The organism is Streptomyces sp. NPDC044002 (assembly GCF_056434525.1).
The window spans coordinates 1-57,087 of sequence record NZ_JBWKEZ010000016.1; the positions used below are offsets into that span (position 1 = coordinate 1).

The 57,087-nt window shown below is 71.0% G+C and carries 46 protein-coding genes and 2 tRNA genes; 37 read left to right on the top strand and 11 right to left on the bottom strand.

Annotated features, from left to right (window positions below; genetic code table 11):
- Nucleotides 1–124 precede the first annotated feature (124 nt).
- Nucleotides 125–2,680, bottom strand: coding sequence for an aminopeptidase N (gene pepN / locus AC07A6_RS14615; RefSeq protein ID WP_478777341.1), 2,556 nt, complete (start codon nt 2,678–2,680; stop codon nt 125–127).
- A gap of 125 nt (nt 2,681–2,805) precedes the next feature.
- Between pepN and AC07A6_RS14620 the strand changes: the two genes are divergently transcribed.
- A complete protein-coding gene (locus tag AC07A6_RS14620) occupies nt 2,806–3,453 on the top strand; it encodes a mycothiol-dependent nitroreductase Rv2466c family protein (protein WP_362466974.1) in 648 nt (215 codons plus the stop codon).
- Nucleotides 3,454–3,589: 136 nt separating this feature from the next.
- On the opposite strand, the gene AC07A6_RS14625 is transcribed toward AC07A6_RS14620, so the two are convergent.
- From AC07A6_RS14625 to AC07A6_RS14635, 3 genes are all read right to left on the bottom strand, one after another.
- Complete coding sequence (locus AC07A6_RS14625; protein WP_362466973.1) at nt 3,590–4,246, bottom strand: superoxide dismutase; 657 nt, start codon at nt 4,244–4,246, stop codon at nt 3,590–3,592.
- A gap of 185 nt (nt 4,247–4,431) precedes the next feature.
- Nucleotides 4,432–5,844: an amino acid permease gene (locus tag AC07A6_RS14630; RefSeq protein WP_478777342.1), complete on the bottom strand. Its 1,413-nt coding sequence runs from the start codon at nt 5,842–5,844 to the stop codon at nt 4,432–4,434.
- A gap of 161 nt (nt 5,845–6,005) precedes the next feature.
- On the bottom strand, nt 6,006–7,394 hold the full coding sequence (locus AC07A6_RS14635) for an amino acid permease (protein ID WP_362466971.1): 1,389 nt from the start codon (nt 7,392–7,394) through the stop codon (nt 6,006–6,008).
- Between the two features lie 281 nt (nt 7,395–7,675).
- On the opposite strand from AC07A6_RS14635, the gene AC07A6_RS14640 reads away from it, so the two are divergent.
- Nucleotides 7,676–8,260 (top strand): biotin transporter BioY, encoded by a 585-nt coding sequence (locus AC07A6_RS14640; RefSeq protein ID WP_478777343.1) that lies wholly within the window; start codon nt 7,676–7,678, stop codon nt 8,258–8,260.
- A 69-nt stretch (nt 8,261–8,329) separates the two neighbouring features.
- On the opposite strand, the gene AC07A6_RS14645 is transcribed toward AC07A6_RS14640, so the two are convergent.
- Nucleotides 8,330–9,805, bottom strand: a complete 1,476-nt coding sequence (locus AC07A6_RS14645) for an amino acid permease (RefSeq protein WP_478777344.1) — start codon at nt 9,803–9,805, stop codon at nt 8,330–8,332.
- Nucleotides 9,806–10,024: 219 nt separating this feature from the next.
- On the opposite strand from AC07A6_RS14645, the gene AC07A6_RS14650 reads away from it, so the two are divergent.
- Together AC07A6_RS14650 and AC07A6_RS14655 are read left to right on the top strand one after the other, a co-directional pair.
- Nucleotides 10,025–10,513: a ribose-5-phosphate isomerase gene (locus AC07A6_RS14650; protein ID WP_007264071.1), complete on the top strand. Its 489-nt coding sequence runs from the start codon at nt 10,025–10,027 to the stop codon at nt 10,511–10,513.
- Between the two features lie 61 nt (nt 10,514–10,574).
- Nucleotides 10,575–11,381, top strand: coding sequence for an Fpg/Nei family DNA glycosylase (locus AC07A6_RS14655; RefSeq protein WP_362466968.1), 807 nt, complete (start codon nt 10,575–10,577; stop codon nt 11,379–11,381).
- A 287-nt stretch (nt 11,382–11,668) separates the two neighbouring features.
- On the opposite strand, the gene AC07A6_RS14660 is transcribed toward AC07A6_RS14655, so the two are convergent.
- Nucleotides 11,669–12,907: a GNAT family N-acetyltransferase gene (locus AC07A6_RS14660; RefSeq protein WP_478777345.1), complete on the bottom strand. Its 1,239-nt coding sequence runs from the start codon at nt 12,905–12,907 to the stop codon at nt 11,669–11,671.
- A gap of 117 nt (nt 12,908–13,024) precedes the next feature.
- Between AC07A6_RS14660 and AC07A6_RS14665 the strand changes: the two genes are divergently transcribed.
- The 5 genes from AC07A6_RS14665 to AC07A6_RS14685 all read left to right on the top strand — a co-directional run bounded on the left by AC07A6_RS14665 (nt 13,025) and on the right by AC07A6_RS14685 (nt 17,360).
- Nucleotides 13,025–14,167 (top strand): PP2C family protein-serine/threonine phosphatase, encoded by a 1,143-nt coding sequence (locus AC07A6_RS14665; RefSeq protein ID WP_362467262.1) that lies wholly within the window; start codon nt 13,025–13,027, stop codon nt 14,165–14,167.
- Nucleotides 14,168–14,286: 119 nt separating this feature from the next.
- Complete coding sequence (locus tag AC07A6_RS14670) at nt 14,287–15,084, top strand: ABC transporter ATP-binding protein (protein WP_362467261.1); 798 nt, start codon at nt 14,287–14,289, stop codon at nt 15,082–15,084.
- Nucleotides 15,085–15,160: 76 nt separating this feature from the next.
- Nucleotides 15,161–16,549: a pyridoxal phosphate-dependent decarboxylase family protein gene (locus tag AC07A6_RS14675; RefSeq protein ID WP_478777346.1), complete on the top strand. Its 1,389-nt coding sequence runs from the start codon at nt 15,161–15,163 to the stop codon at nt 16,547–16,549.
- A complete protein-coding gene (locus AC07A6_RS14680) occupies nt 16,546–17,001 on the top strand; it encodes an HD domain-containing protein (RefSeq protein WP_362467259.1) in 456 nt (151 codons plus the stop codon). Before AC07A6_RS14675 ends, AC07A6_RS14680 begins: the two co-directional genes overlap by 4 nt.
- Before the next feature lie 164 nt (nt 17,002–17,165).
- Complete coding sequence (locus AC07A6_RS14685; RefSeq protein ID WP_007264064.1) at nt 17,166–17,360, top strand: hypothetical protein; 195 nt, start codon at nt 17,166–17,168, stop codon at nt 17,358–17,360.
- Nucleotides 17,361–17,459: 99 nt separating this feature from the next.
- On the opposite strand, the gene AC07A6_RS14690 is transcribed toward AC07A6_RS14685, so the two are convergent.
- Nucleotides 17,460–17,530 (bottom strand) — tRNA-Gly (locus tag AC07A6_RS14690).
- A gap of 178 nt (nt 17,531–17,708) precedes the next feature.
- Between AC07A6_RS14690 and AC07A6_RS14695 the strand changes: the two genes are divergently transcribed.
- The 6 genes from AC07A6_RS14695 to AC07A6_RS14720 all read left to right on the top strand — a co-directional run bounded on the left by AC07A6_RS14695 (nt 17,709) and on the right by AC07A6_RS14720 (nt 22,896).
- Nucleotides 17,709–17,785 (top strand) — tRNA-Pro (locus tag AC07A6_RS14695).
- Nucleotides 17,786–17,965: 180 nt separating this feature from the next.
- On the top strand, nt 17,966–19,345 hold the full coding sequence (gene tig, locus AC07A6_RS14700; RefSeq protein WP_362467258.1) for a trigger factor: 1,380 nt from the start codon (nt 17,966–17,968) through the stop codon (nt 19,343–19,345).
- A gap of 286 nt (nt 19,346–19,631) precedes the next feature.
- Entirely contained in the window at nt 19,632–20,249 is a 618-nt protein-coding gene (locus tag AC07A6_RS14705) for an ATP-dependent Clp protease proteolytic subunit (RefSeq protein ID WP_362467257.1), read from the top strand.
- 104 nt (nt 20,250–20,353) lie between these two features.
- Entirely contained in the window at nt 20,354–21,007 is a 654-nt protein-coding gene (locus AC07A6_RS14710; protein WP_362467265.1) for an ATP-dependent Clp protease proteolytic subunit, read from the top strand.
- Between the two features lie 154 nt (nt 21,008–21,161).
- On the top strand, nt 21,162–22,448 hold the full coding sequence (clpX, locus tag AC07A6_RS14715; RefSeq protein ID WP_007264060.1) for an ATP-dependent Clp protease ATP-binding subunit ClpX: 1,287 nt from the start codon (nt 21,162–21,164) through the stop codon (nt 22,446–22,448).
- 118 nt (nt 22,449–22,566) lie between these two features.
- On the top strand, nt 22,567–22,896 hold the full coding sequence (locus AC07A6_RS14720) for a hypothetical protein (RefSeq protein ID WP_478777347.1): 330 nt from the start codon (nt 22,567–22,569) through the stop codon (nt 22,894–22,896).
- Nucleotides 22,897–22,951: 55 nt separating this feature from the next.
- Here the strand turns inward: AC07A6_RS14720 and AC07A6_RS14725 are convergent, their stop codons facing one another.
- Nucleotides 22,952–23,956 (bottom strand): hypothetical protein, encoded by a 1,005-nt coding sequence (locus AC07A6_RS14725; RefSeq protein WP_478777348.1) that lies wholly within the window; start codon nt 23,954–23,956, stop codon nt 22,952–22,954.
- A 195-nt stretch (nt 23,957–24,151) separates the two neighbouring features.
- On the opposite strand from AC07A6_RS14725, the gene AC07A6_RS14730 reads away from it, so the two are divergent.
- Both AC07A6_RS14730 and AC07A6_RS14735 read left to right on the top strand, forming a co-directional pair.
- Entirely contained in the window at nt 24,152–25,405 is a 1,254-nt protein-coding gene (locus AC07A6_RS14730; RefSeq protein ID WP_478777349.1) for an RNA-guided endonuclease InsQ/TnpB family protein, read from the top strand.
- Complete coding sequence (locus AC07A6_RS14735) at nt 25,402–28,023, top strand: valine--tRNA ligase (RefSeq protein WP_478777350.1); 2,622 nt, start codon at nt 25,402–25,404, stop codon at nt 28,021–28,023. The genes AC07A6_RS14730 and AC07A6_RS14735 overlap by 4 nt, the downstream gene beginning before the upstream one ends.
- Nucleotides 28,024–28,093: 70 nt before the next feature.
- Here the strand turns inward: AC07A6_RS14735 and AC07A6_RS14740 are convergent, their stop codons facing one another.
- Nucleotides 28,094–28,729: a vitamin K epoxide reductase family protein gene (locus AC07A6_RS14740; protein WP_478777351.1), complete on the bottom strand. Its 636-nt coding sequence runs from the start codon at nt 28,727–28,729 to the stop codon at nt 28,094–28,096.
- A 162-nt stretch (nt 28,730–28,891) separates the two neighbouring features.
- On the opposite strand from AC07A6_RS14740, the gene AC07A6_RS14745 reads away from it, so the two are divergent.
- Nucleotides 28,892–30,040, top strand: a complete 1,149-nt coding sequence (locus AC07A6_RS14745) for a sensor histidine kinase (protein ID WP_478777352.1) — start codon at nt 28,892–28,894, stop codon at nt 30,038–30,040.
- A gap of 41 nt (nt 30,041–30,081) precedes the next feature.
- On the opposite strand, the gene AC07A6_RS14750 is transcribed toward AC07A6_RS14745, so the two are convergent.
- The gene (locus AC07A6_RS14750) at nt 30,082–31,131 is read right to left on the bottom strand and encodes a rod shape-determining protein (RefSeq protein ID WP_362467252.1); all 1,050 of its coding nucleotides are present in this window, start codon (nt 31,129–31,131) and stop codon (nt 30,082–30,084) included.
- Nucleotides 31,132–31,248: 117 nt separating this feature from the next.
- Here AC07A6_RS14750 and folC point away from each other — a divergent pair, with 117 nt between their 5' ends.
- From folC to AC07A6_RS14800, 10 genes are all read left to right on the top strand, one after another.
- The gene (gene folC, locus AC07A6_RS14755; RefSeq protein ID WP_386273014.1) at nt 31,249–32,775 is read left to right on the top strand and encodes a bifunctional tetrahydrofolate synthase/dihydrofolate synthase; all 1,527 of its coding nucleotides are present in this window, start codon (nt 31,249–31,251) and stop codon (nt 32,773–32,775) included.
- A gap of 7 nt (nt 32,776–32,782) precedes the next feature.
- Nucleotides 32,783–33,151 carry a DUF4233 domain-containing protein gene (locus AC07A6_RS14760; protein ID WP_362467250.1) on the top strand — a complete coding sequence of 123 codons (369 nt, stop codon included), beginning with the start codon at nt 32,783–32,785 and terminating at the stop codon, nt 33,149–33,151.
- Nucleotides 33,152–33,215: 64 nt separating this feature from the next.
- Complete coding sequence (ndk, locus tag AC07A6_RS14765; protein ID WP_478777353.1) at nt 33,216–33,626, top strand: nucleoside-diphosphate kinase; 411 nt, start codon at nt 33,216–33,218, stop codon at nt 33,624–33,626.
- A gap of 316 nt (nt 33,627–33,942) precedes the next feature.
- Nucleotides 33,943–34,962 (top strand): rod shape-determining protein, encoded by a 1,020-nt coding sequence (locus AC07A6_RS14770; RefSeq protein WP_030008578.1) that lies wholly within the window; start codon nt 33,943–33,945, stop codon nt 34,960–34,962.
- 167 nt (nt 34,963–35,129) lie between these two features.
- Entirely contained in the window at nt 35,130–36,080 is a 951-nt protein-coding gene (gene mreC, locus AC07A6_RS14775) for a rod shape-determining protein MreC (protein ID WP_362467249.1), read from the top strand.
- A 3-nt stretch (nt 36,081–36,083) separates the two neighbouring features.
- Entirely contained in the window at nt 36,084–36,779 is a 696-nt protein-coding gene (mreD, locus tag AC07A6_RS14780; protein WP_362467248.1) for a rod shape-determining protein MreD, read from the top strand.
- Between the two features lie 16 nt (nt 36,780–36,795).
- Nucleotides 36,796–38,958, top strand: coding sequence for a penicillin-binding protein 2 (gene mrdA / locus AC07A6_RS14785; protein ID WP_478777354.1), 2,163 nt, complete (start codon nt 36,796–36,798; stop codon nt 38,956–38,958).
- Nucleotides 38,959–38,967: 9 nt separating this feature from the next.
- A complete protein-coding gene (rodA, locus tag AC07A6_RS14790) occupies nt 38,968–40,167 on the top strand; it encodes a rod shape-determining protein RodA (RefSeq protein WP_362467264.1) in 1,200 nt (399 codons plus the stop codon).
- A gap of 83 nt (nt 40,168–40,250) precedes the next feature.
- Nucleotides 40,251–41,774: a CYTH and CHAD domain-containing protein gene (locus tag AC07A6_RS14795; protein WP_478777355.1), complete on the top strand. Its 1,524-nt coding sequence runs from the start codon at nt 40,251–40,253 to the stop codon at nt 41,772–41,774.
- Between the two features lie 75 nt (nt 41,775–41,849).
- Nucleotides 41,850–43,787, top strand: a complete 1,938-nt coding sequence (locus AC07A6_RS14800) for a TIGR03960 family B12-binding radical SAM protein (RefSeq protein ID WP_362467245.1) — start codon at nt 41,850–41,852, stop codon at nt 43,785–43,787.
- Nucleotides 43,788–43,836: 49 nt separating this feature from the next.
- Here the strand turns inward: AC07A6_RS14800 and AC07A6_RS14805 are convergent, their stop codons facing one another.
- Nucleotides 43,837–45,243, bottom strand: coding sequence for a recombinase family protein (locus tag AC07A6_RS14805; protein WP_478777356.1), 1,407 nt, complete (start codon nt 45,241–45,243; stop codon nt 43,837–43,839).
- Between the two features lie 127 nt (nt 45,244–45,370).
- Here AC07A6_RS14805 and AC07A6_RS14810 point away from each other — a divergent pair, with 127 nt between their 5' ends.
- The 9 genes from AC07A6_RS14810 to galE all read left to right on the top strand — a co-directional run bounded on the left by AC07A6_RS14810 (nt 45,371) and on the right by galE (nt 56,961).
- Nucleotides 45,371–45,514 carry a DUF2191 domain-containing protein gene (locus AC07A6_RS14810; protein WP_362467243.1) on the top strand — a complete coding sequence of 48 codons (144 nt, stop codon included), beginning with the start codon at nt 45,371–45,373 and terminating at the stop codon, nt 45,512–45,514.
- Nucleotides 45,515–45,566: 52 nt separating this feature from the next.
- On the top strand, nt 45,567–46,529 hold the full coding sequence (locus AC07A6_RS14815; RefSeq protein ID WP_478777357.1) for a hypothetical protein: 963 nt from the start codon (nt 45,567–45,569) through the stop codon (nt 46,527–46,529).
- 109 nt (nt 46,530–46,638) lie between these two features.
- Nucleotides 46,639–47,418 (top strand): TIGR03936 family radical SAM-associated protein, encoded by a 780-nt coding sequence (locus AC07A6_RS14820; protein WP_285342785.1) that lies wholly within the window; start codon nt 46,639–46,641, stop codon nt 47,416–47,418.
- Between the two features lie 236 nt (nt 47,419–47,654).
- Nucleotides 47,655–51,737 (top strand): Rne/Rng family ribonuclease, encoded by a 4,083-nt coding sequence (locus tag AC07A6_RS14825; RefSeq protein ID WP_478777358.1) that lies wholly within the window; start codon nt 47,655–47,657, stop codon nt 51,735–51,737.
- Between the two features lie 280 nt (nt 51,738–52,017).
- Nucleotides 52,018–52,338 (top strand): 50S ribosomal protein L21, encoded by a 321-nt coding sequence (gene rplU / locus AC07A6_RS14830; RefSeq protein ID WP_007264039.1) that lies wholly within the window; start codon nt 52,018–52,020, stop codon nt 52,336–52,338.
- A 13-nt stretch (nt 52,339–52,351) separates the two neighbouring features.
- Complete coding sequence (rpmA, locus tag AC07A6_RS14835; RefSeq protein ID WP_007264038.1) at nt 52,352–52,606, top strand: 50S ribosomal protein L27; 255 nt, start codon at nt 52,352–52,354, stop codon at nt 52,604–52,606.
- A gap of 170 nt (nt 52,607–52,776) precedes the next feature.
- Entirely contained in the window at nt 52,777–54,222 is a 1,446-nt protein-coding gene (obgE, locus tag AC07A6_RS14840; protein WP_362467240.1) for a GTPase ObgE, read from the top strand.
- 77 nt (nt 54,223–54,299) lie between these two features.
- Nucleotides 54,300–55,928, top strand: a complete 1,629-nt coding sequence (locus tag AC07A6_RS14845; protein WP_478777359.1) for a glycosyltransferase family 2 protein — start codon at nt 54,300–54,302, stop codon at nt 55,926–55,928.
- A gap of 16 nt (nt 55,929–55,944) precedes the next feature.
- On the top strand, nt 55,945–56,961 hold the full coding sequence (gene galE / locus AC07A6_RS14850) for a UDP-glucose 4-epimerase GalE (protein WP_478777360.1): 1,017 nt from the start codon (nt 55,945–55,947) through the stop codon (nt 56,959–56,961).
- The last annotated feature ends 126 nt before the right edge of the window (nt 56,962–57,087 follow it).

Sequence of the window (57,087 nt, forward strand, 5' to 3'; positions counted from 1 at the left end):
ACGACGGGGTGTGGTAGAGGCCAAAAAATCCCCCCCCGCCCCCCACCCCCCCCGTCCCGGGGGGGGGCGGCGGGGGGGGGGGGGGGGGGGTCCCCCCCCCCCCCCCCCCCCCGCCGGGCGGCGATCAGCCCGCGGCCGCGTCGCAGGCCTGGCCGCGCAGCGCGCGGGCCAGGTCGTCGCGGGACTCCAGCACCAGCCGGCGCAGCGCGGGAGCCGCGTCCGGGCGGGCGGCGAGCCACGCGTCGGTGGCGTCGACCGTGGCCTGCGCGTCCTGGAGCATCGGGTAGAGCCCCTTCACCACGTCGATGCCGATCTGGATCGAACGCTGCGCCCAGACCCGCTCGATCACCTCGAAGTAGCGCCCGGTGTAGCCGGCCAGCAGCTCGCGCTGCGAGGACTGCTGCATCCCGGAGATGGTGGCCTCCACCAGCGCGTTCGACAGCGCGTCCGACTCCACCACCGCCGCCCACGCCTGGTCCTTGACCGCCGCCGACGGCCGGGCGGCCAGGCACCGCACCTGGTGCCGCTTGCCCGAAGCCGTGTCGTCCCGGGTCAGCTCGGCCTCCACCGCCGCCTCGTCCAGGGCGCCGTGCGCCACCAGCGGCAGCAGGAAGTCCCAGCGCAGCTCCTGGTCGACCTCCAGCCCGTCGATCCGCGCGGTGCCGTCCAGCAGGCCCAGCAGCAGCTGGAAGTCGCCCTCCGTCGCCGCGCTCGCCGCGAAGAACCGGGCCCAGGTCAGCTGGTGCTCCGACCCCGGCTCGGCCAGCCGCAGCTCGTGCAGCGCGCCCGCGGCCAGGTCCCGCCCGGTCTGCTCGCGCCGCTGCGCCGGCGTGTAGTGGGTCACCGCGCTCAGCGCCTGCGCGTGCAGCTGCTGGAGCACGCCGACGTCGGTCTCCCGGCCCGCGTGCGCCAGGACCAGCGAGACGAAGTCCCGCGCGGGCATGAGCGCGTCCCGCGTCAGGTTCCACAGCGCCGACCAGCACAGCGCCCGCGCCAGCGGGTGCGTCAGGTCGCCCAGGTGCCCGCGCAGCGTCGCCAGCGAGGCCTCGTCGAAGCGGATCTTGCAGTACGTGAGGTCCTCGTCGTTGACCAGGACCAGGTCCGGCCGCTCCAGCCCGGCCAGCTCCGCGACCACCGTCCGGGCGCCCGCCACGTCCGCCTCGGCCCGCGCGTAGCGCGCCAGCGACCCGTCCGCCTCCAGCCGGTACAGGGCCACCGCCACCCGGTGCGGGCGGAGCTGCCCGCCCTCCTGGACCACCGCCAGCTCCGTCAGCCTCCCGGCCGCGTCGGAGGTCACCACCGGCGTCAGCGCGTTCACGCCGGCCGTCTGGAGCCAGGCCCGCGACCACTCGCCCATGTCCCGCCCGGAGACCTCCCCGAGCACCGACAGCAGGTCGTCCAGGGTGGTGTTCCCGTACGCGTGCGCCTTGAAGTAGCGCCGCGCGCCGTCCAGGAACGCCTCCCGGCCCACGTACGCGACGAGCTGCTTGAGCACCGCGGCGCCCTTGGCGTACGTGATGCCGTCGAAGTTCAGCTTCGCGTCCTCCAGGTCACGGATGTCGGCCGTGATCGGGTGCGTGGACGGCAGCTGGTCGGCCCGGTACGCCCACGCCTTGCGGCTGTTGGCGAAGGTGACCCAGGCCTGGTCGAAGCGGGTGGCCTCGACGAGACCGAAGGAGCCCATGAAGTCCGCGAAGGACTCCTTCAGCCACAGGTCGTCCCACCACTTCATGGTGACCAGGTCGCCGAACCACATGTGCGCCATCTCGTGCAGGATGACGTTCGCGCGCCGCTCGTAGGAGGCCTGCGTGACCTTCCCGCGGAAGATGTACTCCTCGCGGAAGGTGACCATGCCCGGGTTCTCCATGGCGCCGAGGTTGTACTCGGGCACGAAGGCCTGGTCGTACTTCCCGAAGGGGTAGGGGTAGTCGAAGATCTCGTGGAAGAGGTCGAAGCCCTGCTTGGTGACGAGGAACACGTCGTCGGCGTCGAAGTGCTTCGCCAGCCCCTTGCGGCACATCGCGCCCAGCGGGATGGTCAGGTCCCCGCGCGTGTAGGTGTCCGTGACGTAGTGGTACGGACCCGCCACCACGCAGGTGATGTACGTGGAGATGGGCGCGGTCTCGGCGAAGCGCCGGGTCTGCCCCTCGCGGGACTCCTCCGCGCCGTTGCTCCACACCTGCCAGCCCTCGGGCGCGGTCACCTCGAAGCGGTAGGGCGCCTTCAGGTCGGGCTGCTCGAAGTTGGCGTACACGCGGCGGGCGTCCGCCGGCTCGTACTGGGTGTAGAGGTAGACCTCGCCGTCCTCCGGGTCCACGAAGCGGTGCATGCCCTCGCCGGTCCGGCTGTAGGCGCAGTTCGCGTCGACGACCAGGACGTTCTCGGAGTCCAGGCCCGCCAGCGCGATCCGCGCCCCGTCGAAGACCGCGGCCGGGTCCAGCGCGCGCCCGTTCAGGGTGACGGAGTTCACGGAGGGGGCGATCAGGTCGGCGAAGGAGGACGCACCGGGGACGGCGGCCCGGAAGCGCACGGTGGTCACCGAGCGGAAGGTGCGGGGACCCTCGGCCGGTTCGGCCTCGTCCACCGCGGACCTCAGGTCGAGGACCACCTCGTACCCGTCGACGGACAGCAGTTCGGCCCGCTCGCGGGCCTCGTCGCGGGACAGGTTCTCTCCGGGCACGTTGCACTCCTTCGTGCGTGATCGCGGTCTTCGCTGGAATCCTCCCACGGGGAATGCGGGCGATCCCGGCCTGGTTGGCGGATAAGAACATGACCCGTGACGCCTTATGTGACTTGAGGAGAGCCATGACCGACACCCAGGTGCGCGAGAAGACGCCGGTCGACTTCTGGTTCGACCCGCTCTGCCCCTGGGCCTGGATGACGTCCCGCTGGATGCTGGAGGTCGAGAAGGTCCGCGACGTGGAAGTCCGCTGGCACGTGATGAGCCTCGCCGTGCTCAACGAGAACAGGCTCGACGAGCTGCCGGAGCGCTACCGCGAGCTGCTCGGCCCCAAGGGCTGGGCCCCGGTGCGCGTGGTCGTCGCAGCCCAGCAGAAGTTCGGCGACGAGGTCACCGGCAAGCTGTACACCGCCCTCGGCACCAAGATCCACAACGAGGACCGCGGCGCGACCCGCGAGGTCATAGCCGACGCCCTGGCCGAGGTCGGCCTGCCGGCCGAGCTGCTCGCCTACGCCGACTCCGACGAGTACGACCAGGTCCTGCGCGACTCCCACAACGACGGCATCGAGCGCGTCGGCCAGGAGGTCGGCACCCCGGTGATCTCCGTGCCCGGCGCCGACGGCGACGAGGTGGCCTTCTTCGGCCCGGTGGTCACGCCCACCCCGCGCGGCGAGGCCGCCGCCCGCCTGTGGGACGGCACCCTGCTGGTCGCCTCGACCCCCGGCTTCTACGAGATCAAGCGCACCCGCACCCAGGGCCCCTCCTTCGAGTAGTCCGGCCCCGGCCGGCCCGGCCCCGTACGCACAGAAGACCCCCGTGAGTCACGTCCTCACGGGGGTCTTCTGCTGGACACGCCCGCCGGTGAAGGTTGAGAAGACGATCACGAGGCGGACGGGCTCGGGGCTGTGATCAGCCCTTGACGGGGATCAGCAGCGGGGTGTTCGCCTTGGCGTCGGCGTAGCGCTTGGCCACGTCCTGCCAGTTGACGACGTTCCACATGGCCTCGATGAAGTCCACCTTCTGGTTCTTGTACTGGAGGTAGAAGGCGTGCTCCCAGGCGTCGAAGACCAGGATCGGCGTGCTGGCGACGCCCACGTTGCCCTGGTGGTCGTAGACCTGCTCGACGACGAGGCGGCCGCTGACGGGCTCGTAGGCGAGGACGCCCCAGCCGGAGCCCTGCGTCGCGGAGGACGCGAAGGTCAGCTGCTTCTTGAACTTGGCGAAGGAGCCGAAGGACTCGGTGATCGCGTCCGCCAGGTCGCCCAGGCCGTCGGCCGCGGTCGGCTCGCCGCCGCCCTCGCCGGTCTTCGGGCTGGCCATGTTGTGCCAGTAGATGCTGTGGAGGATGTGGCCGGAGAGGTGGAACGCGAGGTTCTTCTCCAGGCCGTTGAGCGCGCCCCAGTTCTCCTTGTCGCGCGCCTCCGCCAGCTGCTCCAGCGTGTTGTTGGCGCCCGTGACGTAGGCCGCGTGGTGCTTGTCGTGGTGCAGCTCGATGATCTGCGGGTTGATCACCGGCTCCAGGGCCGCGTAGTCGTACGGAAGCTCAGGAAGCGTGTAGATGGCCATGCGTGTTTTCCGGTCCCCTCGGCGTGCCAATCGCTAATTGCAATTAATGCGCAACTGCACGCTAGCAGCATCTATTCCGGGTCACACGTAAGGGTCACCTCTCTTGTCCACACCTCCGGAACGGCTGAGGCCGGGCTCATGCGATCGCATGGGCCCGGCCTCTGACGTGCCGTCCGGTGGGGGTATTACGGCCGCGCCGCCGCCCGGCGCTGCATCGCGTACCCGGTCACCGCCAGGGCCGCCGTCAGCCCGCCGGTGAAGACCACCTGCGTCCGGGTGTCCTCGCCCAGGGCCATCAGCACCAGCACGCCGGCGACGCCCGCCAGCGCCACCCAGGTCAGGTACGGGAAGCCCCACATCTTCACGACGAGCTTCTCGGGGGCCTCGCGCTCCAGGCGCCGGCGCAGCACGAACTGCGAGACGGCGATGAAGCCCCAGACGATGAGGATGACCCCGCCGACCATGTTCAGCAGCCAGGCGAACAGGGTGTCCGGGTACCAGTAGGACAGCAGGACGGTGACGAACCCGAAGCCCGCGGAGGCCAGCACCGCACGGCGCGGCACCCCGCCCGAGACCTTGCCCAGCGCCTTCGGGCCCTGGCCCCGGGCGACCAGGGAGTAGGCCATGCGAGAGGAGCCGTAGATGTTGGCGTTCATCGCGGACAGCAGGGCGATCAGGATGACCACGTTCATGATCTGGCCGGCGGCCGGGATGCCCAGGTGGTCCAGGGTCGCCGCGTACGGGCCGTGCTCGGTGACGGCCGGGTCGTTCCAGGGCAGCAGGGTGACGATCACCAGCATCGAGCCGACGTAGACGATCGCGATCCGCCACATGGTGGTCTTCACGGCCTTGGCCACGCCCCTGACCGGGTCCTCGGACTCGGCGGCCGCGATGGTCACCGTCTCCAGGCCGCCGTACGCGACGACCGAGGCGAGCAGGCCGACGAGCAGGCCGTCGACGCCGTTGGGCAGGAAGCCGCCGTCGTGCAGCAGGTTGCCGGCGCCGGGGGAGGAGGTGCCGGGCAGCAGGCCGAGGACGGCGAGCACGCCCAGGCCCAGGAAGAGCGCGATGGCGCCGATCTTGAGGGCGGCGAACCAGAACTCGAACTCGCCGAAGCGCGCGACCGCGCCCAGGTTGGCGACGGTGAAGACCACCATCAGCACCAGCACCCACATCCACGACGGGGTGCCGGGGAACCAGCCCGCCAGGATGTGCGCCGCTCCGATCGCCTCGATGGCGACGCCCACGACCAGCAGGGTCCAGAACATCCAGCCCGCCGTGAAGCCGGCCCAGGGCCCGATGGCCCGTTCGGCGTGCACCGAGAAGGAGCCGGAGGCCGGGTTGGCGGCGGACATCTCGCCGAGCATCCGCATCACGAACATCACGAGCAGCCCGGACACCGCGTACGCCAGCACGATCGAGGGGCCGGCGGCCGCGATGCCGGCCCCGGAGCCGACGAAGAGGCCGGCGCCGATGACCCCGCCGAGGGCGATCATCGAGAGGTGGCGCTGCTTGAGGCCGTTGCCGAGGGGGGATCCGGCCTTCGCGGGCGCGGGGGCCTGCTGCTCGGGAGGTGCGGTGGTGGTGCTCTGACTCATGGGGCCAGTCTGCCGATCGTCCGTTTATCGGACGTCGCACGTCCAGTATCCGGACACCGCTCTCACCGGACGTGACCGCCCGCCCCGGAAAGCGGAACAGGCCCGGGACCGAAGTCCCGGGCCTGCGCCACGTCTGCCGGAGGGTCAGGACCCCCGGACGGTCAGGACCGCCGGTCCCGGACCTCCCGGTACCACGCCACCAGCAGCACGACGGCCGCCGCGCCCGAGGACCACAGCAGCTGCGGCCGCGCCGAGTCGTCGAAGAGCATCAGCACCAGCACCGCCGCCATCCCCGCCAGCGCCGCCCACGTCAGGTACGGGAACGCCCACATCGGCAGCGTCAGCCGCTCCGGCATGTCCCGCTCCAGCCGGGGCCGCAGCCGCAGCTGCGAGACCGCGATCAGCGCCCACACGAACAGCAGCACCGCGCCGACCGCGTTGAGCATGTAGAGGAAGACCGTGTCCGGCCACAGCAGGTTCAGCACCACCGACACGAAGCCGAACGCCACCGAAGCGAGCACCGCCCGCGTCGGCACCCCGCTGCCCGACACCTTCAGCAGCGACTTCGGCGCTTCGCCCCGCTCGGCCAGCGAGAACACCATGCGCGAGGAGCCGTACAGGTTGGCGTTCAGCGCCGACAGCAGCGCCACGAACACCACGATGTTCATGATCTGGCCGGCCGCCGGGATCCCGATGGAGTCCAGGACGGCGACGTACGGGCTCTCACCCGGCTTCAGCGAGTCCCACGGCAGCAGGGTCACGATGACCAGCATCGAGCCGACGTAGAAGAAGAGGATGCGCCACACCGCGCTGCGCACCGCGCGGGACACGGACCTGGCCGGGTCGTCCGACTCGGCGGCCGCGATGGTGACGACCTCCAGGCCGCCGAAGGCGAAGACCACCGCGAGCATGCCGGCGATGACCCCGCCGATCCCGGCCGGGAAGAAGCCGCCCTGACCGGTCAGGTTGGCCATCCCCACCGGCTCGGTGTCGGGGAGCAGGCCGAAGACCGCCAGGGTGCCCAGGATCAGGAACAGCACGATCGCGCCGACCTTGAGGGCGGCGAACCAGAACTCGAACTCGCCGAAGTTCCGGACGGCGGCCAGGTTGCTGAGGGTGAAGACCACCATGAAGATCAGCACCCACAGCCACTGGTCGACCGCGGGCACCCACCCGTGGGCGATGTTCGCGGCGCCGGTCGCCTCCACGGCGAGCACCACCACCAGCAGGAACCAGTACAGCCAGCCGGCCGAGAAGCCGGCCCAGCGTCCGAGGGCCTTCTCCGCGTACACGGAGAAGGAGCCGGAGGCGGGCATCGCGGCGGACATCTCCCCGAGCATCCGCATCACCAGCATGGCGAGCACGCCGGCCAGCAGGTACGAGCAGATGATCGCGGGGCCGGCGATCCCGATGCCGGCGCCGGAGCCGACGAACAGGCCGGCGCCGATCACGCCGCCGAGGCCCAGCATGGTCAGGTGCCGCTGCTTGAGGCTGTGGCTCAGGGGTTCCGGGGGCAGCTCGCTCCCGGTGACGGACAGATCTTCGCGCATGAGCAGATTCGTACTCTCGGTAGACAAGCGACGCAGGGTATCCAGGGGGATTGGCGGGAACCTACAGTCTCGCTGGAGTGGACCCCCGGGAGCAAAAAGGATGTGTCGTCGAATGTGGGCCGTGATCGGGATCACTTCAACTGAGGTGTAAGGAAGCACCTTTGTGCGGTCTCCACCAAACCGGACAGTATGGCTTTGTCCCGGTCGGTGGTGGGGGCGGCCGTGCGGCGACGGCTAACGTCGCGGTGTCCTGCCCGATCACCCACCCCCCGGAGCCTTCGATGAGCACCGCTTCCGTCTCCTTCCGGCCCGGCGCCGTCCTCGCCGACCTGCTGCCCGCGAGCCGCGTCAGGGACGCCGTCCTCGTCGTCGGCGGAGCCGCGCTCACCGGCCTGGCCGCTCAGCTCTCCGTACCCGTCCCCGGTTCGCCCGTCCCGGTCACCGGCCAGACCTTCGCCGCCCTGCTCGTCGGCACGGCCTTCGGCGCCCGCCGGGGCTTCCTGGCGCTCGCGCTGTACACCCTGGCCGGCACGGCCGGCGTTCCGTGGTTCGCGGACGGCACCTCCGGAGCGGCCGGGGCCTCCTTCGGCTACGTGCTCGGCATGCTGCTGGCCGCCACCCTCGTCGGCGCCCTCGCGCGGCGCGGCGCCGACCGCTCGGTGCTGCGTACCGCGGGCACGATGGTGCTGGGCTCGGCCGTGATCTACGCGGTGGGCGTGCCGTACCTGATGGCCGCCACCGGCATGTCGCTCGGTGCGGCCGTCGCGGCGGGCCTCACCCCGTTCCTGATCGGCGACGCCCTCAAGGCCGCGCTGGCCATGGGCGCGCTCCCGGCCGCCTGGAAGCTGGCCGGGCGCCGGGGCTGAGCCCCCTCGCAACAGCAGCCCCGGACCGCGAGCGGGCGGTCCGGGGCTGCTGTCGTATGCGGGGGCCGGTCAGGAGGCGTCGACCGAGGCGTCGACGGCGGCCTCGGCCGCGACCCCGGCCGCGACCTCGCCCTTGCGGCGCGAGTTGCGCACCACGCCGATCACGATCACGACCGCGGCGACGAGCAGGGAGTACAGCACCGTCTCGCGGTTGGCGTCGTCGTAGAGCATGTAGCCCAGGACGAAGGTGATCATCGCGGCGGTGGCCCAGGTCAGGTACGGGAAGAGCCACATCTTCACCGTCAGCTTCTCCGGCGCCTCGGCGACGAGGATCTTGCGCATGCGCAGCTGGGTCAGGCAGATGACCAGCCAGACGAAGAGCGCGATCGCACCGGAGGAGTTCAGCAGGAAGCTGAAGACGGTGTCCGGGTTGGTGTAGTTGAAGATCACCGCGACGAAGCCGAAGACCGTGGAGCCGAGGATGGCCGCCATCGGCACGCCCCGCTTGTTGACCTTCGCGAAGGACTTGGGCGCGTCACCGCGCTCGCCCAGCGAGAACGCCATGCGGGAGGCGGTGTAGAGGCCCGAGTTCAGGCAGGACAGCACGGCGGTCAGGACGATCACGTTCATGATCTGGCCGGCGGCCGGGATGCCGATGGAGTCGAGGGCCGCGACGTAGGAGCCCTTGTCGACGATCGACTTGTCGTTCCACGGCAGCAGGGTCAGGACGACGAAGATCGAGCCCAGGTAGAACACGCCGATGCGCCAGATGACCGAGTTGGTGGCCTTGGTGACGGCGCGGCGCGGGTCCTCGGACTCGCCGGCGGCCAGGGTGACGATCTCGCTGCCCATGAAGGAGAAGACGACCATCAGCACACCGGTGAGGACCGAGCCCCAGCCGTTGGGCATGAACCCGCCGGTGTCGGTGAGGTGCGCGAAGCCGGCACCCGGGTTGTCCGAGCCGGGCAGGACGCCGAAGACGGCGAGCATGCCGACGACCACGAAGGCGCCGATGGCGACGACCTTGATGCCCGCGAACCAGAACTCGAACTCGCCGTAGGAGGCGACCGAGCCGAGGTTGGTGGCGGTCAGGACGGCCATCACGATCAGGGACCAGGCCCACTGCGGGACGGCCGGGATCCAGCTTTCGAGGATGACGGCGCCGGCGGTGGCCTCGACGGCCAGGACGACTACCCAGAAGAACCAGTACAGCCAGCCGATGGAGAAGCCGGCCCAGCGGCCCAGCGCGCGGTCCGCGTAGGCGGAGAAGGAGCCGGAGTTCGGGCTCGCGGCGGCCATCTCGCCCAGCATCCGCATCACGAAGACGACCATCGCGCCGACGAGGGCGTACGAGATCAGGATGGCGGGGCCGGCCTTGGCGATGCCGCCGCCGGAGCCGACGAAGAGTCCGGCGCCGATGACACCGCCGATGGCGATCATGGAAAGGTGGCGGTTCTTGAGACCGGCCTTGAGACCGTCGGAGGGCTGGGTGGAACCGGGTTCGCCGGGGCCGCCTGCCTTCTGAAGGGTCGTCGTGGTGCTCATGGACGAATCCTTAGGTTCTCGGGTGGAGAGTTCCGGCATTCAAACCCGATTTCCAGCCAGTACGGAAGACCTTCTTCCGATAGTTACCTAAGGCCCCCAGTGCGGGACCAAGGTCCCGACCCCTCCCGTCTGCGTTCTTTGGGTTTACTTGAGGTTTAGAAGTGATTTATGCGACACCCCTCTGCGGTCCTCGGAGGCCGCGCATGCCACACTCGACCCATGCGCGTGTATCTCGGATCCGACCATGCAGGCTTTGAGCTCAAGAACCACCTCGTGGACTGGCTCAAGAACAACGGCCACGAGCCCGTCGACTGCGGGCCCCACATCTACGACGCCGTCGACGACTACCCGCCGTTCTGCCTCCGCGCCGCGGAGAAGACCGCCGCGGACGCCGACAGCCTCGGCATCGTGATCGGCGGCTCCGGCAACGGCGAGCAGATCGCCGCCAACAAGGTCAAGGGCGTCCGCGCCATCCTCGCCTGGAGCGTGGAGACCGCGAAGCTCGGCCGCGAGCACAACAACGCCAACGTCATCTCCGTCGGCGGCCGCATGCACAGCCAGGAGGACGCCACCAGCTTCATCGAGGCCTTCCTGGCGACCCCGTACTCCGACGAGGAGCGCCACACGCGCCGCATCGACATGCTCTCCGCGTACGAGACCACCGGCGAGCTGCCCCCGATCCCGGCCCACCACCCGCAGGACCAGTAGGACGCCAGTGCCGCCGGACGCCCCCGTCCGGCGGCACCCCGCCGCATCGAGGAGCACCGCAGTGCCCGAGGGGCATACGATCCACCGCCTCGCCCAGGACCACACCGAGCGCTTCGCCGCCCGCCCGGTACGGGTGAGCAGCCCCCAGGGCCGCTTCGCCGAGAGCGCGGCACTCCTCGACGGGCGCGAGCTGGAGAGCGCCGAGGCGCACGGCAAGCACCTCTTCCTGGAGCTGGGCGACGCCTGGATCCACATCCACCTCGGCCTCTTCGGCAAGCTCGGCTTCGGCCCCGCCCCGGCCCCGCCGGCCACCGACACGGTCCGGCTGCGCCTGCTGAACGAGGACCACTACGCCGACCTGCGCGGCCCCACGGCCTGCGCGCTGATCGGCGAGGGCGAGAAGAAGGCGATACACGACCGCCTCGGCCCCGACCCGCTGCGCCCCGCCGACGACCCCGGCCGCGCCTGGACCCGGATCTCCCGCAGCCGCACCACCATCGCCGCCCTGCTGATGGACCAGAAGATCGTCGCGGGCGTCGGCAACGTCTACCGCGCCGAGGTCCTCTTCCGGCACGGCATCGACCCCTACCGGCTCGGCCGCGACCTCACCCGCCCCGAATGGGACGCGATGTGGACCGACCTGGCCGAACTGATGCGCGAGGGAGTCCGCCGCAACCGCATCGACACGGTCCGCGACGAACACCTCCCCGAGGCGATGGGCCGCCCGCCGAGGGTGGACGACCACGGCGGCGAGGTGTACGTCTACCGGAGGGCGAACATGCCCTGCCACATCTGCGGCGGCGAGATCCGCACCGCCGACCTCGCCGCCCGCAACCTCTTCTGGTGCCCCACCTGCCAACAGCGCTAGCCGCGCGTGCCCACTGTGGCCCCGCTGCGCGGATCTGCTCCCCGCCCCGCCCTTCCACCGTTCCCAGGGGCTCCGCCCCTGACCCCGTTGCGCTCAATCGCCGCGCGGGCTGGAAGTTGCCGCGCAGCGGCAAATCCAGCCTCGCCGGCGTTTGAGGCGCGGGGGTCTGGGGGCGGAGCCCCCAGGAGGGGTCCGGGCGCAGCCCGGGGAACGGTGGAAGGGCGGGTAGGGGAGTCGGCCCCGCGCAGCGGCAGCCGCACCCCGCACCCGCCCCCGCCCGGCAGGGACTAGAAGTTGTGCGGGAGCCAAGGGGCGACGTCCCCGGCGAAGGCCCGCGAGGCCTCCCGCAGCGCCCCCGCCCGCAGCTCGCGCACGCGCCCGGCCGCCGCCAGCGAGGTCAGCGTGACCCCGCCCAGGTACGCCGACCCCAGCTCCCGCACGGACAGCGCCAGGTCCGCGGCGTCCGACGAGGGCGCACACCTCACCGCCCCGCCCCCGCCGGCGGCCGTAAGCCGCCACCGCCCCGCGTTCCACGGGCAGAACGCGTCCTCCACCTCCAGCACCACGTCCACCCCCGCCCCGTACGCCCGCGCCTCCAGCGCCGCCGGCAGGTCCACCAGCCGCAGGTGCAGCGCGTCCCGCTGCTGCGCCCTGCACCGCCGGACATCGCTGACCAGGTGCAGCAACGCGTCGTCGACGGGCTGCCGGTACGCCCGTACGTGCCAGGTCAGGTCGATCTCGAAGAGGTAGCGCCACAGCGCCGCGTACGCCGCCGGGTCCGGCGCGTGCACCTCGCGGACCTCGACCTTGCCGTCGGAGCCGGTCAGCTCCCAGTCGGGCTTGACCTGGTAGCGCGCGTACCCGATCACCCCGCCGTCCGCGTCCTCGGCCACCACGCACTTCAGCGGCGAGGCCCCGCCCCTGAGCTCCGGCACGTCCAGCAGCGCGTCCCGCTCCCAGCCCGGCTGCCGCGCCAGCATCCCCGGCCGGCCCGCGACCAGGCCCGCGTACACCCGCTCGCAGTCCGCGAGGGACTTCTCCGGGTCCACGAGCCGCAGCCGCACCGCGTCCGTCCCCGGCGGCACGGAGAGCCGTACCCGGGTGGTGTCGATGTCGACGGCCAGGGAGTACGCGGCGGTGCCGTAGCCGAAGCGGCCGTAGATCTCCGGCTCCGAGGCCGTCAGTACGGCGATCGGCTCCTCACTCGTACGGATGTCGTCCAATTGGCGCCGCATCAGCGACGTCAGCACCCCGCGCCTGCGGTGGGTCGGCGCGACACCGACGAAGGTCACCCCCGACGCCGGAACCAGGGCCCCGCCCGGCACCGAGAGGCGGAAGCCGAAGGCCGAGGCCGAGCCGACGCAGTCCCCGCCGTCCCAGACTCCGAGGGAGCGGTCCGGCTCCGTCAGCGACCGGAAGTGCTCCCGGCCCGGTGTGGATGTCGCCACACCGCCGAACGCCAGTTCCAGATGATCGAACCAGACATCCCACTCGTTCTGCTTCAAAACCCGCATCTCAAGAGCCATGCGGTCATCCTCACGCGCCCGATCCGCCGCAGTCGAAGGGTTTTCGCCCCGCGAAGTGCCATTGGTCCGGGGGTCCCCCTGCGCAGTCACAGCCAGGATGGATATGGTCCCGAAGCAATGGCCGGAGCACGCGTGGAGACGTTCATGGCCCGGATGCGCATGCTTTCGCACCGGGCACGCACAGCCCTGCGCAAATCCGCCGTCGACTACTTCCGCGGCGACGCCTCCGACTGGCTCGCCTTCGCCGGCCTCCTCCTGACCGTCCCCGCCATAGCCTGCGGCACCCTCCTGATGCCCGTCTGGTTCTCCCCGTCGGCCCTGGTCCTGCCCATCGTCGCCGGCGGCCTCCTGCTGCGCCCCGCCAGCCTCCTCGGGCTGTACGCCGCCGCCGCGGCCGCCCTGATCGTCGAGGCCCTCGTCCTCGGCCCCTACACCCAGGGCCCCGCCCGGGTCACCCCCGGAACCGTGCTCGTCGTCGCCGCCTGCGGGTTCTTCGGACTGGTCATCGCCCAGTTCCGCAGCCGCGTCGGCGTGCCCTGGAGACGCGGCGGCACCATGCTCTTCGACCTGCGCGAACGCATCCGCGTCCAGAGCAAGCTGCCCGCCCTGCCCCGCGGCTGGCACCGCGAGATGGCCCTGCGCCCGGCCGGCGGCCAGTCCTTCTCCGGAGACTTCGTCGTCGCCGCCCGCACCAACGGCGGCCGCACCCTCGAAGTCGTCCTCACCGACGTCTCCGGCAAGGGCATGGAGGCCGGCTCCCGCGCCCTCCTCCTCTCCGGCGCCTTCGGCGGCCTCCTCGGCGCCCTCCCGCCCCAGGACTTCCTCCCCGCCGCCAACGGCTACCTCCTCCGCCAGGACTGGGACGAGGGCTTCGCCACCTCCATCCACCTCGTCCTCGACCTGGAGACCGGCGACTACGAACTGCTGTCCGCCGGACACCTCCCCGCCCTCCAGCTCTCGGCCGGCACCGGCCGCTGGCAGGAGGTCGCCGGCGAGGGCCCGCTGCTCGGCGTCTACGACGGCGCCGAATTCGAACCCGCCCGCGGCAACCTGCGGCGCGGCGACGTCCTCATGCTCTTCACCGACGGCCTCGTCGAGACCGCGGACCGCGAGATCAGCGAAGGCATCGACCGCCTCACCGGCGAAGCCGACCGCTACGTCGCCGCCGGCTGGGACGGCGCCGCCTGGCACCTCATCGAGAAGGTCGCCAAGGACGTCAACGACGACCGCGCCCTGCTCCTCATCCGTCGCTCGCCCTGACGCCCCCGGGGTGGGGAATACCCCACCAGCCGTCCGCCGGGCCGCTCCATGGCCCCCGCCCCGCGCCCCTCCGTAGCGTCGGGGACACCAACGGACAGCGGTACGGAAGGCGGCACACCATGGGGCTCAGGCGGACCAGGCGACACGACGCGCAGACCGGCCCCGCCGGACCCGCCGTGGAGCTGAGCGGCGTACGACGCGTCTACGGACGCGGCGCCGCCACCGTCCACGCCCTGCGCGGCATCGACCTCACCCTGCCGCGCGGCAGCTTCACCGCCGTGATGGGCCCCTCCGGCTCCGGCAAGTCCACCTTCCTCCAGTGCGCCGCCGGACTCGACGTCCCCACCGAGGGCTCCGTCCGGCTCGGCGGCACCGAGATCACCACCATGGACGAGAACGAGCTCACCGAGCTGCGCCGCAGCCGCCTCGGCTTCGTCTTCCAGGCCTTCAACCTGCTGCCCTCGCTCACCGTCGAGCAGAACGTCCTGCTCCCGCTGAGCCTCGGCGGCGGCCGCCAGGACCGGGCCCGGGCCGCCGAGCTGCTCGCCCGGGTCGGCCTCGACGGCAAGGGCCGGCGCCGCCCCGCCGAACTGTCCGGCGGACAGCAGCAGCGGGTCGCCATCGCCCGGGCCCTGGTCACCCGGCCCGACGTGGTCTTCGCCGACGAGCCGACCGGAGCCCTCGACACCACCACCGCCGCCGAGGTGCTCGGCCTGCTCCGCGACGCCGTGGACTCCCTCGGCGCCACCGTCGTCATGGTCACGCACGACCCGGCCGCCGCCGCCCACGCCGACCAGGTGCTCTTCCTCGCCGACGGCCTCATCGCGGACCGCCTCCCCCGCAGCCCGGCCCCCACCATCGCCGCCCGTATGACAGGCCTGGCCGGCCGCCCGGCCCCGTCGTACACGGCGGCCTGACCACCCCGCCCGGGGCGGGCCACTCGGCGCGGATTGGCCCGCCCCACAGCCCCCGGCGGGGGCTAGCGTGCCGCGCATGGACCGCATCCTCGCCGCCGACCTCGCCCGCCTCCCCGAGCTCCTCGACGCCACCCGCCGGGCCGCCGCCGAGGCCCTCGCGACCCTGGACGAACGCCCCGTCGTGCCGCCGCAGGACGCCCCGCCGCCGCCCGCGCCGCTCCCCGCCCGCGGCACCGGCACCGAAGCGGCCCTCGCCGAGTTCCGGGCCCGCTGGGAGCCCCGCCTCTCCGCCTCCGCGGGCCCCCGCTACCTCGGCTTCGTCACCGGCGGCGCCACCCCCGCGGCCCTCGCCGGGGACTGGCTGACCGCCGCGCACGACCAGAACTCCAACTCCGCCATGGACGGCGCCGGCCAGCACCTCGAACGCGAGACCACCGGCTGGCTCCGCGAGCTCTTCGGCCTCTCCGACGCCCACACCGGCACCTTCGTCAGCGGTGCCACCATGTCCAACACCGCCGGCCTCGCCATCGCCCGCGAGTGGCTCGGCGAACGCCTCGGCGTCTCCCCGGCCCAGGACGGCGTCGCCGCGCTCGGCCCCGTCCGCGTGCTCTCCGGAGCCCCGCACTCCTCCATCGCCAAGGCCCTGTCCGTCCTCGGCCTCGGCCGCTCCGCCCTCGTCCCGGTGCCCACCCTCCCCGGCCGGGAGGCCGTCGACCCCGCCGCCCTGGACCGGGCCCTCGCCGACACACCCGGCCCCGCGGTCGTCGTCGCCAACGCCGGCACCGTCAACACCGTCGACTTCGACGACCTGCGGGCCGTCGCCGCCCTCCGGGAACGCCACGACTTCTGGCTCCACACCGACGCCGCCTTCGGCGCCTTCGCCGCACTCACCCCCGAGCACGCCCACCTCGTCGCGGGCCTCGACGCCTCCGACTCCGTCTGCGTCGACCTGCACAAGTGGCTCAACGTCCCCTACGACAGCGCCGTCCAGTTCACCCGCCGCCGCGACCTCCAGTCCCGGGTCTTCGCCAACGCCGCCGCCTACCTCGGCCCCCTCGGCCCCGACCCCGACCTCGTCCACCTCACCCCCGAGAACTCCCACCGGCTGCGGGCCCTCGCCGCCTGGTTCACCCTGCGCGCCTACGGCCGCGAGGGCCACCGCGAGATCGTCGAACGGGACATCGCCTGCGCCCGCGCCCTCGGCGAACGCCTCGACCGCGACCCGGCCTTCCGGCTGCTGGCCCCCGTCCGCCTCAACGTCGTCTGCTTCACCCTCGCCGGGAATCCGGCCCCCGAGCGGCTGACCGCCCTGCGCGAGGCCGTCGCCGCCGACGTCTTCGTCACCCCCACCGTCCTCGGGGGAACCGCCGGCCTGCGCGCCGCGTTCTCCAACTGGCGCACCACGCCCGCAGACGTGGACCGGGCCGCCGAGGCCCTGCGCGCGGCAGCGAAGGAGATCGCATGACGGACCGCTCCCTGACCCTCGCCGAGGTGGAGGCCCTCGCCCGCTCCGCGCACGAGGGCCAGACCGACAAGGCCGGACGCCCCTACGCCGAGCACCTGGCGGCCGTCGCCGAGGGCGTCCGCCTGCGCGGCGGCAGTCCCGCCCAGCAGGCCGCCGCCTGGCTCCACGACTCGGTGGAGGACGACGCCCTCAGCCCGGAGCAGCTCGCGGCCGCCGCCCTCCCGCAGGAGGTCAAGGACATGGTGCTGGCCCTCACCAAACGCCCCGGAGAACCGGTGGGGGAGTACACCGCCCGCATCCTCGCCACCCCCGGCGCCCTCCTCGTGAAGGAGGCCGACCTCGCGCACAACGCGGACCCCGTACGCCTGTCCGTACTGGACGCGCCCACCCGCGACCGGCTGACCGCCAAGTACGCCCACGTCCGCTCCCTCCTCGGCATCAGCATCCCCTGACACCCGAAACATCCCGAATGCGTGCGCGGTTGGCGCGAAAGGGGCGGCGGCGATTCGTCACGGCGCGGATAGCCGGGGCCGGTTGGTGGGAGGATGGTGCATGTGGGGCGCGCAACGCCGCGCGCGCCGGGCCGGCCAGGGGACGACCGAAGGTGTGATCAGTAGTGGCCATTTCGCTGTCAGTGGTGGTTCTGTTGGCGGTCATCCTGGTGATCCTGATCCGCGGCAACCACATCAAGGCGGGCCCCGCGATCATCGCGGTCCTCTTCGGGTTCTTCCTCGCGTCCAGCTCCATCGCCCCGGACGTCAACCGCTTCCTGAACTCCCTCGCGGACACCATCGCGGGCATCAAGCTCTGAGCCGAAACCGCACGGGAAACCGCACCGGGAAACCGCACCGGCAAACGACAAGGGGCCAGGTCCTGGAGGAGATCTCCGGCCTGGCCCCGAGCCATGAAGAGCGGGTGACGGGAATCGAACCCGCGTAGCTAGTTTGGAAGACTAGGGCTCTACCATTGAGCTACACCCGCAACACGTGCGCCGCAGGTCCGGGGACCGCGGCACGGACAGCATCCTAGCGGGTCGCGCGGGGGGAGTGCACACCGCTTTTCCCGCCGTGTCCCGGCCCGCCCCGCACGCGCGTGCGCCCGCCTGGAAAACCGGGGGCGTCGGAGGGTCTCCGGGCATGTACCCTACGTGTCGCACCGACGGGGTGTGGCGCAGCTTGGTAGCGCGTCCGCTTTGGGAGCGGAAGGTCGTCGGTTCGAATCCGGCCACCCCGACCACTCAGTACCGCCCGCGCCACCGATCCTTCGCCAAGATCGCGTTGTGGGCTGATTGCCGCTTGCGGTTACTATGCAAGCTGCGTGCCCGTGTGTCTGATGTACCGGGCCGAATCCGCCGAGACCGCTGAATCGCAGCGTTCCGGCAGAACCCCCAGCAGTCAGCCACAAGGAGACCGAACCGTGAAGAGCGCCGTGGAGACCCTGAACCCGACTCGGGTTCGGCTCACTGTCGAGGTGCCCTTCGAGGAGCTCAAGGACAGCCTCGACGCGGCGTACAAGAAGATCAACCAGCAGGTCACGGTGAAGGGCTTCCGCAAGGGCAAGATCCCTGCCCGCGTCATCGACCAGCGCTTCGGCCGCGGTGCGGTGCTGGAGGAGGCCGTCAACGACGCCCTCCCGAAGTTCTACACCGAGGCCGTCAACGAGGCCGACCTGAACCCGCTGGGCCAGCCCGAGGTCGACATCACCGAGCTGAAGGACGGCGAGCTGCTGACCTTCACCGCCGAGGTGGACGTCCGCCCCGAGATCGAGATCCCGGACTACTCCGGCATCGAGGTCGAGGTCGACGCGGTCGAGGTCTCGGACGAGGACGTCGAGAAGTCCGTCGAGCAGCTGCGCAACCGCTTCGCGTCCACCAAGGACGTCGAGCGCGCCGCGGCCGAGGGTGACGTCGTCACCATCGACCTCGAGGCCAAGGTCGACGGCGAGGTCCTCGCGGACGGCGTCGCCACCGACGTCTCCTACACCATCGGTTCCGGCGAGCTCCTCGACGGCATCGACGAGGCCGTCACGGGCCTGGAGGCCGGCGGCGAGGCCACCTTCACCTCGCAGCTGAAGGGCGGCTCCGCCGAGGGCAAGGACGCCGAGGTCACCGTCAAGGTCACCAAGGTCTCCGCCCGCGAGCTGCCGGAGCTGGACGACGAGTTCGCCCAGATGGCGAGCGAGTTCGACACCCTCGACGAGCTCAAGGCCGACAGCCGCAAGCGCCTCGAGAACATGAAGCAGTACGACCAGGCCACGCAGGCCCAGGAGCGCGTCCTGGAGAAGCTGCTGGAGCTCGTCGAGGTCCCGATCCCCGAGAAGCTCCTCGCGGACGAGGTCCAGACCCGCAAGCACAACCTGGAGCACCACCAGCTCGGCCAGATGGGCCTGAACCTCGAGAAGTTCCTCGAGATCCAGGGCAAGACGGTCGAGGAGTTCGACGCCGAGACCTCCGAGCAGGCCGTCAAGGGCATCAAGACCCAGTTCGTCCTCGACGCGCTGGTCAACAAGGAGAAGCTGGGCGTCAACCAGGAGGAGCTCACCGAGCACCTCATGCGCCGCGCGCAGTCCTCCGGCATGTCCCCCGACCAGTTCGCCCAGGCCGTCGTCGAGGGCGGCCAGGTCCCGATGCTGGTCGGCGAGGTCGCCCGCGGCAAGGCCCTCGCGACCGTCGTCGAGGCCGCCAAGGTCGTCGACACCAACGGTGAGGTCGTCGACCTCTCCGACGACGAGGACGAGACCGAGACGGCCGCCGAGGTCGTCGAGGCCGCCGTCGAGGGTGACGCCGAGGCCAAGTAACACCTCCGGGAGGCGCCCCCGAGGAGCCCCCTGAGCAGTGCCCCGAAGGGCCCGGACGCAGCCGCGTCCGGGCCCTTCCGCGTGCCCTCGCGGGGCGCTCGGGACCTTGCGCTCCGAGCGAACAGTTCGGGAAGCGGGATGGCGTTGTCCTACCTGCGCGTTAGGGTCCATGAATACGAGGGCACGGGAGTACCCGAAGCCGGCGGGCATCGACCCCCGGCAGGTCCGCGCCCCAGAACGAGACGCTGAGACGGCATGTGGCCGTCGGAGACGAGCAGGTGGATACGTGACGAATCTGAAGCCTTACGCCGCGGGTGAGCCGTCCATCGGTGGCGGCCTCGGCGACCATGTCTACAACCGGCTGCTCGGCGAACGCATCATCTTCCTCGGCCAGCAGGTCGACGACGAGATCGCGAACAAGATCACGGCGCAGCTCCTCCTCCTGGCCGCCGAGCCGGAGAAGGACATCTACCTGTACATCAACAGCCCCGGTGGCTCCGTGACGGCGGGCATGGCGGTCTACGACACCATGCAGTACATCCCGAACGACGTCGTCACCATCGGCATGGGCATGGCCGCCTCCATGGGCCAGTTCCTGCTCACCGGCGGCACGCCGGGCAAGCGCTTCGCGCTCCCGAACACCGACATCCTGATGCACCAGGGCTCCGCCGGCATCGGCGGCACCGCCTCGGACATCAAGATCCAGGCCCAGTACCTGCTGCGCACCAAGCAGCGCATGGCCGAGATCACCGCGCACCACTCGGGCCAGACCGTGGAGGCGATCATCCGCGACGGCGACCGCGACCGCTGGTTCACGGCGGAGGAGGCCAAGGACTACGGCCTCATCGACGAGATCATCTCCGCCGCGTCCCTGGTCCCGGGCGGCGGCGGCACCGGGGCCTGACCCCGGCCCGGCGCACGGGGTCCCGTACGAGGACCCCTGCGCCCCGCCCGCCCGTGCCAGGCACCCACAGCCCGCAGAACGCCACCAGGACGGTGAACACCCAGATGCAGAACAACTTCTCCGCGAGCGGCCTCTACTCCGGCCCTCAGGTCGACAACCGGTACGTCATCCCGCGCTTCGTCGAGCGCACCTCGCAGGGCGTGCGCGAGTACGACCCGTACGCGAAGCTCTTCGAGGAGCGCGTGATCTTCCTCGGCGTCCAGATCGACGACGCCTCCGCCAACGACGTCATGGCGCAGCTGCTGTGCCTGGAGTCGATGGACCCGGACCGCGACATCTCGATCTACATCAACAGCCCGGGCGGCTCCTTCACCGCCCTCACGGCGATCTACGACACGATGCAGTTCGTGAAGCCGGACATCCAGACGGTCTGCATGGGCCAGGCGGCCTCCGCCGCCGCGGTCCTGCTCGCCGCCGGCACCCCCGGCAAGCGCATGGCCCTCCCGAACGCCCGCGTGCTGATCCACCAGCCCTCCGGCGGCACCGGCCGCGAGCAGCTCTCCGACCTGGAGATCGCGGCCAACGAGATCCTGCGCATGCGCGACCAGCTGGAGAGCATGCTGGCCAAGCACTCGTCGACGCCGATCGAGAAGATCCGCGACGACATCGAGCGCGACAAGATCCTCACGGCCGAGGACGCGCTGGCGTACGGGCTGATCGACCAGATCGTCTCGACCCGCAAGATGAACGCGGTCTGATCCTTGCCGCCACTCGGCGCGGCCGCACCGCGGAATCCCGCGATGTGAACCGCGTCAAGGGGGCCCCGAACGGGGCCCCCGGCAAGGTACCGTCGGATATGAGGCACCAGGAGCGCTGAACCAAAGCGTCTCCCAGGCGAAGGGGAAGCACCTCGTGGCACGCATCGGTGACGGCGGCGACCTGCTCAAGTGCTCGTTCTGCGGAAAGAGCCAGAAGCAGGTGAAGAAGCTCATCGCAGGACCCGGTGTGTACATCTGCGACGAGTGCATCGACCTCTGCAACGAGATCATCGAAGAGGAACTCGCGGAGACCTCCGAGGTCCGGTGGGAGGAACTCCCCAAGCCCCGTGAGATCTACGAGTTCCTGGAGAGCTACGTCGTCGGCCAGGAGCCGGCGAAGAAGGCGCTCTCCGTAGCGGTCTACAACCACTACAAGCGCGTCCAGGCCGGCGAGAACGGCGGCGCGCAGGGCCGTGACGACGCGATCGAGCTCGCGAAGTCCAACATCCTGCTGCTGGGCCCCACGGGCTCCGGCAAGACCCTGCTGGCCCAGACCCTGGCCCGCATGCTCAACGTCCCGTTCGCCATCGCCGACGCGACGGCGCTGACGGAGGCCGGGTACGTGGGCGAGGACGTCGAGAACATCCTCCTGAAGCTGATCCAGGCGGCCGACTACGACGTCAAGAAGGCCGAGACCGGGATCATCTACATCGACGAGATCGACAAGGTCGCCCGCAAGAGCGAGAACCCGTCGATCACGCGCGACGTGTCCGGTGAAGGCGTCCAGCAGGCCCTCCTGAAGATCCTGGAAGGCACCACCGCTTCCGTCCCCCCGCAGGGCGGCCGCAAGCACCCGCACCAGGAGTTCATCCAGATCGACACGACGAACGTGCTCTTCATCGTGGGCGGCGCCTTCGCCGGCCTGGAGAAGATCATCGAGTCGCGTGCGGGCGCCAAGGGCATCGGCTTCGGGGCGACGATCCGCTCGAAGCGGGAGATCGAGGCGAGCGACCAGTTCCAGGAGGTCATGCCGGAGGACCTGGTGAAGTTCGGGATGATCCCGGAGTTCATCGGCCGCCTCCCGGTCATCACCTCGGTCCACAACCTGGACCGGGAAGCCCTCCTCCAGATCCTGGTCGAGCCGCGCAACGCCCTGGTGAAGCAGTACCAGCGCCTGTTCGAACTCGACGGCGTCGAGCTGGACTTCGAGCGCGAGGCCCTCGAAGCCATCGCGGACCAGGCGATCCTCCGCCAGACGGGCGCGCGCGGCCTGCGCGCCATCATGGAAGAGGTCCTGATGTCGGTGATGTACGAGGTCCCGTCCCGCAAGGACGTGGCCCGCGTGGTCATCACGGCCGACGTGGTCCGCTCCAACGTCAACCCGACGCTGGTCCCCCGCATCGTCCCGAAGGACCAGGGCCCGCACGAGAAGTCGGCGTAGCCGCACGGACACACGAGAAGGGGCGCTCCCGACCGGGAGCGCCCCTTCTGGCGTTCAGGCCTGAAATGCGCAGGAATCAGCCAATTGTCCGCGTCCGGTCAAGTTGAAGATCCCTTCCATGATCCACTTGGTGGTGGGAATTCTTCCTGGAAGGAACGAGGAAATGAAGAAGAAGCGTACGCTCGGCGTCCTGGCGGCCACGTTTGCTGCTGCCGCACTGCCGATGATCGCGGCCACGCCGGCGTCGGCGACGTCGTTCGACTGCCAGATCTACCTGAGCAACGTGGGCTACACCGTTGGTCCGCGGGTGAAGGAGGCGTGTGCGTCGGGCGCTGACAGGTCGGTCCTCGGGAGTGCTACCGCGTGGCCCAGGTGCATCTCCGCACTGAGCAACCTTGGCATCAAGCAGCGCGACGTTGTTACGGCATGCACGGAAGCCGGGAACTGAGGGTTGGAGGGTTTGTTCGGCGCGATCACGTGTCTCGCGCCGAACCTCGCTCTCGTTACTTCTTGGCGCGGGCGGTCTTGTACAGCTTCGAGGTCAGGTCGGAGTCCTGCTCCAGGGTGTAGCCCGGCTTGCTCGCGAGGATGGCGGCGGCGTCGCTGGCGGTGACCGTGGCCATGGTGCTGTAGTCAGCCCAGATGCACACCGGAATCGTGATCTCCTTGGGGCCCTTGGTGTTCGGGTCCTTCGAAGTGGCCTTGAGCTCCTGGCACTTCATGACGGCTCCCTCGAACCCGTCGGGGGTGAACTCCTTGGGGCTGCCGACGAGCTGGGCGTCCGACTTGCCGTCCTTGGTGATCCTCGCCTGCACCATGGCGAAGGCCCCGTCGACGGTCTTCTCTGGGTCGGCGATCTCGCCGTAGTAGCCGCTGAAGGTGAGGCCCTTGAACGTGAGCGGGTTCTTCGGGTCGCCGACGAAGTAGTCCATCCCCACCTGGGTGGGGTTCTTGATGCCCGCCGCCTCGACCTGCGGCTTGTCCGCGTCGCTGAGCTGCTTGGGCTGGTACTTCGGGTCCTTCTGGAACTCGCCCACCGACTCCGGGGCGACCAGCTTGTAGCCCTTCGTCTCGTCCGAGACCGAACCGCCCGAGCTCAGGAACCACCACGCGCCGCCCGCGATCACCGCGACGCCCACGACCGCCGCGATGACCGGGACGGCCTTCGACTTCTTCGGCGGCGCCGGCGGCGGCGGGACGTACGCGGGGGTCTGGGGCTGCTGCTGCGGCTGCTGGTAGCCGTACGCGGGCTGTGGTGCCGGCGGGGGCGGGGGAGGGGTCTGGTAGCCGCCCTGCTGGGGGTAGGCCGACGGTGCGGGCTGCTGCGGGTAGGACGGCTGCGCCGGCTGCTGCGGGTAGGACGGGGCGGGGGGCTGCTGCTGGGGGTAGCCGTAGCCGGGCTGCTGGGCGGGCTGGCCGTACGGGTTCGGCTGCTGTGGGGGCTGCTGGCCGTAGGGACCCGGCTGCTGCGGCTGCTGGCCGTATGGCCCCGGCTGGTTGTAACTCATCCCGCGTCCCCCTGTGAGGTGTGCTTATCCGTTTCACACATCCTGGCGGAAGGCCGGGGCGGCAAGGGCCTCGGGGTGTGGTTCAGTGCGGGACTGTTACCGCCGTGATGACAACAAGTTGCCCGAGCGGAATCTTTCCGGGCAATTGCGGTCATGTATGCCGACAGTGTGCAGTCTGTCTCTAGGGTGCGGGCCATGCGGCTTCGCTACAACTACCGGGTGTACCCCGACGCCCCCCAGCGCTCGGCGCTGGCGCAGGCGCTCGGTTGCGCTCGTGTGGTGTGGAATGACTGCCTTCGGGCCCGCAGGGACGCGTACGCGGCGGGCCTGCCGTACGTGCCGTCGTCCGAGCTGTCGAAGGTGTTCATCACCCGGGCCAAGCGGACGGAGGAACGCCGCTGGCTTCGGGACGTCTCTGCCGTGGTGCTCCAGCAATCGCTGAGGGACCTGGACGCCGCCTTCGGGAATTTCTTCGCATCGCTGAGCGGCGACAGGAAGGGGCGGAGACACGGCCCCCCGCGCTTCAAGTCCCGAAAGGACCCGCGGCAGGGTATCCGGCTCAACACCAACGCGTTCGCCCTGCGGGATGATGGCCGTGTGTACGTGGCCAAGGTCGGAGACCTGAAGGTCAGGTGGTCGAGGCCGCTGCCTGCTGCACCGACGTCCTTGACGATCATCAAGGACGCTGCCGGGCGTTACTTCGCCAGTTTCGTCGTCGCCGTGCAGCCGGAAGGCCTTCCCGAGGTCGATGCCGAGGTGGGCATCGATCTGGGGCTCACCACGTTCGCGGTCCTGTCCGACGGTACGAAGATCTCCTCTCCCCGTTTCCTGCGGAGGGCGGAGAAGAAGGTGAAGAGGCTCCAGCGGGATCTGTCACGGAAGGCGGACGGGTCGAAGAACCGGGCCAAGGCCCGGATCGAGCTCGCCCGGCAGCATGCCAAAGTCGTCGACCGGCGCAGGGACTGGCACCACAAGATGTCCACACGGATCATCCGCGACAACCAAGCGGTGTACGTGGAAGACCTCGCTGTGCACGCCCTCGGCCGGACCAGACATGCCAAGTCGGTGCACGATGCGGGCTGGGGTGCCTTCGTCCGCATGCTGGAGTACAAGGCGGTCAAGCACGGCCGCCACTTCGGAAGGGTCGGTCGCTTCGTGCCGACCTCCCAGATCTGTTCCACCTGTGGACATCGCGACGGGCCCAAGCCGCTGCACGTCCGCGCATGGACCTGCGTCGCCTGTGGCTCGGTCCACGACCGGGACGAGAACGCAGCGATCAACACCCTGGCCGCCGGACGGGCGGACAGGTCAAACGCCTCGTGGAGCGCGGGTAGGACCGGGACGAGAGTTCCGGCGCCGCGCGGTGAAGCAGGAAGCCGGACCGGTCGGCCGGGCGGCACGTCAACGGTTTCAATACTGGACCGACACGCCTCTAAACTGTGCCCGTGACCGAGAACACGCAGACACCCAGTGCCCCCAACTCCGAACTGCCGACCCAGTACGCGCCGGCCGAGGTAGAGGGGAAGCTCTACGAGCGCTGGGTAGAGCGTGGCTACTTCACGGCCGACGCCGCGAGCGAGAAGCCCGCGTACACCATCGTCATCCCGCCGCCGAACGTCACGGGCTCGCTCCACCTGGGCCACGCCTTCCAGCACACCCTCATGGACGCCCTGACCCGCCGCAAGCGCATGCAGGGCTTCGAGTCCCTGTGGCTGCCCGGCATGGACCACGCCGGCATCGCCACCCAGAACAAGGTCGAGCAGCAGCTCGCCGAGGAGGGCAAGTCCCGCCACGACCTGGGCCGCGAGGAGTTCGTCGAGCGCGTCTGGCAGTGGAAGGAAGAGTACGGCGGCAAGATCCTCGGCCAGATGCGCCGCCTCGGCGACGGCGTCGACTGGTCGCGCGAGCGCTTCACCATGGACGAGGGCCTGTCCAAGGCCGTCCAGACCATCTTCAAGAAGCTCTTCGACGACGAGCTGATCTACCGCGCCGAGCGCATCATCAACTGGTGCCCCCGCTGTCTGACGGCCATCTCCGACATCGAGGTGGAGTACCAGGAGGACGCCGGCGAGCTGGTCTCCATCCGGTACGGCGAGGGCGAGGACAGCCTCGTCGTCGCCACCACCCGCGCCGAGACGATGCTCGGTGACACGGCCATCGCCGTCCACCCGGACGACGAGCGCTACAAGCACCTGGTCGGCCGTCTCATCAAGCTGCCGCTCACCGACCGCTCGATCCCGGTCGTCGCCGACGCGCACGTCGACCCCGAGTTCGGCACCGGCTGCGTCAAGGTGACCCCGGCGCACGACCCGAACGACTTCGCCATCGGGCAGCGCCACAACCTGCCCAACATGACGATCATGGACGAGCACGGCGTCATCACCGTCCACGGCCCCTTCCTCGGCCTGGACCGCTTCGAGGCCCGCTCCGCCGTCGTCGGCGCGCTGCGCCAGCAGGGCCGGATCGTCGCCGAGAAGCGCCCCTACCTGCACTCCGTCGGGCACTGCTCGCGCTGCAGCACCACCGTCGAGCCCCGCCTGTCCCTCCAGTGGTGGGTCAAGGTCGAGACGCTGGCCAAGAACGCCGGCGACGCCGTCCGCGACGGCCGCGTCTCGATCCACCCCGTCGAGATGGAGAAGCGCTACTTCGACTGGGTCGACAACCTCAACGACTGGTGCATCTCGCGCCAGCTGTGGTGGGGCCACCGCATCCCGGTCTGGTACGGCCCGGACGGCGAGGTCGTCTGCGTCGGCCCCGACGAGGAAGCGCCCTCGGGCGAGGGCTGGACCCAGGACACCGACGTCCTGGACACCTGGTTCTCCTCCGGCCTGTGGCCGTTCTCCACGCTGGGCTGGCCGGAGAAGACCCCGGACCTGGCGAAGTTCTACTCCACCGACGTCCTGGTCACCGGCCACGACATCATCTTCTTCTGGGTCGCCCGGATGATGATGTTCGGCCTGTACGCCATGGACGGCGAGGTCCCCTTCAAGACGATCGCGCTGACCGGCCTGGTCCGCGACGAGCGCGGCAAGAAGATGTCGAAGTCCTTCGGCAACGTCGTCGACCCGCTCGACTGGATGGACAAGTACGGCTCCGACGCCGTCCGCTTCACCCTGGCCAAGGGCGCCAACCCCGGCACCGACGTGCCGATCGGCGAGGACTGGGTCCAGGCGTCCAGCAAGTTCGCCAACAAGATCTGGAACGCCACGCGCTTCGCGCTGATGAACGGCGCCACGATCGAGGGCGAGCTGCCGCCGGCCGAGCAGCTGTCGGCCACCGACCGCTGGATCCTCTCCCGCCTGAACAAGACGGTCGCGCAGGTCGACGGCTACTACGAGGACTTCCAGTTCTCGAAGCTCAGCGAGGCCCTCTACCACTTCGCGTGGGACGAGGTCTTCGACTGGTACGTCGAGCTGTCGAAGACGACCTTCTTCGCGGGCGGCGAGCAGGCGAAGGTCTCCAGCCGGGTCCTCGGCGAGGTCATCGACGTCATGCTGCGCCTGCTGCACCCGGTGGTCCCGTTCGTCACCGAGACGCTGTGGACCACGCTGACCGGCGGTGAGTCCCTCGTCATCGCTGACTGGCCGAAGGACAGTGGCTTCCGCGACGAGGCCGCCGAGGCCGAGATCGAGGGCGTCCAGAACCTGGTCCGCGAGGTCCGCCGCTTCCGCAAGGAGCAGGGCCTCGACGACAAGCAGAAGGTTCCGGCCCGCCTGGACCTGTCCGGTACGGCGCTGGCCGCGCACGAGGCGGCCATCCGCCAGGTGCTGCGCCTCCAGCCGGAGGGCGACGCCTTCAGCGCCTCCGCGACCCTCCCGGTCGGCGGTGCGACGGTGGCCCTCGACCTGTCGGGCACCATCGACGTCGAGGCCGAGCGCAAGCGCCTGACGAAGGACCTGGGCGCCGCTGAGAAGGAGAAGCAGCAGGCCGAGGCGAAGCTGGCGAACGAGGCGTTCATCGCCAAGGCGCCGGACAACGTCGTGGACAAGATCAAGGGCCGTCTGGCCAAGGCCGAGGCGGACATCGCCCGGATCCAGGCGCAGCTGGCCGGTCTGCCCGCCGCGTAGTCGCAGAGCAACACAGTCGTACGAAGGCCCCCGCACCGTTCCCGGACGGTGCGGGGGCCTTCGCGCACGTTCAGAGCAGGCCGGTCCCGAAGCGGGTCACGACCAGCGCGGCCACCGCGAGGTACAGGGCGGTCGGGACCAGCCAGTGGGGGAGGGCGCGCAGCGGGGAGCCGGGGCGGGCCAGGTGCCGGGTGACGTACCAGAACAGCGGGATCATCACCGCCCAGACGGCCGTGCACCACGGGCACAGCGCGCCGATCACGTACAGGCACTGGCCGATCAGCCACAGGGTGAGGGCGAAGCCGGCGGCGAGCGCGGCCCACAGCCCCTGCCAGAGCCGGCGCGGCAGCCGGGCCCCGGCGGCCACCGCCAGGCCCAGGCCCGCGAGGGCGGCGAAGGCGGCGAGGCCGAGCAGGGCGTTGGGCGGGCCCAGCAGCTCGCTCTGCCAGGCGGTCATCACGTCGCCGCAGCTCAGCACCGCGTTGATGTTGCAGCCGGGGGTGAAGAGGGGGTCCTCCAGGGTGCGGATGCGGTCGTACGCCAGCATCCCGGAGGCGAGGGTGCCGATGAGGCCGCCGGCGAGGAGGAGCAGGCCGGTGCGGCGGGTCTCGGCGGACCGGTCGGGCGTGAGGGCGGTGGCTCCGGGGGGCCCGGCGGCTCGGGCGGTCCCGGCGGTTCCGGCGTTCCTGTGGGCGGCGGTGGTCATTCTGCCGACGCTACGTCGGCCGGGGCGGGCGCCGGGAGGGCGGAAGGTCGCTTCCGGCGGGGGCTTTGGGCCCTGACTCCGAGATAAACGGAGTGCCGTATATCACTTGATATGTCCCACCTGCCGATCCGATCCCGGGCGCGGACCACGGATGATGGGGAGATGCACGTCAAGCCCGCCCCGTCGCCCTTCCAGCGGCTCGTGGCCTGCGGCCGCCGGCTGGCCGAGGGCCGGGGCGCCTCCCCGCGGGCGCAGGACGTCCTCGCGGCGCTGAGCTGCCTGGCCCTGATGGCGCTCGACCTGCCCGGCCTGGCCGCCGCCGACAACTCCCTCAACGGGGCCGGGGCCGCCGCCGTGCTCACCGTGGGCTGCGCGACGCTGCTGCTGCGGCGCCGGATGCCCTGGGCGGCGTACCTCACGGCACTGCTGTTCATCGGCTGGCTGCACGAGCTGACCCTGATCCAGTTCGCCCTGTACTCCGTCGGCCGCTACCGGGGGCGCCGCGCCGCGGTGCTGGCCACCGTCGGGTACCTGGCCTTCGCGGTCTCGGTGTTCTGCGTGCCGGGCTGGCCCGAGCCCAGGGCCGCGACGCTCAGCTCCTTCCTCGGTCTGGTGGTGCCCATCGGGGTGCTCGCCTCGGCCGTCGGGATCGCCGCCTACCGGCACGACCTGGTGCGCGAGCTGGAGGCCAGGCGGGCCGAGTCGGCGGTGCTGAACGCCGTGCAGGAGGAGCGGACCTCCGTCGCCCGGGACGTCCACGACTTCGTGGGGCGGGAGCTGACCCTGCTGACGGTGCGCTCGGAGGTGCTGTCGATGCGGGCGCGCGAGACCCCGTACGCGAAGGACTTCGAGGAGCTGTCGGACACGGCCCGGCGGGCGCACCTGGTGCTCAACGAGATCATCGTGCAGCGCGGGGAGCGCGCGGCCACGCCCGGCGTGGACGGGCTCGCGGCGCTGGCGGAGGAGAGCGGGCGGGCCGGCTCGCCCGTCCGGCTGGCGATGGACCCGCAGGCGCACGGGCTGTCGCCGCTGCGGCAGGCGGCGGTGTACCGGGTGGTTCAGGAGTGCCTGACCAACGCGGCCAAGCACGCGCGCGGCGAGACCATCGAGGTGTCGGTCCGGGCGGACGGCCCGCACGTGCGGATCGCCGTCAGCAACGGCCTGCCGGCCGGCACCCCGGGCCGGGCCCCGGTCTCGGCGGGCTCGGGCACGGCGAGCATGGCCGAGCGGGTCCGCAGCCTGGGCGGGACGCTGACGGCGACGCGGACGCCGGACTCGTACGAGGTCGTCGCGGTGCTGCCGCGCGGCTGACCGGGCCCGTCCTCGACAAAAGGCGTGGTCAGGTGGCGTGGTCAGGCCTTCGCGGGGGAGAGCAGTCCGCTGAGGGTGTCGAGGTCCTCGACGCAGCGGCCGGAGCCGAGTGCCACGCAGTCCAGCGGGGAGTCCGCGACGAACACCGGGATGCCGGTGGCGGAGGCGATGCGCAGGTCCAGGCCGGGCAGCAGGGCGCCGCCGCCGGTGAGAACGATGCCGTGCTCCATGACGTCGCCGGACAGCTCTGGCGGGCAGTCCTCCAGGGTGGTGCGGACCGCGGCGATGATCGCCTCGACGGGCTCGTCGAGGGCGGCCCGGACGTCGGGCGCGGTCAGCTCCAGGGTCTTGGGCATCCCGCCGACCTTCTCGCGGCCGCGCACGGTGAAGGTCCGGGTCTCCAGCTCGGGCCGGTCCGGGACGGGCCAGGCGGAGCCGATGGCGACCTTGACGTCCTCGGCGGTGCGCTCGCCGATGAGCAGTGCGTGCTCCTTGCGCACGTAGTCCATGATCGCGGCGTCCAGCCGGTCCCCGCCGACCCGCAGGGACTGCGAGGTGACGATCCCGCCGAGGGAGATCACGGCGACCTCGGAGGTGCCGCCGCCGATGTCCACCACCATGGAGCCGCGCGGCTCGGCCACGGGCAGGCCGGCCCCGATCGCGGCGGCCATCGGCTCCTCGATGAGGTGGACGGTCCTGGCCCCGGCCCGGGTGGAGGCGTGGACGATGGCCCGCCGCTCGACGGGGGTCACGCCGGACGGCACGCAGATCACCATCCGGGTGCGGGGGCGGCGGCCGGGCACGGCCTTGCGCACGAAGTGCCGGATCATCTCCTCGGCGGCCTCGTAGTCGCAGATCACCCCGTCCTTGAGGGGGCGGATGGCGGTGATGGAGCCGGGCGTGCGGCCGATGGTCTCCTTGGCCTCGGTCCCGACGGCCAGGGCGGTGGTGGTGCCGGCCTTGACCGCCACCACGGACGGCTCATTGAGGACGATCCCGTGGCCGCGGGCGTAGACGAGGGTGTTCGCGGTCCCCAGGTCTATCCCTATGTCGCGGCTGGAAGCGGTCGTGGTGGTGCTGGCCTGCGGCATTCGTTCCCCTATCTCCTGTCCGCAAGGCTTGCATAACGATCAGGTCGCTTTCGCGTCCGATGGTCCCGAAACGGCCGGGCCGAAAGCCCCGCGGGGGCCCGTCCGTAGACTGGACCCGTGAGTGAGCAGCAGCCCGAGAGCCACGACCGCGACCGCGACCGTCCCTTCGACGAGTTCGACCAGATCGTGGCGGAAGAGTCCGACCGCGACCCCGACCTGGCGGTGATCGAGGCCGGCAGCCGTACCCTGCGCGCCCAGGCCGGCCCGCCCTCGGGCGACCCCGTGCCGACCCGCCCCGAGGACCCGGAGGTGGCGAAGGCGCTGCTGGAGGTGGAGCAGGAGCTCGCCACCCGCTGGGGCGAGACCAAGCTGGAGCCGTCCGTCAGCCGGATCGCCGCGCTGATGGACGTCCTGGGCGAGCCGCAGCACGCGTACCCGTCCATCCACGTCACCGGCACCAACGGCAAGACCAGCACGGCCCGCATGATCGAGGCCCTGCTGAACGCCTTCGACCTGCGCACGGGCCGCTACACCAGCCCGCACGTGCAGTCGGTGACCGAGCGGATCAGCCTGGACGGCGCGCCGATCAGCGCCGAGCGGTTCATCGAGACCTACCACGACGTGAAGCCGTACGTGGAGATGGTCGACGCGGCCGAGGAGTACCGGCTGTCGTTCTTCGAGGTGCTCACCGGCATGGCGTACGCGGCCTTCGCGGACGCGCCGGTCGACGTCGCCGTCGTCGAGGTCGGCATGGGCGGCAGCTGGGACGCCACCAACGTGATCGACGGGACGGTCGCGGTGATCACCCCGATCAGCCTGGACCACACGGACCGGCTCGGCTCCACGCCCGGCGAGATCGCCCAGGAGAAGGGCGGCATCATCAAGCAGGACGCCACCGTGATCCTGGCCCAGCAGCCGGTGGACGCGGCGCAGGTGCTGCTGAAGAAGGCCGTCGAGGTCGACGCGACCGTGGCCCGCGAGGGCATGGAGTTCGGCGTCGTCTCCCGCGAGGTGGCGGTCGGCGGCCAGATGCTGACCCTGCGCGGTATGGGCGGCGAGTACGAGGGCATCTTCCTGCCGCTGTACGGCGCCCACATGGCGCACAACGCGGCGGTCGCGCTGGCCGCCGTCGAGGCCTTCTTCGGAGTCGGCGGGGAGCACGCGCGGGAGCTGGACGCGGACACGGTCCGGCAGGCCTTCGCGTCGGTGACCTCGCCGGGCCGCATGGAGGTCGTGCGCCGCAGCCCGACGGTGATCCTGGACGCCGCGCACAACCCGGCGGGCGCGCAGGTCACCGCTGAGGCGGTCACCGAGGCCTTCGGCTTCAGCCGGCTGATCGGTGTCGTGGCCGCGAGCGAGGGCAAGGACGTCAAGGGCGTCTTCGAGGCCTTCGAGCCGATCTTCGCGGAGGTCGTGGTCACGGAGAACACCAGCCACCGGGCCATGGGCGCCGACGAGCTGGCGGCCATCGCGGTCGAGGTCTTCGGCCCGGACCGGGTGCAGGTGGAGCCCCGCCTGGACGACGCCCTGGAGGCGGCCGTCACCCTTGCGGAGGAAGAGGCCGAATACGGAGGGGCCGGCGTCCTGGTGACCGGTTCCGTGATCACGGTGGGCGAGGCCCGCCTGCTGTTCAAGAAGGGCTGAGGGATCGATGCGCACGCTCTGCGCGAGCACGCTGATCGGTGAATTCTTCATCGTCGGCTTCGCGGGCCTGGTGGCCATGAAGAACCCGGACCTGACCCAGGCCCAGGTGTGGACGGTCTGCGGCGTGACGATGCTGCTGTCGGTGCTGCTGTGCGGGATGCTGTCGCGCCGCGGCGCGGTGCAGCTCGGCTGGGCGCTGCAGATCGGGCTGATCGCGAGCGGCTTCGTGGTCCCGACGATGTTCTTCCTGGGCGCGGTCTTCGCGGGCCTGTGGTGGTGCTCGGTGCACTACGGCCGCAAGATCGACGCGATCAAGGCCAGCTGGGCGGCGCGGACGGCGGAGGCCGCCGGCCAGACCGCTCCTGACGCTGCGTGACGGTTCACCGTTTCGGCCCTGTAGATTCGTCGCACCGCACCCTTTTGCCGCAAGGAGTTACCACATGACCCAGCGCACGCTCGTCATCCTCAAGCCCGACGCCGTCCGTCGCGGGCTGGTCGGTGAGATCATCGGCCGCATCGAGCGGAAGGCCGGCTGGACCATTCCGGCGATGGAGCTGCGCACGCTCGACCGCGAGATCCTGGAGACGCACTACGCCGAGCACGTCGGCCGTCCCTTCTACGAGCCCCTGATGGGCTTCATGGCGAGCGGCCCGGTCGTCGTCCTGGTCGTGGAAGGGGAACGCGCGATCGAGGGTGTCCGCCAGCTGGCCGGACCCACCGACCCGATCGCCGCGGCGCCCGGCTCCATCCGGGGGGACTTCGGCACCATCGTGCGCGAGAACCTGATCCACGCCTCGGATTCCGAGGAGTCCGCGGAGCGCGAGCTGAAGCTCTTCTTCCCGGCTCTCTGAGCGTAGCGGAGCATTCGCGAGCGCGCTTTTCTGACGAGACATCAGCCAAATAGCGCTCATGACCTGGGGCGACCGAAGTAATTTCGGTCGCCCTTCGGTATTGCCGGAAGGCTGCGGGAACGCATGGCAAGAGCACGACGTCACCACTAAGGGGGCGGGTTGCCCGTCCGGCGCCATCGCCGGAGTCCCGTCGCGCGGTACCGGTACTCGCGGCCTTACGATGGGGCCTCCACCCACACACCCACCTCGCCGACCTGACAGCAGCCGCTATCAACTGGAAGGCCAGACGCTCCTCATGGGGAACAAGGGGAACAACATGTCGTTCATCGGCCGTGACATGGCGATCGACCTCGGGACCGCCAACACGCTGGTGTACGTGAGGGGCCGGGGAATCGTTCTGAACGAGCCGTCCGTGGTCGCCATCAACACGAACACCGGTGGAATCCTGGCGGTCGGCTCGGAGGCGAAGAAGATGATCGGGCGCACGCCCGGCAACATCGTCGCCGTACGGCCCCTCAAGGACGGCGTGATCGCCGACTTCGAGATCACCGAGCGCATGCTCCGGTACTTCATCCTCAAGATCCACAAGCGTCGCTACCTGGCGCGCCCGCGCGTCGTGGTCTGCGTGCCCTCCGGCATCACCGGAGTGGAGCGGCGCGCCGTCATCGAGGCGTCCACGCAGGCCGGCGCCCGCCAGGTGCACATCATCGAGGAGCCCATGGCCGCCGCCATCGGCTCGGGCCTGCCCGTCCACGAGGCCACCGGCAACATGGTCGTGGACATCGGCGGCGGCACCACCGAGGTCGCCGTCATCTCCCTCGGCGGAATCGTCACGGCGCAGTCCATCCGGGTGGCCGGCGACGAGCTGGACAACGCGATCATCCAGCACATCAAGAAGGAGTACTCGCTCCTCCTCGGCGAGCGCACCGCCGAACAGATCAAGATCACCATCGGTTCGGCGTACGACCTCGACAAGGACGAGCACACCGAGATCCGCGGCCGCGACCTGGTCTCCGGCCTCCCGAAGACCGTCGTCATCTCCGCCGCCGAGGTGCGCAAGGCCATCGAGGAGCCCGTCAACTCCATCGTCGACGCCGTCAAGACCACCCTCGACAAGTGCCCGCCGGAACTCTCCGGCGACATCATGGACCGCGGCATCGTCCTCACCGGCGGCGGCGCGCTCCTGCGCGGCCTCGACGAGCGGCTGCGCCGCGAGACCGGCATGCCGATCCACATCGCCGAGGACCCCCTCGACTCCGTGGCCCTCGGCTCCGGCAAGTGCGTCGAGGAGTTCGAAGCCCTCCAGCAGGTCCTGGACGCCCAGCCCCGGCGATGATCAAACCCCCTCCAACGGGGCATGCGGAACACAAGGATCCGCCGTACGGGTGCTACCGCGCCCGTGCGGCGGATCGTTGATATACAGGCACAGTCCGGTGCAGCCCCGGCTCCGCCGGAGCGGCTCCGCCGCACGGGTTTTCTACGAGGAAGGCACGGCCGCCGCACGTGAGGGACACACGAGAGAGCCGGCTGCTCCTGGTGCTGCTGATCGCCATCGCGTTCGCATTGATCACGGTGGACATCAGAGCGGGCGAGGAGTCACCGGTCGACGGTGCCCGCAAGGCCGCCGCAGCGGTCTTCGGCCCGGTCGAGAAGGGCGTCGCGACCGCCGTGGACCCGGTCGCCAACGCCATAGGGGCCGTACGCGACTCCGACGAACGCCACAACCGCATCACCCTCCTGGAGCGCGAGAACACCCTCCTGAAGACCAGGATGGGCAGCGACGAACGGGCCAAGAGCCGCATCCGCGAACTCGACGAGATGCTCAAGCGGGCCGGCGCCGGACAGTACGGCATCAAGGGCGCCGAGGTCATCGCCATAGGAGCGGCCCAGGGCTTCTCCTGGACCGTCACCATCGACGCCGGCAGCAAGGACGGCATCGAACGCGACATGACCGTCCTCAACGGCGACGGACTCGTCGGCCGCGTCACCACCGTCGGCCCCGACACCTCCACCGTCCTCCTCGCCAACGACCCCGACTTCACCGTAGGCACCCGCCTGGAAGCCAGCGGCGAACTCGGCTTCGCCACCGGCCAGGGCGACCGCCCCCTCGCCGTCCAGATGCTCAACGGCCGCGCCAGGGTCAGCCCCGGCGACCGCCTCGTCACCTTCGGCTCCCGCGCCAACAAGCCCTTCGTACCCGGCGTCCCGCTCGGCGAGATCGTCCGCGTCGACCCCTCCAACGGCGGCCTCACCCGCACCATCCACGTCCGCCCCTTCGTCGGCTTCTCCCGCCTCGACATCGTCGGCGTGGTCGTCGTCCCGCCCCGCGAAGACCCCCGCGACACCGTCCTGCCCCCCAAGCCCGAACCCCCCAAGCCCACCCCCACGGTCACCGTCACGGTCACGCCCACCCCGAGCGTCTCCGGCCGGCCCGCGGACGAGGAGGAACGCTGAGCCATGCGCTTCAACCGGATCCTGCTCTCCGCCACCCTCGTCGTGGTCGCCCTCGTCATCCAGGTCACCATCCTGGGAAGGCTCCAGCTTCCCGGCGCCGTCCCCGACCTGATGCTGCTCACGGTCGTCGCCCTGTCCCTGGTGTACGGGCCCACCTCCGGCGCCCTCCTCGGCTTCGGCGCCGGGCTCCTCGCCGACCTGGCCCCGCCCGCCGACCACGCCGCGGGCCGCTACGCCCTCGTGCTGTGCATCATCGGCTACCTCGTCGGCCTGGCCCGCCCCGACAACGGCCGGTTCCGCTCCGCCTGGGGCCCCATGCTGACCGTCCTCGCCGCCGCCGCCGGATCGATCATGCTGTACGTCGGCGTCGGCGCCCTGGTCGGCGACACCGCCGAACGCCATGTCGGCCTCGGCGGCCTGCTGTTCACCGCAGTCCTCTACGACCTCCTGCTCGCCCCCTTCACCGTGCCGTGGATCATGGCCCTGGCCCGCCGCGCCGAGAACGACCCCATGGCCGTCGAAGCCAACACCGGCCCGCCGCAGGGCGCCGACGTCTCCACCGGCTGGCTCACCGGCGGCACCGGCCTCAGGATCGGCAGCCAGCGCGGCGGCCTGCGGCTGCGCACCGCCCGCGGCCGCGCCAACCGGGCCGTCCGGATAAAGGGCGTCAAAGGCGTGAAGAACGTCAAGAAGCTGTGACGGGGGAGCACCAGGCATGACCAACATTCCCGAGACCGGCCGCACCCCCCGGGTGCAGATCCGGCTCGTCATCATCCAGATCCTCGTCTTCTCCCTGCTCTTCACCCTCGGCGGCCGCCTCTGGTACCTCCAGATCCGCAACGGCCACGAATACGCCGACGAGGCCCGCAGCAACCACGTCCAGCGCGTGGTGCAGCCCGCCGTGCGCGGCGACATCCTCGACGCCCGCGGCGTCCCCCTCGCCGACAACGAGACCCGCCTCGTCGTCTCGGCGTCCCGCACCGAGCTGATGCGGATAAAGGACCGGGGCAAGGCCGTCCTGACCCGCCTCGCCGGAGTCCTCGACATGAAGCCGCAGGACGTCATGGACAAGATCCGGCTCTGCGACTCCCAGACCCCCAAGCCCTGCTGGAACGGCTCCCCCTACCAGCCGATCCCCGTCACCACCGAGGCCACCACCCAGCAGGCCCTCCAGATCCGCGAACGCCCCGAGGACTTCCCCGGCATCACCGCCGAACCCACCGCCGTACGCCGCTACCCGGCCGTCGGCGGCGGCCGCGCCGCCCAGGTCCTCGGCTACCTCTCGCCCGTCACCGACGACGAGATCCAGAAGGCCAAGAACACCGACTCGCCCCACCTGCGCTCCGACCAGGTCGGCCGCTCCGGCATCGAGCGCACCTACGACAAGGAACTGCGCGGCAAGGCCCAGGTGACCTCCTACGAGGTCGACAACCTCGGCCGCGTCATGGGCGAGACCAAGTCCGACCCCGGCATCGCCGGCTCCACCCTCGTCACCAGCATCGACGCCCGCGTCCAGGCCGTCGCCGAGTACGAGCTCGCCGAGGCGATGAAGGTCGTCCGCAACGAGACCGACAACATCACCGGCCGCAAGTACGAGGCCGACTCCGGGGCCGTCGTCGTCATGGAGACCAAGACCGGCCGCGTCGTCGCCATGGCCTCCCAGCCCGACTACGACCCCAACGTCTGGGTCGGCGGGATCTCCGGCCAGGACTACGCCAAGTTCACCAGCAAGGACTCCAACTACCCCCTCCTCAACCGGGCCATCCAGGGCCAGGCCCCCGCCGGCTCCATCTTCAAGGTGGTCTCCGCCAGCGCCGCCGTCCGCGCCGGCTACGCCTTCGACGACAAGTACAACTGCAGCGCCTCCTACAACATGGGCGGCCGCAGCTTCGCCAACTTCGAGTCCAAGGGCCACGGCCCCATCACCCTCGGCGAAGCCCTCAAGTTCTCCTGCAACACCGTCTTCTACGCCCTAGGCCACAAGGAATGGCAGCGCGACGGCGGCCTCGAAGCCAAGAACCCGCACGACTGGTTCTACAAGACCGCCCGCGAGTTCGGACTCGGCTCCGAGACCCACATCGACCTGCCCAACGAGGTCAGCGGCCGCATCCCCGACCGCCACTGGAAGCAGAGCTTCTGGGAGGCCAACAAGGACTCCTGGTGCAAGCAGGGCAAGAAGGGCGGCACCTACGTCGAGCAGATCGCCTACGAGAGCTGCCTCGAAGGCAACCAGCTCAAGGCCTACGACAGCATCAACTTCGCCATCGGCCAGGGCGACGTCCTCGTCACCCCCATCCAGATGGCCACCGCCTACGCCGCCATCAGCAACGGCGGCACCCTCTACAACCCCACCGTCGGCAAGGCCGTCGTCAGCCCCCAGGGCAAGGTCGAGGAGATCAAGCCCCAGTCCCACGGCAAACTGCCCGTCGACGCCAAGACCATCAGCGACCTCGACAAGGGCCTGCGCATGGTCGTCGAACCCGGCGGCACCGCCGCCTGGCGGTTCATCGGCTGGCCCCTGGACAGGGTCCCGCTGCGCGCCAAGACCGGCACCGCCCAGGTCTACGGCAAGCAGACCACCTCGTGGCTCGCGACCTACACCGACGACTTCACCATCGTGATGACGATCTCCCAGGGCGGCACCGGCTCCGGCGCCTCCGGCCCCGCCGTCCGCAACATCTACAACGCGATGTACGGGTTCACCATGGACGGCAAGGACACCGGCAAGGCCCTCCTGCCCAGGCCGCAGGCCCAGCTGCCCACCGTCCACCCCGACGGCACCATCGACTCCCCCGAGATCAAGCCGTACGTGCCCCCGTCCCCGGAGGAGCTGGCGCCGCCCGCGCTCGCCGGCCCGCCGCCCCTGCGGCATGACTGAGACGTGATGATGCAGACCGCGAACAACTTCTCCGTATCCCGGTACGCGCCCCAGAAGGGCACCCTCGCCCGGCTGACGGCCCGCGACTCGGTCCTGCGCCGCCTCGACTGGCCGATACTGCTCTCCGCCCTCGGCCTGTCCCTGATCGGCGCCCTGCTCGTCTGGTCCGCCACCCGCCACCGGGACACCCTCAACCAGGGCGACCCGCAGTACTTCCTCTGGCGCCACCTGCTCAACACCGGCATCGGCTTCGTACTGATGATCGGGACGGTCCTCCTCGGCCACCGCAACCTGCGGGGCGCCGTCCCGGTCCTCTACGGACTCTCGCTCGTCCTCGTCACCGCCGTGCTCACCCCGCTCGGCGCCACCATCAACGGCGCCCACGCCTGGATCGTCATCGGCGGCGGCTTCTCCCTCCAGCCCTCCGAATTCGTCAAGGTCACGATCATCCTGGTGATGGCGATGCTGCTCGCCGCCCGGGTCGACGCCGGCGACCTCGAACACCCCGAACACCGCACCGTCGTCAAAGCCCTCTGCCTGGCCGCCGCCCCCATGGGCATCGTCATGCTGATGCCCGACCTCGGATCCGTCATGGTGATGGTCGTCATCGTGCTCGGCGTGCTGCTCGCCTCCGGCGCCTCCAACCGCTGGGTCCTCGGCCTGATGGGCACCGGCACCGCCGGAGCCGTCCTCATCTGGCAGCTCGGCGTCCTCGACCAGTACCAGATCAACCGCTTCGCCGCCTTCGCCAACCCCGAACTCGACCCCTCCGGCGCCGGCTACAACACCAACCAGGCCCGCATCGCCATCGGCGGCGGCGGCCTGACCGGCTCCGGCCTCTTCAAGGGCCCCCAGACCACCGGACAGTTCGTCCCCGAACAGCAGACCGACTTCGTCTTCACCGTCGCCGGCGAAGAGCTCGGCTTCGTCGGCGGCATCCTGATCCTCGGACTCCTCGGCATCGTCCTGTGGCGCGCCTGCATGATCGCCCGCGCCACCACCGAGCTGTACGGCACCATCGTCGCCGCCGGGATCATCGCCTGGTTCGCCTTCCAGGCCTTCGAGAACATCGGGATGAACCTCGGCATCATGCCCGTCGCCGGCCTGCCCCTGCCCTTCGTCTCCTACGGAGGATCGTCCATGTTCGCCGTCTGGGTGGCCATCGGCCTCCTCCAGTCGATCAAGGTCCAACGGCCCCTCTCGGCCTGACGCTCACACGGTGCGGAGGGAGGCTTTCCGCCGGACGCCGAGGCGCCCTCCCCCCGCGCACCGAACCGGACTAGATTCGGTCCATGGCGGACACGAAGCGCGAAATCGAGCGGAAATTCGAGTTCACGAAGCCCAAGACGGAACGGCGCGGAGTCCCTGACCTCACCGGCACGGCCGGCATCGCCACCGTCCTCGACCAGGGCGTAGCCGACCTCGACGCCGTCTACTACGACACCCCCGACCAGCGGCTCGCCGCCGACGGCCTCACCCTGCGCCGCCGCACCGGCGGCCACGACGCCGGCTGGCACCTCAAACTCCCCGTCGCCCCCGGCATCCGCGACGAGGTCACCGCCGCCCTCGGCGACACCGTCCCCGGCCCGCTCGCCGCCCTCGTCCGCTCCCGCGTCCGCCACTCCCCACTCGAACCCCGGGTCCGCCTCCTCTCCTCCCGCCGGACCAGCCACCTCCTCGACGCCGACGGCACGCTCCTCGCCGAACTCACCACCGACGCGGTCACCGCCGAACACCAGGACACCACCGCCACCTGGACCGAGGTCGAGGTGGAACTCGCCGACGGCACCGACCCCGGCCTCCTCGACGCCGTCGAGAAGACCTTCAAGAAGGCCGGACTCAAAGTCTCCGACGCCCCCTCCAAACTCGCCCGCGCCCTCACCGAGACCGGCGACCAGCCCCCCGCCCGCCCCGCCCCCGACCCCGCCGACGAGGGAACCGCCGGCGCGCACGTCCTCGCGTACCTGCGCGAACAGGTCACCGCCCTGATCACCCAAGACCCCGCCGTCCGCCGCGACCAGCCCGACGCCGTCCACCAGATGCGCGTCGCCTCCCGCCGCCTGCGCAGCGCCTTCAAGACCTACCGCAAGGTCCTCGACCGCCAGGTCACCGACCCCATCGGCGAAGAACTGCGCCGGCTCGGCACCGAACTCGGCGCCGACCGCGACCGCGAGGTCCTCCACGAACACCTCCGCACCGCCCTCGCCGGCCTCCCCCGCCCCCTCCTCGCCGGACCCGTCCGCAAACGCCTGCGCACCTGGAACACCACCCGCCGCGCCGCCTCCCGCCGCCGCGCCCTCACAGCCCTCGACAGCCCGCGCCACCTCGCCCTCCTCGACACCCTGGAAGCACTCCTCGCCGACCCGCCACTGCTCCCCGGCGCCGCCGAGCCCGCCGGCAAGACCCTCCCCAAGGCCGTGCTCCGCGACTACGCCAGACTCGCCTCCCGCATCGACCACGCCCTCTCCCTCGACCCCGGCCAAGAGGCCGACCACGCCCTCCACCAGGCCCGCAAGGCCGCCAAACGCGCCCGCTACGCCGCCGAAGCCGCCGAAGCCGCCCTCGGGAAACCCGCCCGGAAGCTCGCCACCGCCATGAAGGGCGTCCAGAACCTGCTCGGCGAACACCAGGACAGCGTCGTCGCCCGCACCGCCCTGCGCGACCTGGCCCACCAGGCCCACCGCGCAGGCGAACCCTCCTTCACCTGGGGCCTGCTCCACGGCCGCGAGGAGGCCCGCGCCGAACGCGCCGAACGAGACCTCCCCGCCACCTGGGCCGAGGCCGCCGACCCCCGGCTGCGGGCCGCCCTCAAGTGATCATGTGGGCGGGGGCATCCGGCCCTCAAGGTACGCTTGAGAGTCGCCCCCTGCCCGCTTCACGAAAGTCGCGTGATGTCCGAGTCGGTCTTCCCACAGCTCGAAGCTCTGCTCCCGCATGTGCAGAAGCCCATCCAGTACGTCGGTGGTGAGCTCAATTCCACCGTGAAGCCGTGGGAGTCCTGTGACGTCCGCTGGGCGCTCATGTACCCGGACGCCTACGAGGTGGGCCTGCCCAACCAGGGCGTCATGATCCTCTACGAGGTGCTCAACGAGCGCGAGGGCGTCCTCGCCGAGCGCACGTACTCGGTGTGGCCGGACCTGGAAGCCCTGATGCGCGAGCACCAGGTGCCCCAGTTCACCGTCGACAGCCACCGCCCGGTCTCCGCCTTCGACGTGTTCGGCCTGTCCTTCTCCACGGAGCTGGGCTACACCAACATGCTCACGGCGCTGGACCTCGCGGGCATCCCGCTGGAGGCGAAGAACCGTACGGTCGACCACCCCATCGTGCTCGCGGGCGGCCACGCGGCCTTCAACCCCGAGCCGATCGCGGAGTTCATCGACGCGGCCATCATCGGCGACGGCGAGCAGGCCGTCCTCGACATGACCGAGATCATCCGCACCTGGAAGGCCGAAGGCCGCCCCGGCGGCCGCGAGGAGGTGCTGCTGCGCCTCGCGAAGACCGGCAGCGTCTACATCCCGGGCTTCTACGACGTGGAGTACCTGGAGGACGGCCGCATCGGCCGCGTCGTCCCGAACCGCTCCGGCGTTCCGTGGCGCGTCTCCAAGCACACCGTCATGGACCTCGACGAGTGGCCCTACCCCAAGCAGCCCCTGGTCCCGCTCGCCGAGACCGTCCACGAGCGCATGTCCGTGGAGATCTTCCGCGGCTGCACCCGCGGATGCCGTTTCTGCCAGGCCGGCATGATCACGCGCCCCGTGCGGGAGCGAAGCATCACCGGCATCGGCGAAATGGTCGAGAAGGGCCTCAAGGCGACGGGCTTCGAGGAGGTCGGCCTGCTCTCCCTGTCCTCCGCGGACCACACGGAGATCGCCGACATCGCCAAGGGACTCGCGGACCGCTACTCGGACGACAAGGTGGGCCTGTCCCTCCCGTCGACCCGCGTGGACGCGTTCAACGTGGACCTGGCGAACGAGCTGACCCGCAACGGCCGCCGTTCCGGTCTGACCTTCGCCCCCGAGGGCGGCTCCGAGCGCATGCGCAAGGTCATCAACAAGATGGTCTCGGAAGAGGACCTGATCCGCACCGTCGCCACCGCCTACGGCAACGGCTGGCGCCAGGTGAAGCTGTACTTCATGTGCGGCCTGCCGACCGAGACCGACGAGGACGTCCTCCAGATCGGCGACATGGCGGTCAACGTCATCGCCAAGGGCCGCGAGGTCTCCGGCCAGAACGACATCCGCTGCACGGTCTCGATCGGCGGCTTCGTCCCGAAGCCCCACACCCCCTTCCAGTGGGCCCCGCAGCTCTCGGCGGAGGAGACGGACGCCCGCCTCGGCAAGCTCCGCGACAAGATCCGCGGGGACAAGAAGTACGGCCGCTCCATCGGCTTCCGCTACCACGACGGCAAGCCGGGCATCGTCGAGGGCCTCCTCTCGCGCGGCGACCGCCGCGTCGGCGACGTCATCCGCGCGGTCTACGAGGACGGCGGCCGCTTCGACGGCTGGCGCGAGCACTTCTCGTACGACCGCTGGATGCAGGCGGCGGAGAAGACCCTGCCGGCGTACGGCGTGGACGTGGCCTGGTACACGACCCGCGAGCGCACGTACGAGGAGGTCCTGCCCTGGGACCACCTGGACTCGGGCCTGGACAAGGACTGGCTCTGGGAGGACTGGCAGGACGCCCTCGACGAGACCGAGGTCGAGGACTGCCGCTGGACGCCGTGCTTCGACTGTGGCGTGTGTCCTGCGCTCCAGACCAGCATCCAGATCGGCCCGACGGGCAAGAAGCTGCTCCCGCTGAGCGTGGTGGGCAACTCCCCGAAGCCGTGACCTTGCCAAATGTCCCCCTTGCTGAAGGGCAGGGGGGACATTTGCATTTCTAGACGTCGAATGCGAACTCGTCTCTGATGATGACGAGCCTCAGCCGTGCGTCATCGGGCATGGCGAGCTGGATCTGGACCTGCGGGGCGCGGACCTTACGGACCTTGGTTCTTGTGACCTTGCACGTGATGCCCGCGCGGAGGAGGTCCTTGGTCATTCCCTTGCTGCCGCCCTCGGCCCAGGACTGGCGGAAGGTCTGCCCCGTAGGCCTCAGAACCCATCGGTCCCTGGCGTACTCCCTGATCTGTACGGGCTCGTCCCCGAGGGCGGACAGCACTTCGTCCATGAGTCGGGTGTAGATGCTTTGAGGATCGGGGGCTCCCTGCCCGCCTCCCGGGCAAGCGCGGCACCGGAGGTACTCGTAGCACTTGTCGGTGTTGGTCCTCGTCCTCTGCACGGTCATGTTGGTTCCGCAGTCTGCACAGACGAGTACGCCGAGGAAGGAGGTCGCTCCGTCCGGCCGGCGGGCGGGCTGGGACTTCGAGCGCTGGTCGAGTGCTGTCTGAAGCTCCTGGAACTGCTCCTCTGTGAAGATTCCCTCGGCGACGCGGATCGGATTGCCGTCCCTTCCGATTACCAGCTTTGAGCGGCGAATGCCGCCCTTCTTGTCTTCTTCTACGCGGTACCCCATGAGGGCCGGGTTTCGAAGTCGGCCAAGCAGCGTGGAGGCAGTGAGCCCCGGACCACACACGCCAGCGCGTACCAGCACCCTGGCCAGATGTCTGGCTGAGGCACCCCGCAGGATTCTGCGGTGACACCAGTGCAGGACGCGATGCGCGTCTTGGTCGACGGTTAGGGCCCTCCTGCCGTCCGGTCCCTCGGTCGTTGTGTAGCCGTATGCGGGTTTGCCGACAGGCCACCTGCTTTGTGTCTTCGTGTAGCTCCATAGGCTCGCGAGCCGACTTCCGGTGTTGGCTGCCTCGATCTCGGCGGCGCTGCTGACAAGAGCGGCCAGTGTTTTTCCGGCTTCTGTGGTCAGGTCGATGGGGTCATGTCTGGAGACCAGATTCTTTCCGAACCTCAAGCACCACGTGATCATCGTGGTCAAGTCGGCAACTCGCCGCACCAGGCGGTCCATCTTCCAGAAGAGCAGTACGTCGAATTCCGGAGTTCTGTCCCTGAGCCAAGGGCCGAGCTGCGGCCGTTGCCATGGTGGCACCTTTGTCGCGGAGACGTTGAGGTCGCGGGCGACCCCGACGATCCGGTACCCCCGCTCCCTGGCGAGGAGGCGAAGGTCGAGTTCCTGGCGTAAGGGGGAAGTGGTGGTATCCGTGAGCACCGAAAGCCGCACGGACAGCAGGGCCCGAGGCGCGTCGGCCGGCAGTGAGAGCTCATCCCTCTCCAACTCGGCGAGGAGTTCCTTGTCTGCTGCGGTCCAGGTATAAACCGGTTGGCGTGTTTTCATGTGAGAGAGGCTAGCGATTCGGTAGGGGTGTCCAACGTGAATGGGAAAAGTTGCTCGAATTTGGCAACCTCTGGCGAGATGTGTCGCTGCCCGGTGAAATGTCAAATTCTCTAAAGGGAGTCGGCTGATGGCCGAGACGGAAATCGACGTGGACGAGGAAGCGCTGGCGCTGGCTGCCGAAGCGCTCGGCACCAGGACGGTGCAGGACACCGTGAACGCGGCGCTGGTGGAGATTGCGGCGCGGGCCCGGCGGGCCGGGGCCGACGGCTGAGCGGTTGGACCCCCGGCGCAACGGAAGGCCCAGTTCTGGTGTCCTTAGCGGCATGCAGATGGAGAAGGCGCAGGCCGCGCCGGGTGGGGGCGGGTGTTTGACCGGGGTGGTCAGGGTGCCCGTGAAGATCGTCGCCGTGCTCGTGGTGCTGCCCGTGCGGGCCCTGTGGGACCTGCTGGTGGTGGGGGCGCGTGCTGCGCAGAGGCATGTGCTGGCGCCGCTCGGCCGGGGGGCCGGGTGGGTGCTCCTCCAGGTGTGGCGGTATCTGCTGCGGCCGTTGCTGCTCGTTCTCTTCTACTGGCCCTGGGTGGGGTTGTGGCGGTACCTCGTCGTGCCCGTCAGCAGGGTGACCTACACCTACCTGCTGCGGCCCCTCGGGCTGGGGACGGCCTGGCTGTGCGTGGCCTTCGGGCGGTACGTGCTCGTGCCGGTCGGGAGCGGGATCGGATGGGTGCTGCGGCACGTGGTGGTGCTGCCGGCGGGGTGGCTGTACCGGGCGGTGCTGACGCCCGTCGGGCACGGGCTGCGCTGGCTGGTGCGGGGGCTCTGCCTGGTGGTGTTCGTGTGGCCCTGGGTGGGGTTGTGGCGGTACGTGCTCGTGCCGGGCGGACACGGGCTGGCCTGGGCGGGACGGTACGTGCTCCTGCCGCCGCTCTCCCTGCTGTACCGGTACGTCCTCCTGCCGCTCGGGGAGCTCCTCCTCGCCGCCTGGCACATCGCCGGCCGGATCCTGCGCGCCCTCGGCCGCGGGCTGCGCCGGCTGTGGCGCGGCTGGGTCGCCCGGCCCGCCGCGTGGGTGTACCGGCAGGTGGCCACACCCGTCGGGCACGCCGTGCGCGAGGTGTGGCGCACCTCCCGTGCCGCGGTGCGGGAGGCGCGGGCCGAGGTGCGTCGCATGCTGTTCGGGGGGCCGCCGGGGGAACCGGCGAGGTCACGGGCGCGTACTCTGGGTAGTACGACAGCCGCCGACGCGGCACCCGCTCCCGAGATCTCCCCGCGCAATCGGCGGGGGTGAGCCGGACGGGTCGACAGACCTCAGGGCGGCGCGCGAGCCGCGACGCCCCGCACAAGGAGAAGAACCACTGGGCAAGCGACAGCCCGAAGGCCCGCCTCCCGCACCGGTGGTGCAGCGCATCCGACTGCGCTACACCAAGCGTGGCCGCCTCCGGTTCACCAGCCACCGAGACTTCCAGCGCGCGTTCGAACGCGCCCTGCGCCGTGCCGAGGTACCCATGGCGTACTCGGCGGGCTTCACCCCGCACCCCCGCGTCTCGTACGCGAACGCCGCTCCCACCGGGACCGGCAGCGAGGCCGAGTACCTGGAGATCGGCCTCGCCCAGCACCGCGACCCCGAGAAGCTCCGCGAGCTGCTCGACGAGTCGATGCCGCTCGGCCTCGACATCGTCGACGCCGTCGAGGCCCGGACCTCCGGGCTCGCGGACCGACTGACGGCCTCCGTCTGGGAGCTGCGCCTGGAGGGCGTGGAGCCCGCCGACGCCGCGCGGGCGGTGGAGGTCTTCCTCGCCGCCGAGACGGTCGAGGTACAGCGCCGGACCAAGAACGGCATGCGGACCTTCGACACCCGCGGTGCCGTCGTCAGCCTCGAGGCCCTTCCTGCCCAGGTTGATAGGCCGCTGGACAATGCCTGTGCGATACTGCGGCTGGTTGTTCGGCATTTGACACCTGCCGTGCGACCCGACGACGTCCTGTCCGGTCTCCAAGCTGTGGCCGACCTGGCGCCGCCGGTCCCCGCAGCGGTGACCAGGCTGGCGCAGGGGCTCTTCGACGAGGAGTCCGGCACGGTGACCGACCCGCTCGCGCCCGACCGCGAGGCTGTCACGGCCGCTCCACCCACGGCCGCCGTGAACGCCGACGCGAAGGCGCCGGAAGGTCCCGCCGCGTAAGGACCGTCGTCGTCGCGCCGCCCTGGAACTCGGGAGCCACCTGGGTCGGGCAGCGCACTGACCTGAAGACTTCCGCCAGGCCGTACGGACAACACGTACGGAACCGGCGGGCCATGGACTACAGCTCCCGTGTGGCGAACGCGCCCCGGAGGCCGGTTCCGCGCTCCATCGCGCGGAGCCGTGCCGGACCGGATGTCAGCCGCGGCGCCCGGGAGCGTGACGGGAGAACCGCCCGCATGCTCAACAACGAAAACGACAACACCCCCGCCGCCGACAGTGGCAGCCCCAGCGACAACCTGCCCCCGCGCAGGCGTCGCCGTGCGGCTTCCCGGCCGGCCGGCCCGCCCGGCGGCGTCGTCGCCGAGGCGCCCGTAGAGGCCGCGCCCGCTGCCGCTCCGGTCGTGGAGGAGGCTCCGGCCGCTCCCGCCCCGCGTGCCCGTCGCCGTGCCACCCGTGCCGTCGCCGCTCCGGTGGCCGAGGCCGCCGAGGTCGTGGTGGAGGCCGCTGCGGCTCCGGCGCCGGTCGTGGAGGAGGCTCCGGCCGCTCCCGCCCCGCGTACGCGTCGCCGTGCCACCCGCGCCGCCACCGCTCCGGCCGCCGAGGCCGTAGAGGTCGCCGCGGAGGCCGCGCCCGCTGCCGCGCCGGTCGTGGAGGAGGCTCCCGCCGCTCCCGCCCCGCGCGCCCGTCGCCGTGCCACCCGCGCCGCCACCGCTCCGGCCGCCGAGGCCGTAGAGGCCGTAGAGGTCGCCGCCGAGGCCGCTCCGGCTGCCGCTCCGGTCGTGGAGGAGGCTCCGGCCGCTCCCGCCCCGCGTGCCCGTCGTCGTGCCACCCGTGCCGTCGCCGCTCCGGTCGCCGTGACCGAGGCCGCCGAGGTCGTCGTGGAGGCCGCCGCCGCTCCCGCTCCGGTCGTGGAGGAGGCCCCGGCCGCTCCCGCCCCGCGTACGCGTCGCCGTGCCACCCGTGCCGTCGCCGCTCCGGCCGTCGTGGCCGAGCCCGCCCCGGTCGTGGAGGACGAGGAGGAGGCCGAGGAAGAGGTGCAGGCCGTCGTGGAGGAGGCCCCCAAGGCCGCCACCCGCGCCGTGACCGTCGCCGACGCCGTGGACGCCCCCAAGCGCGGCCGTCGCCGCGCCACCCGCGCCTCCGCCCCGGCCGCCCCCGCCGCCGCGCAGCCCGCTCAGGCCGCCGCCGAGCCGGAGGCCGCTCCGAACCGCGCCGCCCGCCGTGCCGCGCGCCCGGCCGTGGCCGTCTTCCAGGCCCCGGTGTTCGCCGAGCCGATGTTCCAGACCCCGGAGACCGCGGCCATGGCCGCCGCGGCCGCTGCCGCCGCCGCTTCGGCGGAGGAGGCCGAGGAGACCGAGGAGGAGGCCGAGGCCGCCGCCGAGGTCCAGGCCCCCGCCGCGCAGCCGGCCGGCCGTCGTCGCCGCCGTCGTGGCGCCGTCGCCGAGCCCGTGGCCGCGGCCGAGCCGGAGCTCGTGGAGGAGGAGCCGGAGGCCGAGGCCGACGGCTTCGACGAGGACGAGTCCGACGAGTCGGGCGAGCGTCCCTCGCGCCGCCGTCGTCGCGGTGGCCGTCGCCGCCGTCGCGGTGAGGCCGCCGACCTGGACGAGTCCGCGTACGAGGAGACCGAGGGCGAGGCCGCCGCGCAGGAGGCCGAGCCGCAGGAAGCCGACCAGGAGGAAGAGGACGAGGAGGCCGAGGAGGCCCTCGGTTCCACCTCCAGCCGTCGTCGCCGCCGCCGTCGCCGCCGCAGCGGTGACGGTGCCGTCGAGGTCGAGGCGGGCGAGGAGGACGGTGTCCGCACCGTGCTCAAGGTCCGCGAGCCGCGCCCGGCGCGCGAGAAGGCCGAGCCGTCCGACGAGGTGCAGTCCATCAAGGGCTCGACCCGTCTGGAGGCGAAGAAGCAGCGCCGCCGCGAGGGCCGCGAGCAGGGCCGCCGCCGCGTGCCGATCATCACCGAGGCCGAGTTCCTGGCCCGCCGTGAGGCCGTCGAGCGCGTGATGGTCGTCCGCCAGTCCGGTGAGCGCACCCAGATCGGCGTCCTCGAGGACAACGTGCTCGTCGAGCACTACGTCAACAAGGAAGAGGCCACCTCGTACGTCGGCAACGTCTACCTGGGCAAGGTCCAGAACGTGCTGCCGTCGATGGAGGCCGCCTTCATCGACATCGGCAAGGGCCGCAACGCCGTCCTGTACGCCGGTGAGGTCAACTTCGAGGCGCTCGGCATGGCCAACGGGCCGCGCCGCATCGAGTCCGCCCTGAAGTCCGGCCAGTCGGTCCTGGTGCAGGTCACCAAGGACCCGATCGGCCACAAGGGTGCCCGTCTGACCAGCCAGGTCTCGCTGCCCGGCCGCTACCTGGTGTACGTGCCCGAGGGCTCGATGACCGGTATCAGCCGCAAGCTGCCCGACACCGAGCGCGCGCGTCTGAAGACCATCCTCAAGAAGATCGTCCCCGAGGACGCGGGCGTCATCGTGCGCACCGCCGCCGAGGGTGCGAGCGAGGACGAGCTGCGCCGTGACGTCGAGCGTCTGCAGGCGCAGTGGGAGGACATCCAGAAGAAGTCGAAGCAGATCACGACCTCGTCGCCGAGCCTGCTGTACGGCGAGCCGGACATGACGGTCCGGGTCGTGCGCGACATCTTCAACGAGGACTTCTCCAAGGTCATCATCAGCGGTGACCAGGCGTGGGAGACCATCCACGGCTACGTGTCCCACGTGGCCCCGGACCTGGCCGACCGGCTGTCCCGCTGGACCTCCGAGGTCGATGTCTTCGCGACGTACCGGATCGACGAGCAGCTCGCCAAGGCGCTCGACCGCAAGGTGTGGCTGCCCTCGGGCGGCTCCCTCGTGATCGACAAGACCGAGGCGATGATCGTCATCGACGTCAACACCGGCAAGTTCACCGGTCAGGGCGGCAACCTCGAGGAGACCGTCACCAGGAACAACCTGGAGGCGGCCGAGGAGATCGTGCGCCAGCTGCGGCTGCGCGACCTGGGCGGCATCGTCGTCATCGACTTCATCGACATGGTCCTGGAGTCCAACCGCGACCTGGTGCTGCGGCGCATGCTGGAGTGCCTGGGCCGGGACCGGACCAAGCACCAGGTGGCCGAGGTCACCTCGCTGGGCCTGGTGCAGATGACCCGCAAGCGGGTGGGCCAGGGTCTGCTGGAGTCCTTCTCCGAGACCTGCGTCCACTGCAACGGCCGCGGTGTGATCGTGCACATGGAGACGCCGACCGCGGTCGGCGGCGGTGGCAACGGCAAGCGCGCCAAGCGCCGCGGTGGCCGCGCCGTGGAGCACGAGCACGAGCACGGCCTGGAGACGGTCGAGACCGTCGAGGCCGAGGTGCTGGAGGCCGAGACCGAGGCCGAGGTGGCCGCGGAGCTCGCCGCGCCGCGCGCCCTTCCGGAGCCGGCGTTCGTGCCGGACGAGGAGCTGTACAGCAGCCCGGCCGAGGCCGAGGCCGCCGCGGGCATCAGCGGGCGCCGCAACCGTCGCCGCGCCACCCGTAAGGCGACCGCTCCGGCGGGTGCCCCGCGCGGTGCGGAGCGGTTCGCCGCTCCGGCGCCGGCGGCTCCCGCGCCGGTGGTCCCGGTGGTGGAGGCGGAGCCGGTCACCGAGCCCGCGGACACGGTGCTGGAGCCGGCCGCCGAGGTCGTCGCCGAGGCCGTGGAGACGGTGGAGGCCGCCCCGGCCGCTCCGGTGGAGGAGGCCGCGCCGAAGGGCCGTACCCGTCGCCGGGCGACCCGCAAGGCGACCGCCCCGGAGCCGGAGCCCGTCGTGGCCGCGGAGCCGGTGGCCGTGGCCGAGCCCGTCGCCGAGCCGGTCGTGGAGGCCGTCGCCGAGCCCGTCGCCGAGCCGGTGGCGGTGCCCGTGGCCGAGGAGCCCGTCGCGGAGCCCGAGGCCCAGCCCGAGCCCGTCGCCGAGACCCCGGCCGAGCCGGTCGTGGAGGCCGCCCCGGCCCGTCCGCGCCGTCGCGCCGTACGCAAGGCCACCGCGCCCGCGGGTGCGGCCGAGGCCGCCGTCGTGGTCGTCGAGACCCCGGTCGTGGAGGCCGTCGCGGAGGCCGTCCCGGCCGAGGCCCCGGCCGGCGAGGCCGATGCCGAGGCTCCGGCTCCGGCGAAGAAGGCCGCCCGCAAGGCTCCGGCCAAGAAGGCGGCCACCACGGCGAAGAAGGCTCCGGCCAAGAAGGCCGCGGCCGCCAAGAAGACCGTCGCGAAGAAGGCGACGGCCAAGAAGACCACGGCGAAGCGGGCCACGAAGAAGACCGCGGCGGCGGAGCAGAGCGCTCCGTCCGTCACGGCTCCGACCGAGGCCTGATCCGTTCCGTGACCGTGGACCCCGCCTCCGGGCGGGGTCCACGGTGCTGCGGGGCCCGGTTTGACCCTCCGGAACCAGCCCCGTAACCTAGACCGTCGGCGTGTCTTGGACGATTTTCCGTTCAGTGTGCGTCGCGCTCCTGAGCACCTTCCTCCCGCACGACCGCGCAAGCGGCCGGGTCACGGGAGAGGCCGCTCGTCCAATCCGGATCACCGTGGGCCCCGGCCCGTGTGAGTGGCTGGCTTCAGGAGCATCCGTCCCGAGTGAGAGAGAGATCCGCGTGTACGCCATCGTGCGCAGCGGTGGTCGCCAGCACAAGGTTGCTGTCGGCGACATCGTTGAGGTTGACAAGATTTCCACTGCCAAGGCTGGCGACACGGTCGAGCTCTCGACCCTGCTCGTTGTCGACGGCGACGCCGTGACCAGCGACCCGTGGGTGCTGGCCGGGATCAAGGTCACGGCCGAGGTCGTGGACCACACCAAGGGCGCCAAGATCGACATCCTGCGCTACAAGAACAAGACCGGCTACCGCCGTCGCCAGGGTCACCGTCAGCAGTACACGGCGATCAAGGTCACCGGTATCCCCACGGCTGCGAAGTAAGAGGGACTGAGACATGGCACACAAGAAGGGCGCATCGTCCACCCGGAACGGGCGCGATTCCAACGCTCAGCGGCTCGGCGTGAAGCGCTTCGGCGGTCAGGTCGTTTCCGCCGGCGAGATCCTCGTCCGCCAGCGCGGCACCCACTTCCACCCGGGTGCGGGTGTCGGTCGCGGTGGCGACGACACGCTGTTCGCGCTGCTGCCGGGTGCGGTGCAGTTCGGTACGCACCGTGGCCGCAAGGTCGTCAACATCGTTCCGGCCGCCTGATCCAGCTCCTGCTGAATCACAAGCGTTCGTAACACCCCGAGGGCGGATCTCAGCTCTTCCCGGCACACGCCGGGAAGAGAGGTCCGCCCTCGGCGCGTTGTCACATAGACACGTTTAATGGGCAGCAAGGCCTGCCCGGGACATTCCCGTATGTATCTGGAGGAACATCCATGACCACCTTCGTGGACCGCGTCGAGCTGCACGTCGCCGCGGGTAACGGGGGCCACGGCTGCGCCTCCGTTCACCGGGAGAAGTTCAAGCCGCTCGGCGGCCCCGACGGCGGCAACGGCGGCCGTGGCGGTGACGTGATCCTGGTGGTGGAGCAGGCGATCACCACCCTGCTGGACTACCACCACAGCCCGCACCGCAAGGCCACGAACGGCAAGCCCGGCGAGGGCGGCAACCGCTCCGGCAAGGACGGCCAGGACCTGGTCCTGCCCGTGCCGGACGGCACCGTCGTCCTCGACAAGCAGGGCAACGTGCTCGCCGACCTCGTCGGCCAGGGCACCACGTACGTCGCCGCCGAGGGCGGCCGCGGCGGCCTCGGCAACGCCGCGCTCTCCTCCGCCCGCCGCAAGGCGCCCGGCTTCGCCCTCCTCGGCGTCCCCGGTGACAGCGGTGACATCGTCCTGGAGCTGAAGACCGTCGCCGACGTGGCGCTGGTCGGCTTCCCGAGCGCCGGCAAGTCCTCGCTGATCTCGGTGCTCTCCGCGGCCAAGCCGAAGATCGCGGACTACCCCTTCACCACCCTCGTCCCGAACCTGGGCGTGGTCACGGCCGGCTCGACCGTCTACACCATCGCCGACGTCCCGGGTCTGATCCCGGGCGCCAGCCAGGGCAAGGGCCTCGGCCTGGAGTTCCTGCGCCACGTCGAGCGCTGCTCGGTCCTCGTGCACGTGCTGGACACGGCCACCCTGGAGACCGACCGCGACCCCGTGGCCGACCTCGACGTCATCGAGGAAGAGCTCAAGATCTACGGCGGCGGCCTGGAGAAGCGCCCGCGCCTCGTCGTCCTGAACAAGGTCGACATCCCCGACGGCCAGGAGCTCGCGGACATGGTCCGCCCGGACCTGGAGGCCCGCGGCTACAAGGTGTTCGAGGTCTCCGCGGTCGCCCGTACGGGTCTGAAGGAGCTCTCGTACTTCCTCGCCGAGGTCGTCGCGAAGGCGCGCGCCCGCAAGCCCAAGCAGGAGGCGACCCGCATCGTCATCCGCCCGAAGGCCGTGGACGACGCCGGCTTCACCGTCACCTACGACGAGGTCGAGGAGGTGTACCGGGTGCGCGGCGAGAAGCCGGAGCGCTGGGTCCGCCAGACCGACTTCAACAACGACGAGGCCGTCGGCTACCTCGCCGACCGGCTCAACCGCCTCGGTGTCGAGGACGCGCTGAAGAAGGCCGGTGCCAAGGCGGGCGACGGCGTCGCGATCGGTTCCGAGGAGAACGCGGTCGTCTTCGACTGGGAGCCGACCGTGATGGCCGGAGCCGAGATGCTGGGCCGCCGCGGTGAGGACCACCGCCTGGACGCCCCGCGTCCGGCCACCCAGCGCCGCAACGAGAAGGAAGCCCGCCGCGGCGACTCCGCCCAGAAGGAGTACGACGAGTTCCGTCCCTTCTGACCGGGCGGGGCGTGCGGGCGGGGCGGCGCGGAGGCGGCTTGAAGTCGGCTTTACACCGTTCGCTTAGGATCCTGCGGGTGAGCAGCAGTCATTCCAGCAGTGGCACCCCCTCGGTCTCGGTGGTGGTGATCGCGTACAACGACGCCGGGCTCGTGGGCGAGGCCGTTTCCTCGGCCCTCGCCCAGGGCCCGGTGGTCGCCGAGGTCATCGTCGTGAACGACGCCTCCTCGGACGGGACCGCCGGCGTGCTGGACGGGCTGGCGGCGGTCCACCCGCGCCTGCGGGTCCTGCACCGCACGGAGAACAGCGGCGGCTGCGGCACCCCCCGCAACGACGGGATCGCCGCCGCGACCTCCCCGTACGTCCTCTTCCTCGACAGCGACGACGTCCTGCCTCCGGGCGCGGCCGAGGCGCTGCTGCGGGCCGCCGAGGAGCACCGGGCGCCCGTCACCGTCGGCGCGTGCGTGCGCCGCGAGCTGCCCGAGGGCCGCGAGGTGCCCTGGATGCCGGGCCTGTACGTGCCGGGCGAGGTCGTCGAGCGGCCGGCGGACCGGCCCGAGCTGGTCCGTGACACCCTCTGCGTCAACAAGCTGTACGAGCGTGCCTTCCTGGAGAAGCACGGGATCCGCTTCCCCGACGGCCGGTTCGTGTACGAGGACTTCGTCTTCACCTCCCGCGTCCTGGCCGCAGGTCCCCGGATCGCGGTCGTCGGCGACCTCGTCTACGTGTGGCACGTGCGCCGCAGCGCCGCCCAGGTGTCGATCTCCCTGGACCGCAAGGACGTCGGGAACTGGCGTTCCCGAGTCGAGGCCCACCGCACCGCCTCCCGCACCCTCGCCGCCGCCTCCCCGGAGCTGGGCCGTGCCTGCCAGGTGAAGTTCCTCGACTACGACCTGCGGATGTACCTGCGCGAGCTCGGCAAGGACCCGGAGTACCGGGCCGCCTGGTGGGCGCTGACCCGTGAGTACCTGGCCGGCTTCGACCCCGCCGACACCGCCGCCGCGCCCGCCCGTGCCCGCTGGGCCGCCGCTGTGCTGGCGGCCGCCGAGACCCCGCCCGGGGACTTGGAGCGGCTGATGCGGTTCGCCGCCGAGCCGGCCCGGCTGCTGCCCCCGTACGCGCGTGACGCGGCCGGGGTGCCGGTGTGGAGCGCCGGGCTGCCCGTGCCGCTGGACGGGCTCGACGCCCTGCCGGTGGCCGAGCTGCCCGTCACCGTCGACGCCGAGCCCGCCGGGGCGGGGGCCCTGCGGCTGCGGGTGCGCGACCTGTACGGGCGGCTCGCCGAGGCGGGTCCGCAGACCGTCCAGCTGAGCTTTCCGCCCCGGGCGGGGGGTGATCCCGTCCTGCTGCGGCCGGTGGAGCTGCGGGCCGCCGCCGACGGGGACGGGTGGAGTGCCGAGGTGCCGTTCCGGCCGGCCGCGCTGGCCGCCGAGGGGCGCCGCCGGGGGCTGCGCGGGATGCAGGCCTGGGACGTCCGGGTGGGCGTGCGCTGCGCCGACGGGAGCTCCCTGCACACCTCCCTGCGCCCCCTGGGCGGTCTGCTCCGCCGCAGGGCCCTGCCCAGCAGCCGGTACGGTGTTCTGCTGGCGCAGCCCTACCGCACGGCCGCCGGTGCGCTGGCCGTCCGCCTCGCGCCCGGTGCCGGGGGCGCGCTGACCTTCGTACGCAACCGCCTCGACCGCGCCCGCACGCGCAGGTCACGCTAGAGCTCGGGAGATACGCATGACATTTCTGATCACCGGTGGCGCCGGATACATCGGCGCGCACGTCGTCCGGGCGATGCTGCTCGCGGGTGAGAAGGTCGTGGTCTTCGACGACCTCTCCACGGGCCGGGAGGACCGCGTGCCGGAGGGCGTCCCGCTGGTGACGGCCTCGGTGCTGGACCGCCTCGCCCTGGACGAGGCCCTCCGCGAGCACAGGATCACCGGCGTGGTACACCTGGCGGGCAAGAAGCAGGTCGGCGAGTCCGTCGAGAAGCCGCTGTACTACTACCGCGAGAACGTGCAGGGCCTCACGGTGCTGCTGGAGGCCGTGGTGGCGGCGGGCATCCGCAACTTCCTGTTCTCTTCCTCCGCCTCCGTGTACGGGATGCCCGACGTGGACTCCGTCACGGAGGAGACCCCGTGCAAGCCGCTGAGCCCGTACGGGGAGACCAAGCTGGCCGGCGAGTGGCTGGTCCGGGCCGCCGGCAAGGCGCACGGGATCTCCACCGCCTGTCTGCGCTACTTCAACGTGGCGGGCGCGGCGGCCCCCGAGCTGGCGGACACCGGGGTCTTCAACCTGGTGCCGATGGTCTTCGAGCGCTACGACGCCGGCGAGGGCGCCCGGATCTTCGGCGACGACTACCCGACCCCGGACGGCACCTGCATCCGTGACTACATCCACGTGGAGGACCTCGCGGACGCGCACGTGGTGGCGGCCCGCCGGCTCGCCGAGTGGGGTGCGGCGGGGGAGTACAAGGACCTCACCGTCAACATCGGGCGCGGTGAGGGCGTCTCCGTCAAGGAGATGGTCGAGCTGCTGAACGCGGGCACCGGGCACACCTACGCGCCGGTCGTCACCCCGCGGCGCCCCGGTGACCCGGCGAAGGTCGTGGCCTCGGCCGACCGGATCGCGTCCGAGCTGGGCTGGAAGGCGCGGCACGACGTCCGCGAGATGATCACCTCGGCGTGGGCCGGCTGGGAGGCCAACCGTGCGCCCGGCCACGGCGACCACCACCGGGACGTCCACAAGGTCTGAGGACCGCGTACACACCGCGTACACGCAGAGGCGGGGGGGTGGGGGGGGGGGGGGGGGGGGGGGGGGGGGGGGGGGGGGGGGGGGGGGGGAGGGGGGGGGGGGAGAGATACAGAAAAAAAGAAAAGG

Excerpts from the sequence above, each read along its gene's own strand:
- AC07A6_RS14620 (WP_362466974.1), top strand. The coding sequence starts at position 2,806 with ATGACCGACACCCAGGTGCGCGAGAAGACGCCGGTCGACTTCTGGTTC.
- AC07A6_RS14625 (WP_362466973.1), bottom strand. The coding sequence starts at position 4,246 with ATGGCCATCTACACGCTTCCTGAGCTTCCGTACGACTACGCGGCCCTG.
- AC07A6_RS14630 (WP_478777342.1), bottom strand. The coding sequence starts at position 5,844 with ATGAGTCAGAGCACCACCACCGCACCTCCCGAGCAGCAGGCCCCCGCG.
- AC07A6_RS14635 (WP_362466971.1), bottom strand. The coding sequence starts at position 7,394 with ATGCGCGAAGATCTGTCCGTCACCGGGAGCGAGCTGCCCCCGGAACCC.
- AC07A6_RS14640 (WP_478777343.1), top strand. The coding sequence starts at position 7,676 with ATGAGCACCGCTTCCGTCTCCTTCCGGCCCGGCGCCGTCCTCGCCGAC.
- AC07A6_RS14645 (WP_478777344.1), bottom strand. The coding sequence starts at position 9,805 with ATGAGCACCACGACGACCCTTCAGAAGGCAGGCGGCCCCGGCGAACCC.
- AC07A6_RS14650 (WP_007264071.1), top strand. The coding sequence starts at position 10,025 with ATGCGCGTGTATCTCGGATCCGACCATGCAGGCTTTGAGCTCAAGAAC.
- AC07A6_RS14660 (WP_478777345.1), bottom strand. The coding sequence starts at position 12,907 with ATGGCTCTTGAGATGCGGGTTTTGAAGCAGAACGAGTGGGATGTCTGG.
- AC07A6_RS14665 (WP_362467262.1), top strand. The coding sequence starts at position 13,025 with ATGGCCGGAGCACGCGTGGAGACGTTCATGGCCCGGATGCGCATGCTT.
- AC07A6_RS14670 (WP_362467261.1), top strand. The coding sequence starts at position 14,287 with ATGGGGCTCAGGCGGACCAGGCGACACGACGCGCAGACCGGCCCCGCC.
- AC07A6_RS14675 (WP_478777346.1), top strand. The coding sequence starts at position 15,161 with ATGGACCGCATCCTCGCCGCCGACCTCGCCCGCCTCCCCGAGCTCCTC.
- AC07A6_RS14680 (WP_362467259.1), top strand. The coding sequence starts at position 16,546 with ATGACGGACCGCTCCCTGACCCTCGCCGAGGTGGAGGCCCTCGCCCGC.
- AC07A6_RS14710 (WP_362467265.1), top strand. The coding sequence starts at position 20,354 with ATGCAGAACAACTTCTCCGCGAGCGGCCTCTACTCCGGCCCTCAGGTC.
- AC07A6_RS14720 (WP_478777347.1), top strand. The coding sequence starts at position 22,567 with ATGATCCACTTGGTGGTGGGAATTCTTCCTGGAAGGAACGAGGAAATG.
- AC07A6_RS14725 (WP_478777348.1), bottom strand. The coding sequence starts at position 23,956 with ATGAGTTACAACCAGCCGGGGCCATACGGCCAGCAGCCGCAGCAGCCG.
- AC07A6_RS14730 (WP_478777349.1), top strand. The coding sequence starts at position 24,152 with ATGCGGCTTCGCTACAACTACCGGGTGTACCCCGACGCCCCCCAGCGC.
- AC07A6_RS14740 (WP_478777351.1), bottom strand. The coding sequence starts at position 28,729 with ATGACCACCGCCGCCCACAGGAACGCCGGAACCGCCGGGACCGCCCGA.
- AC07A6_RS14745 (WP_478777352.1), top strand. The coding sequence starts at position 28,892 with ATGCACGTCAAGCCCGCCCCGTCGCCCTTCCAGCGGCTCGTGGCCTGC.
- AC07A6_RS14750 (WP_362467252.1), bottom strand. The coding sequence starts at position 31,131 with ATGCCGCAGGCCAGCACCACCACGACCGCTTCCAGCCGCGACATAGGG.
- AC07A6_RS14760 (WP_362467250.1), top strand. The coding sequence starts at position 32,783 with ATGCGCACGCTCTGCGCGAGCACGCTGATCGGTGAATTCTTCATCGTC.
- ndk (WP_478777353.1), top strand. The coding sequence starts at position 33,216 with ATGACCCAGCGCACGCTCGTCATCCTCAAGCCCGACGCCGTCCGTCGC.
- AC07A6_RS14770 (WP_030008578.1), top strand. The coding sequence starts at position 33,943 with ATGTCGTTCATCGGCCGTGACATGGCGATCGACCTCGGGACCGCCAAC.
- mreD (WP_362467248.1), top strand. The coding sequence starts at position 36,084 with ATGCGCTTCAACCGGATCCTGCTCTCCGCCACCCTCGTCGTGGTCGCC.
- mrdA (WP_478777354.1), top strand. The coding sequence starts at position 36,796 with ATGACCAACATTCCCGAGACCGGCCGCACCCCCCGGGTGCAGATCCGG.
- rodA (WP_362467264.1), top strand. The coding sequence starts at position 38,968 with ATGCAGACCGCGAACAACTTCTCCGTATCCCGGTACGCGCCCCAGAAG.
- AC07A6_RS14795 (WP_478777355.1), top strand. The coding sequence starts at position 40,251 with ATGGCGGACACGAAGCGCGAAATCGAGCGGAAATTCGAGTTCACGAAG.
- AC07A6_RS14800 (WP_362467245.1), top strand. The coding sequence starts at position 41,850 with ATGTCCGAGTCGGTCTTCCCACAGCTCGAAGCTCTGCTCCCGCATGTG.
- AC07A6_RS14805 (WP_478777356.1), bottom strand. The coding sequence starts at position 45,243 with ATGAAAACACGCCAACCGGTTTATACCTGGACCGCAGCAGACAAGGAA.
- AC07A6_RS14810 (WP_362467243.1), top strand. The coding sequence starts at position 45,371 with ATGGCCGAGACGGAAATCGACGTGGACGAGGAAGCGCTGGCGCTGGCT.
- AC07A6_RS14815 (WP_478777357.1), top strand. The coding sequence starts at position 45,567 with ATGCAGATGGAGAAGGCGCAGGCCGCGCCGGGTGGGGGCGGGTGTTTG.
- AC07A6_RS14825 (WP_478777358.1), top strand. The coding sequence starts at position 47,655 with ATGCTCAACAACGAAAACGACAACACCCCCGCCGCCGACAGTGGCAGC.
- rpmA (WP_007264038.1), top strand. The coding sequence starts at position 52,352 with ATGGCACACAAGAAGGGCGCATCGTCCACCCGGAACGGGCGCGATTCC.
- obgE (WP_362467240.1), top strand. The coding sequence starts at position 52,777 with ATGACCACCTTCGTGGACCGCGTCGAGCTGCACGTCGCCGCGGGTAAC.
- galE (WP_478777360.1), top strand. The coding sequence starts at position 55,945 with ATGACATTTCTGATCACCGGTGGCGCCGGATACATCGGCGCGCACGTC.